Source organism: Cohnella baijiui (assembly GCF_020731285.1).
In the GTDB taxonomy this organism is placed as follows: Bacteria; Bacillota; Bacilli; order Paenibacillales; family Paenibacillaceae; genus Cohnella.
Window position 1 is genome coordinate 1 of record NZ_JAJFOW010000032.1, and the last position, 57202, is coordinate 57202.

At 56.5% G+C, this 57202-nt stretch carries 57 protein-coding genes and 1 riboswitch (1 of these 58 cut by a window edge); of the genes, 47 read left to right on the forward strand and 10 right to left on the reverse strand.

Annotation, left to right across the window (positions count from 1 at the left end; genetic code table 11):
- Positions 1 to 111: 111 nt before the first annotated feature.
- Positions 112 to 426 (reverse strand): hypothetical protein, encoded by a 315-nt coding sequence (locus LKX83_RS23200; RefSeq protein WP_227885215.1) that lies wholly within the window; start codon positions 424 to 426, stop codon positions 112 to 114.
- 879 nt (positions 427 to 1305) lie between these two features.
- Between LKX83_RS23200 and gltB the strand changes: the two genes are divergently transcribed.
- The 3 genes from gltB (at position 1306) to LKX83_RS23215 (ending at position 7204) form a co-directional block, all read left to right on the forward strand.
- Entirely contained in the window at positions 1306 to 5910 is a 4605-nt protein-coding gene (gene gltB / locus LKX83_RS23205) for a glutamate synthase large subunit (RefSeq protein ID WP_227885216.1), read from the forward strand.
- Positions 5911 to 6331: 421 nt separating this feature from the next.
- Positions 6332 to 6532 (forward strand): paeninodin family lasso peptide, encoded by a 201-nt coding sequence (locus LKX83_RS34485; protein ID WP_370639118.1) that lies wholly within the window; start codon positions 6332 to 6334, stop codon positions 6530 to 6532.
- Between the two features lie 99 nt (positions 6533 to 6631).
- Positions 6632 to 7204 (forward strand): hypothetical protein, encoded by a 573-nt coding sequence (locus tag LKX83_RS23215; protein WP_227885218.1) that lies wholly within the window; start codon positions 6632 to 6634, stop codon positions 7202 to 7204.
- Positions 7205 to 7240: 36 nt separating this feature from the next.
- Here LKX83_RS23215 and LKX83_RS23220 read toward each other — a convergent pair whose 3' ends face one another.
- On the reverse strand, positions 7241 to 7612 hold the full coding sequence (locus tag LKX83_RS23220) for a helix-turn-helix domain-containing protein (RefSeq protein ID WP_227885219.1): 372 nt from the start codon (positions 7610 to 7612) through the stop codon (positions 7241 to 7243).
- A 256-nt stretch (positions 7613 to 7868) separates the two neighbouring features.
- Here LKX83_RS23220 and LKX83_RS23225 point away from each other — a divergent pair, with 256 nt between their 5' ends.
- The 29 genes from LKX83_RS23225 to LKX83_RS23370 all read left to right on the forward strand — a co-directional run bounded on the left by LKX83_RS23225 (position 7869) and on the right by LKX83_RS23370 (position 36137).
- A complete protein-coding gene (locus LKX83_RS23225) occupies positions 7869 to 8351 on the forward strand; it encodes a PilZ domain-containing protein (protein WP_227885220.1) in 483 nt (160 codons plus the stop codon).
- Positions 8344 to 9117, forward strand: coding sequence for a tyrosine-protein phosphatase (locus LKX83_RS23230; protein ID WP_227885221.1), 774 nt, complete (start codon positions 8344 to 8346; stop codon positions 9115 to 9117). Before LKX83_RS23225 ends, LKX83_RS23230 begins: the two co-directional genes overlap by 8 nt.
- Positions 9118 to 9416: 299 nt before the next feature.
- Positions 9417 to 10166, forward strand: coding sequence for a YveK family protein (locus LKX83_RS23235; protein ID WP_227885222.1), 750 nt, complete (start codon positions 9417 to 9419; stop codon positions 10164 to 10166).
- Complete coding sequence (locus tag LKX83_RS23240) at positions 10144 to 10824, forward strand: CpsD/CapB family tyrosine-protein kinase (RefSeq protein ID WP_227885223.1); 681 nt, start codon at positions 10144 to 10146, stop codon at positions 10822 to 10824. The genes LKX83_RS23235 and LKX83_RS23240 overlap by 23 nt, the downstream gene beginning before the upstream one ends.
- Before the next feature lie 277 nt (positions 10825 to 11101).
- Entirely contained in the window at positions 11102 to 12007 is a 906-nt protein-coding gene (gene galU / locus LKX83_RS23245) for a UTP--glucose-1-phosphate uridylyltransferase GalU (RefSeq protein ID WP_227885224.1), read from the forward strand.
- Complete coding sequence (locus LKX83_RS23250) at positions 12004 to 12699, forward strand: sugar transferase (RefSeq protein WP_227885225.1); 696 nt, start codon at positions 12004 to 12006, stop codon at positions 12697 to 12699. Before galU ends, LKX83_RS23250 begins: the two co-directional genes overlap by 4 nt.
- 23 nt (positions 12700 to 12722) lie before the next feature.
- Entirely contained in the window at positions 12723 to 13670 is a 948-nt protein-coding gene (locus tag LKX83_RS23255; protein WP_227885226.1) for a GDP-L-fucose synthase family protein, read from the forward strand.
- An 18-nt stretch (positions 13671 to 13688) separates the two neighbouring features.
- A complete protein-coding gene (gmd, locus tag LKX83_RS23260; RefSeq protein ID WP_227885227.1) occupies positions 13689 to 14684 on the forward strand; it encodes a GDP-mannose 4,6-dehydratase in 996 nt (331 codons plus the stop codon).
- A 101-nt stretch (positions 14685 to 14785) separates the two neighbouring features.
- The gene (gene epsC, locus LKX83_RS34165) at positions 14786 to 15346 is read left to right on the forward strand and encodes a serine O-acetyltransferase EpsC (protein ID WP_304518346.1); all 561 of its coding nucleotides are present in this window, start codon (positions 14786 to 14788) and stop codon (positions 15344 to 15346) included.
- Positions 15343 to 16710 carry a lipopolysaccharide biosynthesis protein gene (locus LKX83_RS23275; protein WP_227885228.1) on the forward strand — a complete coding sequence of 456 codons (1368 nt, stop codon included), beginning with the start codon at positions 15343 to 15345 and terminating at the stop codon, positions 16708 to 16710. Before epsC ends, LKX83_RS23275 begins: the two co-directional genes overlap by 4 nt.
- 5 nt (positions 16711 to 16715) lie before the next feature.
- A complete protein-coding gene (locus LKX83_RS23280) occupies positions 16716 to 18032 on the forward strand; it encodes an O-antigen ligase family protein (protein ID WP_227885229.1) in 1317 nt (438 codons plus the stop codon).
- Between the two features lie 4 nt (positions 18033 to 18036).
- Positions 18037 to 19083, forward strand: coding sequence for a glycosyltransferase family 4 protein (locus LKX83_RS23285; protein ID WP_227885230.1), 1047 nt, complete (start codon positions 18037 to 18039; stop codon positions 19081 to 19083).
- A 5-nt stretch (positions 19084 to 19088) separates the two neighbouring features.
- Positions 19089 to 20039: a glycosyltransferase family 2 protein gene (locus LKX83_RS23290; RefSeq protein WP_227885231.1), complete on the forward strand. Its 951-nt coding sequence runs from the start codon at positions 19089 to 19091 to the stop codon at positions 20037 to 20039.
- A gap of 25 nt (positions 20040 to 20064) precedes the next feature.
- On the forward strand, positions 20065 to 21351 hold the full coding sequence (locus LKX83_RS23295; protein WP_227885232.1) for a glycosyltransferase family 4 protein: 1287 nt from the start codon (positions 20065 to 20067) through the stop codon (positions 21349 to 21351).
- On the forward strand, positions 21348 to 22712 hold the full coding sequence (locus LKX83_RS23300; RefSeq protein ID WP_227885233.1) for a sugar phosphate nucleotidyltransferase: 1365 nt from the start codon (positions 21348 to 21350) through the stop codon (positions 22710 to 22712). Before LKX83_RS23295 ends, LKX83_RS23300 begins: the two co-directional genes overlap by 4 nt.
- Positions 22713 to 22720: 8 nt before the next feature.
- Positions 22721 to 23812 carry a hypothetical protein gene (locus LKX83_RS23305; protein ID WP_227885234.1) on the forward strand — a complete coding sequence of 364 codons (1092 nt, stop codon included), beginning with the start codon at positions 22721 to 22723 and terminating at the stop codon, positions 23810 to 23812.
- Positions 23813 to 23819: 7 nt separating this feature from the next.
- On the forward strand, positions 23820 to 25163 hold the full coding sequence (locus LKX83_RS23310; RefSeq protein ID WP_227885235.1) for a UDP-glucose dehydrogenase family protein: 1344 nt from the start codon (positions 23820 to 23822) through the stop codon (positions 25161 to 25163).
- 13 nt (positions 25164 to 25176) lie between these two features.
- Positions 25177 to 25719, forward strand: coding sequence for a VanZ family protein (locus tag LKX83_RS23315; protein ID WP_227885236.1), 543 nt, complete (start codon positions 25177 to 25179; stop codon positions 25717 to 25719).
- A gap of 79 nt (positions 25720 to 25798) precedes the next feature.
- Positions 25799 to 27733: an asparagine synthetase B family protein gene (locus LKX83_RS23320; protein WP_227885237.1), complete on the forward strand. Its 1935-nt coding sequence runs from the start codon at positions 25799 to 25801 to the stop codon at positions 27731 to 27733.
- Between the two features lie 45 nt (positions 27734 to 27778).
- The gene (locus LKX83_RS34490; RefSeq protein WP_370639119.1) at positions 27779 to 27946 is read left to right on the forward strand and encodes a paeninodin family lasso peptide; all 168 of its coding nucleotides are present in this window, start codon (positions 27779 to 27781) and stop codon (positions 27944 to 27946) included.
- Between the two features lie 110 nt (positions 27947 to 28056).
- On the forward strand, positions 28057 to 29013 hold the full coding sequence (locus tag LKX83_RS23330; protein ID WP_227885238.1) for a phosphoenolpyruvate carboxykinase (ATP): 957 nt from the start codon (positions 28057 to 28059) through the stop codon (positions 29011 to 29013).
- The gene (locus LKX83_RS23335; RefSeq protein ID WP_227885239.1) at positions 29010 to 29309 is read left to right on the forward strand and encodes a lasso peptide biosynthesis PqqD family chaperone; all 300 of its coding nucleotides are present in this window, start codon (positions 29010 to 29012) and stop codon (positions 29307 to 29309) included. The genes LKX83_RS23330 and LKX83_RS23335 overlap by 4 nt, the downstream gene beginning before the upstream one ends.
- Before the next feature lie 17 nt (positions 29310 to 29326).
- Positions 29327 to 29809: a lasso peptide biosynthesis B2 protein gene (locus tag LKX83_RS23340; protein ID WP_227885240.1), complete on the forward strand. Its 483-nt coding sequence runs from the start codon at positions 29327 to 29329 to the stop codon at positions 29807 to 29809.
- The gene (locus tag LKX83_RS23345; protein ID WP_227885241.1) at positions 29802 to 30989 is read left to right on the forward strand and encodes a nucleotidyltransferase domain-containing protein; all 1188 of its coding nucleotides are present in this window, start codon (positions 29802 to 29804) and stop codon (positions 30987 to 30989) included. Before LKX83_RS23340 ends, LKX83_RS23345 begins: the two co-directional genes overlap by 8 nt.
- 2 nt (positions 30990 to 30991) lie before the next feature.
- A complete protein-coding gene (locus LKX83_RS23350) occupies positions 30992 to 32788 on the forward strand; it encodes an ABC transporter ATP-binding protein (protein WP_227885242.1) in 1797 nt (598 codons plus the stop codon).
- Between the two features lie 12 nt (positions 32789 to 32800).
- Positions 32801 to 33721, forward strand: a complete 921-nt coding sequence (locus tag LKX83_RS23355) for an LCP family glycopolymer transferase (RefSeq protein ID WP_227885243.1) — start codon at positions 32801 to 32803, stop codon at positions 33719 to 33721.
- Positions 33722 to 34026: 305 nt separating this feature from the next.
- Positions 34027 to 34287: a hypothetical protein gene (locus tag LKX83_RS23360; protein WP_227885244.1), complete on the forward strand. Its 261-nt coding sequence runs from the start codon at positions 34027 to 34029 to the stop codon at positions 34285 to 34287.
- A gap of 127 nt (positions 34288 to 34414) precedes the next feature.
- Positions 34415 to 35338, forward strand: a complete 924-nt coding sequence (locus tag LKX83_RS23365; RefSeq protein ID WP_227885245.1) for an ABC transporter ATP-binding protein — start codon at positions 34415 to 34417, stop codon at positions 35336 to 35338.
- Positions 35331 to 36137 carry an ABC transporter permease gene (locus LKX83_RS23370; RefSeq protein WP_227885246.1) on the forward strand — a complete coding sequence of 269 codons (807 nt, stop codon included), beginning with the start codon at positions 35331 to 35333 and terminating at the stop codon, positions 36135 to 36137. The genes LKX83_RS23365 and LKX83_RS23370 overlap by 8 nt, the downstream gene beginning before the upstream one ends.
- A gap of 986 nt (positions 36138 to 37123) precedes the next feature.
- On the opposite strand, the gene LKX83_RS23375 is transcribed toward LKX83_RS23370, so the two are convergent.
- On the reverse strand, positions 37124 to 37546 hold the full coding sequence (locus LKX83_RS23375) for a bactofilin family protein (RefSeq protein ID WP_227885247.1): 423 nt from the start codon (positions 37544 to 37546) through the stop codon (positions 37124 to 37126).
- 4 nt (positions 37547 to 37550) lie between these two features.
- Positions 37551 to 38531, reverse strand: coding sequence for a M23 family metallopeptidase (locus LKX83_RS34170; protein ID WP_304518347.1), 981 nt, complete (start codon positions 38529 to 38531; stop codon positions 37551 to 37553).
- A 218-nt stretch (positions 38532 to 38749) separates the two neighbouring features.
- Here LKX83_RS34170 and cls point away from each other — a divergent pair, with 218 nt between their 5' ends.
- Positions 38750 to 40177, forward strand: a complete 1428-nt coding sequence (gene cls / locus LKX83_RS23385) for a cardiolipin synthase (protein ID WP_227885248.1) — start codon at positions 38750 to 38752, stop codon at positions 40175 to 40177.
- Positions 40178 to 40232: 55 nt separating this feature from the next.
- Here the strand turns inward: cls and ligD are convergent, their stop codons facing one another.
- A complete protein-coding gene (gene ligD / locus LKX83_RS23390) occupies positions 40233 to 41129 on the reverse strand; it encodes a non-homologous end-joining DNA ligase (protein WP_227885249.1) in 897 nt (298 codons plus the stop codon).
- A 91-nt stretch (positions 41130 to 41220) separates the two neighbouring features.
- On the opposite strand from ligD, the gene LKX83_RS23395 reads away from it, so the two are divergent.
- Positions 41221 to 42171, forward strand: a complete 951-nt coding sequence (locus LKX83_RS23395) for an ATP-dependent DNA ligase (protein WP_227885250.1) — start codon at positions 41221 to 41223, stop codon at positions 42169 to 42171.
- A 49-nt stretch (positions 42172 to 42220) separates the two neighbouring features.
- Here the strand turns inward: LKX83_RS23395 and LKX83_RS23400 are convergent, their stop codons facing one another.
- Complete coding sequence (locus tag LKX83_RS23400) at positions 42221 to 42652, reverse strand: Lrp/AsnC family transcriptional regulator (RefSeq protein ID WP_227885251.1); 432 nt, start codon at positions 42650 to 42652, stop codon at positions 42221 to 42223.
- 159 nt (positions 42653 to 42811) lie between these two features.
- Here LKX83_RS23400 and LKX83_RS23405 point away from each other — a divergent pair, with 159 nt between their 5' ends.
- Positions 42812 to 43558 (forward strand): MBL fold metallo-hydrolase, encoded by a 747-nt coding sequence (locus LKX83_RS23405; protein ID WP_227885252.1) that lies wholly within the window; start codon positions 42812 to 42814, stop codon positions 43556 to 43558.
- A gap of 127 nt (positions 43559 to 43685) precedes the next feature.
- Positions 43686 to 43943, forward strand: coding sequence for a DUF6199 family natural product biosynthesis protein (locus LKX83_RS23410; protein WP_227885253.1), 258 nt, complete (start codon positions 43686 to 43688; stop codon positions 43941 to 43943).
- 198 nt (positions 43944 to 44141) lie between these two features.
- On the opposite strand, the gene LKX83_RS23415 is transcribed toward LKX83_RS23410, so the two are convergent.
- Together LKX83_RS23415 and ku are read right to left on the reverse strand one after the other, a co-directional pair.
- Complete coding sequence (locus tag LKX83_RS23415) at positions 44142 to 44972, reverse strand: CAP domain-containing protein (protein WP_227885254.1); 831 nt, start codon at positions 44970 to 44972, stop codon at positions 44142 to 44144.
- An 8-nt stretch (positions 44973 to 44980) separates the two neighbouring features.
- Positions 44981 to 45110: riboswitch (cyclic di-AMP (ydaO/yuaA leader) on the reverse strand.
- A gap of 289 nt (positions 45111 to 45399) precedes the next feature.
- A complete protein-coding gene (ku, locus tag LKX83_RS23420) occupies positions 45400 to 46347 on the reverse strand; it encodes a non-homologous end joining protein Ku (protein ID WP_227885255.1) in 948 nt (315 codons plus the stop codon).
- Positions 46348 to 46480: 133 nt separating this feature from the next.
- On the opposite strand from ku, the gene LKX83_RS23425 reads away from it, so the two are divergent.
- The 3 genes from LKX83_RS23425 (at position 46481) to LKX83_RS23435 (ending at position 47529) form a co-directional block, all read left to right on the forward strand.
- A complete protein-coding gene (locus tag LKX83_RS23425; RefSeq protein WP_227885256.1) occupies positions 46481 to 46648 on the forward strand; it encodes a hypothetical protein in 168 nt (55 codons plus the stop codon).
- A complete protein-coding gene (locus LKX83_RS23430) occupies positions 46645 to 46827 on the forward strand; it encodes an H-type small acid-soluble spore protein (protein WP_227885257.1) in 183 nt (60 codons plus the stop codon). Before LKX83_RS23425 ends, LKX83_RS23430 begins: the two co-directional genes overlap by 4 nt.
- A gap of 135 nt (positions 46828 to 46962) precedes the next feature.
- A complete protein-coding gene (locus tag LKX83_RS23435; protein ID WP_227885258.1) occupies positions 46963 to 47529 on the forward strand; it encodes an FAD-dependent oxidoreductase in 567 nt (188 codons plus the stop codon).
- Between the two features lie 72 nt (positions 47530 to 47601).
- On the opposite strand, the gene LKX83_RS23440 is transcribed toward LKX83_RS23435, so the two are convergent.
- A complete protein-coding gene (locus tag LKX83_RS23440) occupies positions 47602 to 48015 on the reverse strand; it encodes a DUF1259 domain-containing protein (protein ID WP_227885259.1) in 414 nt (137 codons plus the stop codon).
- Between the two features lie 159 nt (positions 48016 to 48174).
- On the opposite strand from LKX83_RS23440, the gene LKX83_RS23445 reads away from it, so the two are divergent.
- The 5 genes from LKX83_RS23445 to LKX83_RS23460 all read left to right on the forward strand — a co-directional run bounded on the left by LKX83_RS23445 (position 48175) and on the right by LKX83_RS23460 (position 50516).
- Positions 48175 to 48375: a CsbD family protein gene (locus tag LKX83_RS23445; protein WP_227885260.1), complete on the forward strand. Its 201-nt coding sequence runs from the start codon at positions 48175 to 48177 to the stop codon at positions 48373 to 48375.
- Positions 48376 to 48556: 181 nt separating this feature from the next.
- The gene (locus tag LKX83_RS34010; protein ID WP_255654819.1) at positions 48557 to 48688 is read left to right on the forward strand and encodes a hypothetical protein; all 132 of its coding nucleotides are present in this window, start codon (positions 48557 to 48559) and stop codon (positions 48686 to 48688) included.
- Entirely contained in the window at positions 48685 to 49485 is an 801-nt protein-coding gene (locus LKX83_RS23450) for an APH(3') family aminoglycoside O-phosphotransferase (protein WP_227885261.1), read from the forward strand. The genes LKX83_RS34010 and LKX83_RS23450 overlap by 4 nt, the downstream gene beginning before the upstream one ends.
- Positions 49486 to 49508: 23 nt before the next feature.
- On the forward strand, positions 49509 to 49973 hold the full coding sequence (locus LKX83_RS23455) for an NUDIX hydrolase (RefSeq protein WP_227885262.1): 465 nt from the start codon (positions 49509 to 49511) through the stop codon (positions 49971 to 49973).
- Positions 49974 to 50090: 117 nt separating this feature from the next.
- Positions 50091 to 50516, forward strand: a complete 426-nt coding sequence (locus LKX83_RS23460; RefSeq protein WP_227885263.1) for a hypothetical protein — start codon at positions 50091 to 50093, stop codon at positions 50514 to 50516.
- Between the two features lie 619 nt (positions 50517 to 51135).
- Here the strand turns inward: LKX83_RS23460 and LKX83_RS23465 are convergent.
- Positions 51136 to 53076: a glycoside hydrolase 5 family protein gene (locus tag LKX83_RS23465; RefSeq protein ID WP_227885264.1), complete on the reverse strand. Its 1941-nt coding sequence runs from the start codon at positions 53074 to 53076 to the stop codon at positions 51136 to 51138.
- A gap of 203 nt (positions 53077 to 53279) precedes the next feature.
- Between LKX83_RS23465 and LKX83_RS23470 the strand changes: the two genes are divergently transcribed.
- The 3 genes from LKX83_RS23470 to LKX83_RS23480 all read left to right on the forward strand — a co-directional run.
- Complete coding sequence (locus LKX83_RS23470; protein WP_227885265.1) at positions 53280 to 54215, forward strand: AraC family transcriptional regulator; 936 nt, start codon at positions 53280 to 53282, stop codon at positions 54213 to 54215.
- A 269-nt stretch (positions 54216 to 54484) separates the two neighbouring features.
- Positions 54485 to 56170, forward strand: coding sequence for a DUF4091 domain-containing protein (locus LKX83_RS23475; protein WP_227885266.1), 1686 nt, complete (start codon positions 54485 to 54487; stop codon positions 56168 to 56170).
- 220 nt (positions 56171 to 56390) lie between these two features.
- Positions 56391 to 57202 carry the 5' portion of a right-handed parallel beta-helix repeat-containing protein gene (locus LKX83_RS23480; RefSeq protein WP_227885267.1) on the forward strand. The gene runs 346 nt beyond the window's last position, so only the first 812 of its 1158 coding nucleotides appear in the window; the start codon lies at positions 56391 to 56393; the stop codon falls past the right edge of the window.

Sequence of the window (57202 nt, forward strand, 5' to 3'; positions counted from 1 at the left end):
CCCGCGCTCCCGGTACTCCGCTGAAATAGGGAACAAAATGTTCCTTATTCCCCCGTGCTCCCGCTATTCCGCCAAAATTGTCTATAGGTTCAAGCGCGCTTGAGGCCTTGTTTAGGCGATGCTGTGTTCTTTGTTGGCTTGATCCAGCATGTCCTGCCAATTCTCGAAGTCCGTTTCTCTCTTCACGTGGCGGTCCAGGAGCTCGCCGGCAATGTCGCGGACCTCGTCGAGCGTACGCGCCGTGAAGTTGCCCTTTGCTAGAAATGCCTGGAAGCTGTCGAAGGACGAGTGCTTGGTCAGGAAGGACGCCGGAAACAAGGCTTCCAAGGTTACTTGCTGTGGATCGTTCTCGTTAGCGCTCTTGCCTTGAAGTTCTTGCAGCAGCGCTTCGAATGAGAGGGGCTTATTTTTTTTCAGTTCGTTCACTCCTGAGTATAAAGGGATTACCTATTATGTTAGCACAAGACCTTCCGAATGCCTAATCCTAAAAGCGATCGAACCCAAAACTGGGCATGCTACGCAATAGTTGGAATCAAGGATCGCGCGTTTGCAGAATTGTGCATAATTATTCACCTTTTCGGCGAAACGGCTGCCGTTTCTCCCGCGGCCGATCCGCCTCGGGGCGGCTTGCTCCGGAAGCATCCGGCCGGCGCACAAGACGAATCGTTGCCCGCCGATCGGGTTCCGAGGCTTCGATCGAACGCGGGGGCGAGCTCGGCGGGATCGGCGTCGAAGGGGACCGAACGCTTCGATCGGAGCGAGCGGACCCGACCGCACTGGCGGGCGATAAGCCGGTTTTTCGATCTCGCTGCAGCCGTCTTCGCGGGTCTGTACTCGCGGCTTCCGGCCAAGCCGGAGCGGGACTGCGTTCCGGGGCATGCTGCGCCGAATGCAGGCTGTACTCGGCGCATGATCGAGATGCATGGGGCGCAGCGCCGCGACACGGAAAGCCGGTACGGAAGGCGTAAAGAGAACGGAAAACGTTCCTAAGCTCGTCTAACGCGTAGCCGCGCTAAAGCAAAACAATCATTATCGGCTCCATAAAAATATTAAATTGCCATAAAACGCGCGATGGTGTTAAAATGATATAATAATTTGAATGAATAATTATTAGTTTTCGACGGAATTTCCGCCGGTCTCTCGCACCATCGGTTCATTCCTCGCCGTACAGACGATGATGTCCCTTTCTTTCATTTCCCTTAGGGTACCGGATCTCGGACCCAGTCGCATCCGCCCGACGATGGCCGACCGTCGTCCCCAAGCTCATCGATAACCACATTTTTCTTATAGAAAGGTTGCGCTTCAATGAAAGAAACCTTGAACGGATTGCCCCCGAAGCAGGGTCTTTACGATCCGCAATACGAGCGGGACGCCTGCGGGATGGGATTTGTCGCCCACATCAAAGGCCGCAAGTCGCACGACATCATCGAGCAAGCCCTCAGCCTGCTCATTAACATGGAGCATCGCGGCGGGCAAGGCAGCGAGCCGAACTCCGGCGACGGCGCAGGCATCCTGCTGCAGATTCCCCACGCGTTCTTCTCGAAGGAAGCGGAGAAGCTGGGCTTCGCGCTGCCGGAAGAGGGGCAATATGCCGTCGGCATGGTGTTCCTGACCCAAGATGAGGCGAACCGCGCCAAGCACGAGGAGATCTTCTCCGGCATCGTCGCCGAGGAAGGGCTGTCCGTCATCGGTTGGCGCACGGTGCCGACCAACGACGAGAAGCTCGGCGTCTCCGCAAAGCGCGTCAAGCCTTTCGTTCGTCAGGCGTTCATCTCGCGCGCAGAGGGGCTCGCGGACGACCTCGCCTACGAGCGCAAGCTGTACGTCATTCGCAAGCGCGCGGAAAAGGCGATTCGCTACGCCGGCATCCCGGACGGCGAAATGTTCTACTTCCCAAGCCTTTCGAGCAAGAAGATCATCTACAAAGGGATGCTGACGACCGAGCAAGTCGGCAGCTTCTATACGGAACTTCACGACCCCGAGCTCGTGACGGCCATCGCGCTCGTCCACTCGCGGTTCTCCACCAACACGTTCCCGAGCTGGGAACGCGCACATCCTTTCCATTATCTCATTCACAACGGCGAGATCAATACGCTGCGCGGCAACGAGAACTGGATGCACGCCCGCCAGACGCTGTTCGAGTCCGAGCTGTTCGGCGACGACCTCGAGAAGGTCAAGCCGGTCATCAACCCCGACGGGTCCGACACAGGCAAGTTCGACAATACGTTCGAGTTCATGTACCTCGCCGGACGCCCGCTTGCGCACTGCGCGATGATGATGGTGCCGGAGCCTTGGCAGAACGACGAGCACATGGACGACGACAAGCGCGCGTTCTACGAATATCACAGCACGCTGATGGAGCCGTGGGACGGCCCGGCCGCCATGGGCTTCACCGACGGCGTGCAGATCGGCGCCGTGCTCGACCGCAACGGCCTGCGTCCGGCCCGCTACTACGTGACCAAGGACGACCTCATCATCATGGCTTCCGAGGCCGGCGTCATCGAGATTCCGCCGGAAGACATCGTGCTGAAGGACCGCCTGCGTCCGGGCCGCATGCTGATGGTCGACACCAAGGAAGGCCGCATCATCTCCGACGAGGAGCTGAAGAAGTCCATCGTCACGGAGCATCCGTACCGCGAATGGCTGGACGACCATCTCGTCGACCTGGACGATCTGCCGGAGGCGACCGAGCTGCCGGAGCCGGACCATGCGACGGTCCAAAAGCGCCAGCTCGCGTTCGGCTACTCGTTCGAGGATGTCCGCAAAATCATCGAGCCGATGGCGAGCGCAGGCGTCGAGCCGCTCGCTTCGATGGGCTACGATGCGCCGCTCGCGGTGCTGTCCGATCGACCGCAGCGCTTGTTCAACTACTTCAAGCAGCTGTTCGCGCAAGTCACGAACCCGCCGATCGACGCCATCCGCGAGGAGATCATCACCTCCACGTACACGTCCATCGGCCCGGAGCGCAACCTGCTGAATCCGGAGCCGGAGAGCTGCCGCCATATCCGTCTCGTGTCGCCGATCGTATCCAACGAGGACTTCGCGAAGCTCCGCCACGTGCACCGTCCGGGCTTCAAGTCGATCACGCTGCCGATCTTCTTCCCGTCGTCCGAGGGCGAAGAAGGCCTGCGCCAGGCGCTGCAGACGCTGTGCGAAGCCGCTGACCGCGTCATGCGGCACGGCCATAATATTCTGATCCTGTCCGACCGGGGCGTCGACGCGGACAACGCCGCGATCCCGTCGCTTCTCGCCGTCTCCGCGCTGCATCACCATCTGATCCGGCAGGGCACGCGAACGAAGGTCAGCATCCTGCTCGAGTCCGGCGAGCCGCGCGAAGTGCACCACTTCGCCCTGCTGCTCGGCTACGGCGTGAGCGCGGTGAACCCGTACCTCGCGTTCGAGACGCTCGACGACCTGATCCGCCAGGGCATGCTCCGCAACATCTCGCATGAGAAAGCGGTCAAGAACTACCTCAAAGCCGCAAACAAAGGCGTCGTCAAGGTGCTGTCCAAGATGGGCATCTCGACGATCCAATCGTACCGCGGCGCGCAAATTTTCGAAGCGATCGGCCTGCGTACCGATCTGATCGAGCAATACTTCACCTGGACCCCGTCCCGGATCGGCGGCGTTGGTCTGGACACGATCGCCGAAGAGACGCTGAAGTCGCATCACCGCGCCTTCGAAAAGCAAGAAGGAGCCGTGCGCGAGCTGGATTCCGGCGGCGACTACCAATGGCGCAAAGACGGCGAAGACCATCTGTTCAATCCGAAGACGATCCATACGCTGCAGATGGCGACCCGTTCGAACGACTACAACCTTTACAAGAAGTTCTCGACGCTTGTGCAGGGCGAATTCGAAGAGATCCGCACGCTCCGTTCGCTGTTCGACTTCAAGTTCGACCAGCCGCCGGTGCCGCTCGAGGAGGTCGAGCCGGTCGAGTCGATCTTCAAGCGGTTCAAGTCGGGCGCGATGTCGTTCGGCTCGATCAGCAAGGAAGCGCACGAATCGCTCGCCATCGCGATGAACCGGATCGGCGGCAAGTCGAACTCCGGCGAAGGCGGCGAGGATCCGGCGCGGTTCGTGCCTGACGCGAACGGCGACTCCCGCCGCAGCGCGATCAAGCAGGTCGCATCGGGCCGCTTCGGCGTCACGAGCTACTACCTGTCCAACGCCGACGAGATCCAGATCAAGATGGCGCAGGGCGCGAAGCCGGGCGAAGGCGGACAGCTGATGGGCCGCAAGGTGTACCCTTGGGTCGCCGAGGTTCGCGGCACGACGCCGGGCGTCGGACTGATCTCGCCGCCGCCGCACCATGACATCTACTCGATCGAGGACTTGGCGGAGCTGATCCACGATCTGAAGAACGCGAACCCGCGCGCGCGGATCAACGTCAAGCTCGTCTCCGAAGTCGGCGTCGGCACGATCGCGGCGGGCGTCGCCAAAGGCCGCGCGGACGTTATCCTCGTCAGCGGCTACGACGGCGGCACCGGGGCTTCCCCGATCGGCTCGATTCGCCATGCGGGCTTGCCGTGGGAGCTGGGCCTCGCGGAGACGCACCAGACGCTCATCCTGAACAACCTGCGCGACCGCGTCGTCGTGGAGACGGACGGCAAGATGATGACCGGCCGCGACATCGCGATCGCCGCCCTGCTCGGCGCCGAAGAGTACGGCTTCTCGACCGCTCCGCTCGTCGTGCTCGGCTGCATCATGATGCGCGTCTGTCAGCTGGACACGTGCCCGGTCGGCGTTGCGACGCAAAATCCGGAGCTGCGCAAGAAGTTCATGGGCGATCCGGAATACGTCGTCAACTACATGCGCTTCCTGGCGCAGGAGCTGCGCGAGATCATGGCGCACCTCGGCTTCCGCACCATCGAAGAGATGGTCGGCCGCACGGACCGCCTCGACACGAAGAAGGCGATCAGCCACTTCAAGGCGCAAGGCGTCGATCTGACGGACCTGCTGCATATGCCGGAGCTGCCGGAAGGCTCGTTCCGCTACAATACGAAAAAGCAAAACCACGGCCTCGAAGAGTCCCTCGACATGCAGCAGCTGCTGCAGGCGGCGGCGCCGGCCCTGGAAAGCAGAGAGCGCGTGCGCGGCACGTTCCCGATCAAAAACACGAACCGGGTCGTCGGCACGATCGTCGGCCACGAAGTGACGACCCGCTACGGCAAAGACGGACTGCCGGAGGACACGATCAACTTCCACTTCGTCGGTACGGCCGGCCAAAGCTTCGGCGCATTCGTGCCGAAGGGGATGACGCTCACGCTTGAGGGCGACGCCAACGACTACATCGGCAAAGGCCTCTCGGGCGGCAAGCTTGCCGTGTTCCCGTCGCCGAAGGCGACGTTCAAGGCGGAGGACAACATCATCGCCGGCAACACGGCGCTGTATGGCGCGACGAGCGGGGAAGTTTACATCCGCGGCGTCGCGGGCGAGCGGTTCGCCGTCCGCAATAGCGGCGCGAACGTCGTCGTCGAAGGCGTGGGCGACCACGGCTGCGAGTATATGACGGGCGGGCGCGTCGTCGTCCTCGGCAAGACGGGCCGCAATTTCGCAGCGGGCATGTCGGGCGGTATCGCCTACGTCGTCGACTGGAACGGAGACTTCGTGAACCGCTGCAACTTCGAAATGGTCGCCTTGGAGACGCTGGAGGACGAGAAGGAGATCGCGGAAGTTCGCGCTCTGATCGAGAATCACGTGCGCTACACCGACTCGGAGCTTGGCGAGCGCGTCCTGCGCGAGTGGGAATCGTTCCTCCCGAAATTCGTCAAGGTCATTCCGAAGGATTACAAGCGGATGATGGAGCAGATCGAGAAGGTCAAGCAGCAAGGCCTGAGCGGCGAACAAGCGCTGCTGGCCGCCTTCGAAGCCAACATGCGCGATCTGTCCCGCGTAGGCGGCAACTAACATTTTTACTAAAACCGAACATTCCATCCCGAGTAGGGGAGGGGGATGTTCGGTTTTTATATGGCTTCTGGCTATTTCGGGATAAAATGACAAAAATAATGAATAAATAGTACCGGTTCGTCCCTATGATCCGACATCCTTCTTGCTACCAATCATTTATAATTTTGGTATCTTTGAGAGAGAGGGTTGGAGTGGGAATGGTGAGGGGCAAGGGGAATGGTTCTTTTCGAGATCAATCGGTACTGGAAATCGATATCGTCAAAATTCTGGATCAGCTGGGCTTAGACAAAGAATCAGGTCTGGCAGCGCTCAAAAAGCCGGATGTACATAACGCCCCTATGAATCTCAAGCCGGATCTCCGAGACTAGAAATAAACCTTTTGACAGGGATACATGGGTATGATAACCTATGACTAGCCGATATGATACATATTGTATCATCGAGGTGGGAATATCAGTCCTGTCGACGGGTGGTGAACGTGTTGAAGAAGGAATGGGAAGCTCCGGCGTTGGAAGTGCTCGACGTGAGTATGACGATGAAGGGTCCTGGCCACAATTGGCCGCCTCATCACCCGCATCCGCACCCGACTCCTACTCCGGATCCGGGTGGTACGGATTCGTAGGACCGGTCTAAACTGGAAGCGCTTCATTCAAACGGGAAGTCCTTATCTCTCGATACAGAAGGTAAGGACTTCTTGTTTTCCAAAAGGAGCTGACGAGCCTTGTACGAGCTGGTCCGTACGCCACGCCAGCAAAAGCAATTTCGACGGACTTGGGAATACTTTTGCCAGAAAAACAATTGGTACAACGATCCCTACGCCGCCAACGGCATCCGGTATCATTTGATCCGTCCTCGCGTTTCGCTGTGGAGCCGACGAAAGGTGATCGGAACGATCGAATTCATTCCTTACGATCCGTCGAATCCGTACAGTACGGTCGAGGGACCGCACAAATGCCGATTTTCGGAGTATGAAGACGTTCGCCAGCACCAAGAGCGGACTTGGGAGATCGACAAGCTGTGCATTCATGAGGACTATCAGAGGAAAGGATATTTCGAGGCGTTCGCGGCGATATTCTTCGAGCATGCCGTGCGCTACCGGCCCAAGTATTACCTGGCGCTGATCGAGAAGAAGTTTTACCGGATGCTGCGGATTTCTTTCGGACTTCATCTGGAACAGCGCGGCAACCCGCTGCCATGCGACACGACGGAGTTGATCCCGGTCTTGTTTCATATGGAAAGCTTCGTGCCGGAGCTGGAACGGAAGTGGATTCGGCGTCAGCCGCAACAACAATAAGAGCGATTGGCCGCCTGCAGGCGCCAATCGCCCGTATCAAGTGCCCATCGCGCGGTCTGCGCGAATGAAGGCGATAAATCTCCTGGCCTCCTCCGGCGTCAGCTTGCGCCCGTCGATCGTTAGCGCAAACCGCTCCAACAGCTCCGCGTCCGACAGTTCCAGCTGTTCCACAAAATGCCGGACATCTTCATCGAGCGTGGCCGTCGGCGAGTGCGTCCTCCCTACCAGGTAATCCAACGTTACCCCGAAAATATCCGCGACCTTGGACAAGGTCTCCGTATCGGGTTCCCTTCGATTTTTTTCGTAATGGGACAAAGCCGCTCGCGAGATGCCAAGAGATGCTGACAGCTGTTCTTGCGTCCATCCGCGCTGCTCTCTTAGGAGTGCGATACGGCTGCCGATGTTCATCGTGATTTCCCCCCATTCTTTTTAGTTCAATTTTAATATGGATACGCTTTAAATGCATTGATTGCGACGAAACGTCGCATTTTAGTATGGATTTCCGATCCTCAGTATAGGCTAAAAGATACGCTTATATCCATAAAAGCTTAGATTTGCTTAGAATTGTGTCGATACAGGAAGTTTTTGTATTGACAATGATACGTAATGTATATAATCTGAAGAAGCGAAACGATACAATGAGTATCATAAGAGGGGATTCCCTATGGACAAGATGGACGACCTCCACGAAGGCTCATCACGGAAATACGTGCGCACGGAACTGCACGAGGGCGTTATCGCCGAGATGAATCTGCTGCGCGTCGACGATCGGATCGTAACCTCCAACACGTGCAAAGTTCTCGTTACTAATCTTAGTCCCGGAGGATTGCGATTTATGACACCTCTGCATCTCAAATCGGAGGTTCGCTGGCAAGTTTCGCTGAGATTCCGGCTCGAAGGTACCGATCTGGATGTCCGCGGCGAGATTCGATGGAGTCAAATGAACCAGGACCAATGGTGGAGCTACGGGGTGGAGGCTGACCCCGAAGAGTCGTACATGCGGTCGAAGATCATCCGGGCGCTGAATCGGCGGCTGCTGCGCATGTACCCGCAGACGTCCAAGTTTCACGAGATGTACGGCAGGGCTTACGACGTTCAGGCGTTCGGTACCGGCGAGTTTATGCTCAAGGTGATCCAGGATGATTGACACCCACTGCCATATTTTGCCGATGTGCGACGATGGTCCCGGCAACTGGCATCAAGCGCTGGAGCTCGCCAAGCGGGCGAGCGCCCAAGGCATTACCACTATCGTCGCCACGCCGCATCATCGCAAAGGCAATTACTATAACGGTGCCGGCCAAATCGCTTATCTCGTCCAGCGAATGAACGAACGGTTGCGTGAAGCCGGCATTCCGATCCATGTCGTTCCGGGTCAGGAATATCATCTTACTTCCGCCCTCCGGGACGATTACGCGTCGCAGGAGCTGCAGACGATCGGCCATACGCGATACCTGCTCATCGAACTGTCGTCCCGACTATCCCCCAGAAATCTGCAAGCGTCTATTCGGTTCCTCAAAGACATGAACATCCTTCCCGTGATCGTGCATCCGGAAAGGTTCGCCCCCTTTATCGAGAACCCTTCGCATATCTACAAGCTGGTCAACGAAGGCGTGTACATGCAATTGACAGCCGGATCGTTGGTCGGACAATTCGGATCCGACGTCCAGCGCACCGCCCGCTTGATCGCCGTCCGCAACTGGGCGCATTTGTTGGCTTCGGACGCCCATGACTTGAGCAAGAGAGGATTCCGTCTGCGGGAAGGCTTCCAGCTTCTGGAGGAGTGGTGCGGAACGGAGACGGCCGATCGGTTCAAGCGGAACGCGATGCTGGCCGTCAACGGAAAATCGCTCATTGCCGGCGTTCCGGCAAACCCCCATCCGAAACGCCGCTGGCTGCAGTTTTTTTCAGTGTAAGGAACGGGACGAGGCTTTTGCGAAAGCCGGTTTTGAATCACATCGGCAGCGGCCTTTGCAACGCAACGCGCGTGCAAAGGTCGTTTTCCATCGTTCCGGACAAGTCGGGAAGGTTCGCGGTATCGCTTACAAAATTAGACAGCGGTTTCATCTGCGATTCGTACATGAAATTGTGATGAAAAGTATTGACACGATACAATTCGTATCTTAAAGTGAACGATATAAGTGATACAAATTGTATCTAACGAGGCGTGTAAAGGATGCGCAGATCACTCAAGTTCGTACTGGAGGATGGAATCGTGGAGCTCAAACAATACCTGAAAATCATCCGCAAAAAGCTTTGGCTCATCGCTTTAATCGTGGTCGTCGTTTGCGTGCTGGTCGGCGTAAAGAGTTATGTCTTCACCACGCCGCTCTACCAGGCCAACGCCAAAATCATCGTCAATCAGGTGTCCAAATCCGGCGGCTCGGCGACCGTGAACTATAGCGACGTCCAGACCAATATCATGCTGATCAACTCGTACAAGGAAATTATCAGATCGGCGGCGATCTTGAATAAAGTCGTCGAAACGTATCCCGATCTGAAGGCTTCTCCCCGGGAGATGGCAAGCAATATTTCCGTCTCCTCCGCCAACAACTCCCAAGTGATGAACTTGACTTATGTGGATACCTCGTACCGGGAAGCCGCCAAAAAGGTGAACGCCATCGCGAGCGTCTTCAAAGATCAGATTCCTTCGATCATGAAAGTCGACAACATCACCATCCTCAACCAAGCCGAGGAGAACGCCTCGGGCAGCCCGATCAACACCAATCCCATCGTGACTCTCCTAATCGGATTCGTCGTCTCGATCATGCTCGCGCTCGGACTTGTCTTTCTCCTGGATTATCTGGATCAGACCTACAAGACGGAAGCGGAACTGGAGGAGGACCTGGGCTTGCCCGTTCTTGCCAGCGTAACTCGCATCAAAAAGTCGGACAGCAAACGATCGAGAACGACAAAAAACGAAAAGGTGGGCGAAGGCGCTTATGTTACGTCAGTCAACCAATAAAGGGAATGTCATTTCGCTGCTCAATCCCAGTTCCCCGATCTCCGAAGTGTATAAGACGCTGCGGACGAACGTCCAATTCTCTTCGATCGATACGCCGTTCAAGACGATCATGGCGACATCGGCCATCAAGGGCGAAGGGAAGACGACGACCGTCAGCAACCTTGCGGTGGCTTACGCCCAAGAAGGGAAAAAAGTCATCCTGATCGATTGCGATCTGCGGTCGCCCTCCATTCATCAAGTGTTCTCCCAAAGCAATCACGCCGGACTTACGAATATTCTGGCCAACCAAAACCAGTGGCAAGAGGTCGTCCGCGATACGACGATCGATACCCTCTCCCTGCTCACGAGCGGCCCGATTCCGCCCAATCCCGCGGAGCTGCTCGCATCGCGACGAATGCAGTCGCTGATTGAGGAGTTGAAGCAGCATTACGACATGATTTTCTTCGACGTTCCTCCGGTGCTCGCCGTGACGGACAGTCTGGTCGTCAGCGCGCTTAGCGACGGCGTAATCCTGGTCGTGAACGCCGGCAAGGTCGACAAGGAACTGGTCAGGAAGACGAAAGCCAGCCTGGAACACGTCAACGCGCGGCTCATCGGCGTCGTCCTCAACCGGATCAACCGAAGCGAGCGAAAGGCGGCTTTGCAGTACTACGATTAATCGATCGTTCTTGTTTTTCCCATGTATAGGTAATGTCTACTGCACCTTTATCACCGTAGGCACTCGGTCACGCTGTGGGTCGGCGACCTTAGACGTTTATCGTCAAGGGTGTGACGTGAGGTTGGGTTTAATGCCCTCCTACTGAAAAGCCGAGCTACGTTTTTTAACCTGTGCGGCTTGACATGCGGATTAAAAAACGTAGCTCGTTTTTTTAGTTCAATGAAAACGCCAGAAACGGAGTGTAGAGAAAAAAATCAGGATAGGATGTGAGGTCGACATGAAAAAGGTACGCAAAGCAATTATCCCAGCAGCGGGCTTAGGTACCCGTTTTCTGCCCGCAACCAAAGCAATGCCCAAAGAAATGCTTCCGATCGTCGACAAGCCCACCATTCAATACATCGTTGAGGAAGCGATCGAATCCGGCATCGAGGACATCATCATCGTCACGGGCAAAGGCAAACGCGCGATCGAGGACCATTTCGACATCGCCTTCGAGTTGGAGCACAATCTTCTCGAAAAGGGCAAGCACGAGATTTTGAAGGAAGTGCGCAAGTCGTCTCATGTCGACATCCATTATATCCGGCAAAAAGAAGCGAAAGGTCTCGGCCACGCCGTCTGGTGCGCGCGCAACTTCATCGGCAACGAGCCGTTCGCCGTACTGCTGGGAGACGATATCGTGCAGGCAAACGTCCCGTGCACCAGGCAGCTGATCGAGCAGTACGAAGCGGTCGGGCGCTCGGTGTTCGGCGTGCAGACCGTCCCCTACGACGAGACGAACCGCTATGGAATCGTCGATCCGCTCGATTCCTTTGGCAGACTGTGTAAGGTGCATCGTCTGGTGGAAAAGCCCCCGATCGGACAAGCGCCGTCGAATCTTGCGATTATCGGAAGATATGTCTTAACGCCGGAAATCTTCGATTATTTGGACGAACAGACGGTGGGGGCCGGCGGAGAAATTCAACTGACCGACGCGATCCAAAAGCTGAACGAGTCCATGGGCGTGTATGCCTACAGCTTTGAGGGCGCCCGCTACGACGTCGGCGAAAAGCTTGGATTCATCCTGACGACGCTGGAGTTCGGTTTGCGGAATAGGGAGCTTAGCGCGCCCCTGATGCATGCGCTGGAGGAGCTCGTGCGCAAGCACCAACGACTGCTCGTTTCGACCCGGGGTGAGACCGAATGAGCGTAGACCTCAAGCGCAGCGGCAGCCAGCTCGAGAGTACGATCGGCCATCAGCTGGAGTTCGAATCCGGAGGCATTTCCGGATTCGCGATCGCCAAACGGACGGTCGATATCGCGGGTTCCCTGGCGGGACTCCTCCTGCTGTCGCCGCTGTTTCTCTTGATCGTCATTCTGATGAAGATCCAGGAGCCCAAAGGCGCGATCCTATTCAAGCAGGATCGGATCGGCAAGCATATGAAGATGTTCAAGATTCTGAAGTTCCGCTCGATGGTCACGAATGCGGAGGAGCGGCTGCGCTCGGATCCCCAGCTCTACCGCAAGTATATCCAGAACAACTACAAGCTGGAGCCGGACGAGGATCCCCGGATTACGAAGCTCGGCCGGTTTTTGCGGAAGTCCAGCCTCGACGAGTTGCCGCAGCTGATCAATGTGTTGCGAGGCCAGATGAGCCTGGTCGGCCCGAGACCGATCGTGCGCGACGAACTGCTCGAATATGGCGACAAGATGATGGACTTCCTGTCGGTGAAGCCCGGCGTGACCGGCTACTGGCAAGTCAGCGGCCGGAGCAACGTCGGCTATCCCGAGCGGGTGGATCTGGAGCTGTACTATGCCTACAACCAATCGTTCTGGCTGGACATCAAGATCATCTTCCTGACGTTCTGGCATGTGCTGCTGAAGAAGGGCGCTTATTAAAATTCAAGAGAGGCGGAAATAACTTGGAAAAACAGGCACGGATATATGTAGCTGGACATAAGGGATTGGCTGGATCGGCGATTTTAAGAAAGCTCCGTGAAGAAGGGTACACCAATCTGGTTTTTAAGACGTCCTCGGAACTCGATTTGAGAGATTACAACGCCGTAAATACCTTTTTCCTGCAAAACCAAATCGAATATGTTTTCCTCGCCGCTGCAAAAGTGGGCGGTATTGCTGCAAACAACGAATATCCGGCCGATTTTATTCGGGATAATCTGTTAATCCAGACGAACGTGATTGATGTGGCGTATAAGACGAATGTGAAAAAGCTTTTATTTCTTGGCTCTACATGTATCTATCCAAAGTTTGCGCCGCAGCCTGTCAAAGAAGAATATTTGCTTACCGGCGAGCTTGAACCGACCAATCAACCCTATGCCATAGCAAAAATTGCAGGCATTAACATGTGCCAATCTTACAATCGTCAATATGGAACCAGATTCATCACGGCGATGCCTACCAATATGTACGGTCCTAATGACAACTACGACTCGAACAATTCGCATGTGTTGCCTGCATTGATTCGTAAATTCCATGAAGCCAAAGAGCGCGGACTTCCCTTTGTAGAGGTATGGGGGACAGGGAATCCCAAACGAGAATTTTTGCATTCGGAAGATTTGGCGGATGCCTGCGTGTTCCTTATGCGGAATTATGAGGGCAGCGACATCGTCAACGTAGGAGTCGGAAATGATATTTCGATCAAAGAGCTGGCTGAGTTCATCCGCAACACGATCGGATACACGGGTGAAATTGTTTATAACACTTCTATTCCCGATGGGCATCCGCGTAAACTCGTGGATGTCACCAAGATCAATCAGTTAGGCTGGAAGGCTAAAATTACGCTCGAAGAGGGCATTATTTCTGCCTACACTGCTTTTAAAGATGAAATTATGAGCCAAACGATTCGAGCATAATAACCGGGAGGTATGAATATGAAACGTGCACTTATTACAGGGGTAACAGGGCAGGATGGCTCCTATTTAGCGGAGTTTTTGTTGGAAAAAGGTTATGAAGTTTATGGACTTCGCAGGCGCACCAGTACGCCCAATTACGAGAACATCCAAAAAGTAAAAGACAAAATTAAATGGATTTCAGGAGATCTTACCGACTTGGCTTCCTTAATCGAAGCGGTGCGAGTCTCCAATCCCGATGAAGTCTACAATCTCGCCGCGCAATCGTTCGTTGCAGCGTCTTGGCCACAGCCGTTGGCAACGGGACAGCTTACGGCAATTTCGGTAACGAATATGCTTGAAGCGGTCAGAATTGTGAAGCCGACGGCAAAATATTACCAGGCATCGAGCAGCGAAATGTTTGGCAAGGTGGTAGAAATTCCTCAAAAAGAATCGACTCCGTTTTATCCTCGCAGTCCTTATGGAGTTGCGAAAGTATATGGGCATTGGATAACGGTCAATTATCGCGAAAGCTTCAATATGTTTGCTTGCTCCGGTATTTTGTTCAACCACGAATCGCCAAGACGGGGACTTGAGTTCGTTACGCGGAAAGTAACGGATGGCGTCGCTCGCATTAAATTGGGATTGCAGAATGAACTGCGGATGGGCAATCTCGATTCCTTGAGGGATTGGGGATTTGCAGGTGATTATGTAAAAGCAATGTGGCTGATGCTGCAACAGGACCAGCCGGATGATTTTGTCATTTCTACGGGCGAGATGCATTCCGTTCGAGAACTGCTCGAGATTGCATTCTCGTATGTTGATCTTAACTATGAAAAATATGTCGTAATCGATCCTGAGTTTGTCCGTCCGGCTGAAGTGGATCTTCTCCTGGGAGATTGCTCGAAAGCGAAAGAGAAGTTGGGCTGGAAGCTAGAGGTTGGGTTTAGGGAGCTCATCCATATGATGGTGGATGAGGATTTAAGACGAGTTAGCGCCGAAAAACAATATCATCACGCTTTTTCGTTAGTGAATTGACCTACTATATATAAAGAAAACAGTACTGGGCGGCCAGTACTGTTTTCTTTTCAAACTAAAACTTTCAACGGAGCGTTGCTGTACTGAAAGGTGGCATTCAAATGTTTCGATACCTAACAAAAGATATCGAAAGATTAATCCAAAAAAGAGTTACTTTTTTTCGAGCATTAAAGCTATTGTTATTGGATGTATCGGTCCAATGTGTTGCCTTGTTAAGGATACAAACTTTCTTCACGAGACATAATCTGTATTTTTTAGCTAAAATCACACGGAATCTCAATCAATATTTGACAGGTGCCGAATTTGGAATCGGTGTTCAAATAGGAGCTGGACTCATTATTAGACATCCCAATGGGATCGTTGTAGGCCATGGTGCAGTCATTGGAGATAATTGTACCCTTCTGCATCAAGTAACGCTGGGCGAAAAGTATGGGGATCAACAACCAAGTACAGGGAAAACAAAATATCCTATCGTTGGAAACCATGTAACCATTGGAGCTGGCGCCAAAATTCTAGGTGCCGTACATATTGGAGATTATGCAAAGATCGGGGCCAATGCGGTAGTTATTCAAGATGTAAATAGTCACTCTGTTGCCGTTGGTGTTCCTGCCAAAGTTATTCCAAATAAGAAAAAAGAATATGAACTTCAGGTGCTATCATGATCGCTAAATTAAAAAAACGACTGTCCCTCGTCAAAAAGAACAGAGATCTTAATAATGTGGGCTATAGTTTATTGTCGTATCTGATTACACCATTCGTGCTGTTTTTCTCCACACCCATACTGCTTAAACATCTTGGAGCTGAAAATTACGGATTCTGGGTGTTAATCAATTCCATCATTGTAGTGATGACTGTTTCTAATTTCGGATTAGGGAATGCAATGATCAAACTTGGAGCAGAATTTTACTCCGACACACGGGAAAGTCAAGTTGCTTTTAATCGGTTATTTAAAGTCACGCTCACCATCACCTTTTGGATTTCAATTGTTGTTTTAGGCCTTTCGGTCGGATTAGGTCCTTTATTTCTTGGATTATTTCTAGACGAGTCCAAAGAATCGCATCTTTTCAGCATGTCAATCGTAATCGGGGCGATTGTCGCTTTTCGAATTCTCAATAGTGTAATTGCCGGTTCTTATATGGCCAAACAGAGGTATGACCTGAATAGCAAAGTTAACATTATAGTAAATTTATTATCTTCCATTGTTTTCACAATTATCGCCGTAACCTTTTCCGATCTGTCTTATATGATGTATGCTTTGTTGCTGTCTTCTGTCATCTTAATGTTGATCAATGGATTGCTCGCAAAAAAAATTTCATCCTACTTAGAGTATAAAATGCTTTTTGATAAAGAGATTGTTAAAAGAGTCGTTCATTACGGAGTTTATTCAGGCTCCCAAACCATTATTAGCACTCTTTACACGCAGGCGGATAAATTCGTCGTAGGCGGATTGCTAGGCCCTTCGGTATTAGGATATTACACGATTTGCATGCAAATCGTGTCAAAGATACATGAAATACCTGCAGCTGCGGGAAGTTATTTGTTTGCTAAATTCAGCATGTTGAATGAAACGAAAAATTATACCGCCATTCGGAAAGTATATTATCGAAGCTTGCTGATTTGTTGTGCATTTATCGTAATCGCAAGTACCGTAACCATTGTGTTCGCAAAAGAGATCTTGACGCTTTGGATCAGTCCTGTCTTTGCAGCGCAGCATTATGAGTTCATGCAGTACTTGATAGTAGGAGTGTTACTGGGTGCATTCGGAGTGATTCCCTATTATTACCTAAATGGAACGGGGTTCGTGAGAGCAAACACCGTGATTAATTTCCTTATTTCTTTCTGTACATTGGGGACGATGGCAATAGCGATTCCTCTGATCGGGCTTACGGGGGTAGCAATTGGGAAAATGGCAGGTTTTCCAATGGTGCTTTTCTCTTGCTATTTTATTGAGAGGCACATGAGGTGTGAAAAAAGCTTGTTATCCAGCCAAGATTTGCATCCTCGAACATTACCTAATAGGGGTTAAGTATCATGCTGATAAGGTTGATTATTTGCTTAGTGATCATGGGGATTACCATTTGGAGGTCAGAGGCAGGCCTTGCGGCCTCCATTCAAGCATTCCTAATTAAATCCGCCTTTGAGCCGCCGGATTACTCGTATGGCCCCAAAGAAGTCGTCCAGGATAACGATTTAATTAGCGTAATCATTCCTCTCATCGTCTTTGCCATTATTTTATTCAAAAAGCTGCGAAAGAACGAAACCTATTCGTTTAAGTTTATTGATCTGGCATTCATTGCCATGGGCGGAATATTGCTAATTGGCTCACTCTACTCCCCGTTGCAAGGTAAAGCGCTGATGGTAACGGCGAAATATTATTCTCTTGGGATTAGCTTTTATTTTATTGCGCGTCTTTATTTGTCCAAACATCCCCATTATCAGATCGCTCTTCGCAATTTTTTGAATATGACTTGGCTTATAGCATTAGTGTTAGGTCTATTCGCATTTATTCAATCCTGGGGTATGGAATATGCACGGTTGAAACTCGGAGCCGCCGTTCCTATCCCATTTAGTTTATTGCTCGCAATCGGGGTACTCATCAATTTCAGCTGGTTTCTGTTCCATAAATCGTCATTTTGGCTCAGGGTGCTGCAGATTATAAGTTTTGGAACCTTGTTGTTCATCTTTATCGATACCAATACGCGGGGTACGATCATTGCCTTAGGGATCTCCATCATTTTCCTGTCTGCCATTTACATGATCAACCATAAACAATGGGGGAAGGTGATGCTCTTTATTCCTTTGCTGGTGCTTGGCGTATTGATTATCAATTATATAAATCCCGACTTAACGAAACGAGTTACTTCAAATCTTGAGTTAATAACCAGCCACGACCAGGGGGAGTCCATCAATAACCGGCAGTCAGCTTACTCGGATGCCTGGAAATTGTTTAATGATAATCCTTACCTTGGCGTTGGTACAGGGGATTTCGAAGAGCATTCCCAATTGGCCTATCCACATAACGTTTTCCTAGAAATCATGGCCGAAAACGGCATTGTAGGAATGATCTGCTTGGTTGCATTGTACATCGCCACTATAGCGTATATATTAAAAATCTGTGCATATCGTTCGCCCATCACGTACGTCATCGCCGCCGTTGTACTTCTTAATCTCATCGAGATGCAGTTTAGCTTTACGCTATGGATGCATAAGTCTTTTTATCTGTTCTGCGGCGTATTAGTTTCTTCTTATTACCAAGTGCAAAGAGTAGCAAGAAGTGAAAAAAAATCTGTGGCTCCTATGCGCTCCAGTTCAAGATTCATATCGACTTCACCTGTGAAAATGAGGTAATGGGATGAGAAAAAAGACGGTCTACTTGATGGATAGCACGCTGAAAGGGCACCATCGCGTTTATTTAGAAGCACTTAAGACCATCAGTGACGTACAGGATATTTCCAAGGAGTTTGAAGTAACCTCGAGTACAAAGCATATCGTCTCCTATATTCAAGACCGTCGAAAAATCGTAAACTACGCGTTTAAACAATCGAATCAAGACGACATCTTACACTTGCTTTATCTCGATAATTTATATATGGCAAGTCCCTTCATGTCATTTCCTAAAGGGGCTAAAGTCATCGGCACCCTTCATCATTTCCCCAATAGTAAAGCCAAGGAACGTTTGCTCAAGAGCTTCAGCAAGAAGTTGGATATGATCGTTGTCCATTCGGACTTTATTGCCAAGCAGTTACAGTCCATAGGAATTCATCATTTTATCGTCATTGATTATCCGGTGTTCCACTCTGTTCCCGAACCAAAAAGTCGGGAACAATTGCGCCGAGAGGCAGGAATTGAGGAACACAAAATCGTTATTTCGGCTTTGGGAGGGACTCGATTCGATAAAGGACTCGATATTTTGCTTGAAGCAATAACGCATTTGAGCGAATCGGAAAAGGATCAACTGCTGATAAATATTGCTGGTAAGGAAGAAACGTATAAGAAAGATTTTATATTAGGCAAGCTGCAGGCGGCTGGGATTAAAGACGCAAGAGTACAGCTGAGGCTGCTATCCGACGAAGAGTTTGAAAACCATGTGCAGCTGACCGACGCGATCGTCGTTCCCTACCGGAAAGTATTTACGGGCAATAGCGGTCCGATGACAGAGGGGATTTATCGGCAGAAAGCCATCATCGGAACCAATCATGGGAACTTGGGTTATTTAATCAAGCAGTTTAAGCTCGGCTATACCTTCGAAGCGGAGGATGCTTACTCTCTTGCGCAAGCTGTTCGACAATATTTAACGGATGGTTGGTCCAGTAACGAGATGAGCCGTATCTACCAAGAGCGTTTAAGAATCACTCATTTTGTGAATCGTCATTCGCAGTTGTATCAACAATGGAGGTGAGTACCTTGGGACAAAATCATGCCGTCATTTTTTTCATTTACAATCGACCGGATCACACGGCCAAAGTACTTGAAGGTTTAAAAAAGAATCGAATTACGAAAATGTACGTTTTCTCCGACGGACCTCGGGCGGAGAAGGATGTTCCTCTTGTTGAAGAGACAAGAAATCTGATTAGAAATATTGATTGGTGTGAAGTGGAGGCCGAGTATAGCCCGAGCAACAAGGGGTTGGCTAACTCGGTCATCTATGGGGTAACCAAAGTCTTCCAAAAAGGGTATGAGTCCGTTATTGTTTTAGAGGACGACTGCGTACCCAGCGACAATTATATTCATTTTATGAAAAGCACGCTTGATTATTATAAGAATGTCCCTCATGTGATGCACGTATCGGGATTTGGACTACCGATTAAGCGTTACACAAAAGCAGACGTTTATTTCACTCCATTCCCTTGTTCCTGGGGGTGGGGAACATGGGCAAATGATTGGTTAAGCTGCAATTTCGATGACATCGATAATTATGAACGGCTTCTCACAAAGAAGGATGAGCTTTATGACTTCAACTATTGCGGAGAAGGAATGTCCTCCATGCTGCAGATGCAGTTGGATAAAAGGGTGAATTCGTGGTTGATCAGATGGTATTACCATATCTATAACCGAAATGGCAGATGTGTTTGGAGTTACGAATCTATGATCGATAATAAAGGATTCGACGGAACGGGCGCGCATAAAATGAAATTCGATCGATTCAATCAGAGAAACAAGCAGCAAGTTACTGGTAAACAAAACTTCCAAATGGAAAACGATTTGAACTATCACCCGGCATTGATTCGGGAATTTAGAAGATACTTCATCGGAAAAAGTTTTAAGGAAAGACTGAAGACCGTCATCTATCTGACGACGGGAGTGATCCTTGAACCAAAACGGACTTATAAGTTCCAAAGCGGGTTGAAAGCCTAGTCTTTGAAGAAAGCGGGTAAGGGTGATGAAGAAGCCTCATATTGTATTCGTTCTCAATTATTTTTACCCTGATCTTGCCTCCATCGCTCAGTTGCTGACGGAGTTGGTCACGCATCTGAAGGATGATTTTAGATTAACGGTAATAACCGCTCAACCGGGCTATGCCGGCGAAGAGGTCATGGAAACGAAGCGAGTCGCTTACGATCAAATGGATCAAATCCGTATTATTCGGATTAAGCTGCCAAAAGTGAATAAACGCAATAAATTCAGTAGGTTGAAGTACATTTCAACCTACTTTTTTTATGCCAACTTTTTGTTGTTAAGGCAAAAGGACGTAGATCTCATTTATACGACTTCCCAGCCTCCCATTTTAGGGGGGCTCATCGGAACCATCGGCAAGATATTTAAACGATGCATGCATGTTTACAATATTCAGGATTTTAATCCTGAACAAGCCGAAGCCACTGGTTTTATGAAAAGTAGATTGGTCTTCCGGATTGCGAAATGGATTGACAACCTGAATTGCCGATTTGCCGACCATATCGTCACGATTGGTCAGGAAATGCAAGAAACGTTAAAGAAACGATTTTCAAATCGCACCGTTCCGGAAAGCTCCGTCATCTTTAATTGGGCCAATGAGGAAGATATCGTTCCGCTACCGAAGGAATATCCCCAAGTCGAAGCCTTCAAAAAACAATACGGGCTGCTCGATAAGTTTATAGTCATGTATTCGGGCAACATCGGTTTGTACTATGACCTGGAGAATTTAATAAAGATCGCGTACGAATTTAGAGACGTTCCGGATTTGGCTTTTGTATTTATCGGAGAGGGCGCGGTAAAACAAACATTGGTCGATTATGCGAATGAACATCACCTTCAAAACGTTTATTTTGTACCGTACCAGCTGGTTGAAAACTTAAAGTATTCTCTAAATGCAGCTGATATCCACTTGGTAGTGAATCAAAAAGGAATAAAAGGCGTTTCGGTGCCAAGCAAGATTTATGGAGTGATGGCAGCGGGCAAACCTGTTCTCGGCGTATTGGAGAAAGGTAGCGAAGCGCATCGTTTGATCCAAGAAAGCGGCTGCGGTAACGTCGTGGAACCCCAACAATACGCCGAGATTATCGCATGCATTAAGGAAATGTATGCAATGAACAGAGACGATCTCGTAACTCGAGGCCTTAAAGGCAGACAGTATTTGGATCAGCACCTTCGAAAAGATATTGCGCTCGATCAGTACTTGGCTCTGTTGAAAACATTCCGATATCGCTCTCAGTACGGCCAGGAACAACGAATGGAGGTTGCGAAGTGAAACTCGTTCTTTTGTCCGGAGGGTCAGGGAAGCGATTATGGCCCTTGTCCAACGACGCCAGATCCAAACAATTTCTTAAGGTTTTAGAAGGGAAAAATCAGCAGCTGGTCTCCATGGTACAACGCGTATGGGGGCAAATCGAGTCAAATGGACTAAGGGAATCAAGTTTTATTGCAACGAGCAAATCCCAAATTGAGATTATGCAAAGTCAACTGGGCATGAACGTCCCCTTGATCGTGGAACCTAGCCGAAGAGATACGTTTCCCGCCATCATGCTTGCGGCAAGCTATCTGTTTTCCGAAGAGAAAGCAGGATTGGATGAAGTCGTGGCCATCCTTCCCGTTGATCCTTATGTGGAAGACAGCTTTTTTGACACAGTCAAACAATTGGAGAGGGTCGTCGCAGATTCCGGTTCTGATCTCGCTTTGATCGGCGTACAGCCAACCTATCCTTCGTCCAAATATGGCTACATCGTTCCGTCCGAAGCAACAACATCTAGCACTTACCAAGTGGTGGATCGCGTTCAAGAAAAACCCTCAACCAAACAAGCAGAAGAGCTAATTGCGCGTCATGCGCTTTGGAACTGCGGCGTTTTCGCCTTTCGATTACGATTCGTGATCCAGATGCTCGAAGACAAGGGATTTCCGACAGATTACCAAAAGCTTTCCCGACAATACGAAAGCCTTCCTCAGATCAGTTTTGATTACGAGGTGGTAGAAAAGTCAGACGAAATTGTCGTTGTACCTTACAAAGGTTACTGGAAAGATTTGGGCACCTGGAACACGCTTACGGAAGAAATGAAAAATAATCAAATCGGTAGAGGCATTATCAGCAATGACAGCGAGAATTCGCATTTAATCAATGAATTGGAGTTGCCGGTATCCATATTGGGATTGTCTAATATCGTCGTTGCAGTCAGCCCGGATGGTATCTTGGTGACTGAAAAAAGCGCGAGCCCTCGAATCAAAGATCTGATTGATTTTCAACAAGGGCCGATGTACGAGGAAAAAAATTGGGGCTGGGTACGTATTTTAGATGACCAGAAATATGACGATAGTCGAACGGTGACTACCAAGCGCGTAGCGATCTACTCGGGGAAAAGCACGAGCTATTTAATGAATTCAACCCGAGAAGAAGTTTGGACGATCGTCAAAGGCGAAGGCGAGTTTATTTTGAACGGCAATTACATGCAGATCATGCCCGGTAACGTCCTTCATATTCCCGTAAAAACACTGCATAGCATTCGAGCTACGAAGGATGTAGAGGTGATTATTGTTCAGAGCGGCTCGGGTCTGGAAAACCAAGTCGTTGAACTGTACAGCACGTGGGATGAAGTGTCTCAACACTGCCTCCGTCTTTAGAATCTCCCATGACAACCATTAGTTATTATATTTCGGATAATGGATTTGGTCATGCATCGCGAAGCATCGCCATTATTCGAAAAATCTTGAGTTTGTCCCACGGGGAAATCCGGATTTTCGTATGTGGCGGAAAAGTTCTTCCGTTCTTGCGAGAATCTCTTCGAGGCTATCCCAACGTTCGGTTTCGAGAAGTGGCATCTGATTTGGGGTACAAATTACAGCATAATACAATTGAAGCTGATCTGGATTCTTTCAACAAAGCTTATCATGAGTATGTACGTTGTATTCCCGCTCAAATTGATGAAGAGCGTGTATTTCTAAAGCAGAATCAAATAGCGTTGGTTGTATCCGATATTTCTCCAATTCCCTTTGTAGCCGCTAATCAAAGTGGAATCGTTTCGGTGGGGATATCCAATTTTACTTGGTATACCGCATACAAGCAATTTATCGCGGGGAATCAATTGCAGCCTCTCTATGATGCATACAAGCATATGAGTTATTTTGTTCGTTTGCCTGGTTCCGATGAGCCCATGTGGGGCCAACAGGGACAAATACAGGCAAGCTTTTTTTGTCGTGCACCTAATCAGATAAGCGTAACGATGCTTAAAAAGTTGCACAATCCAGAGAACAAAAAAATGGTTGTCATGTTTTCGCCCGGCATGAATATTCCGCTTGACGGATTCGGCCAAGAAATGTGGAATGACGACTCTTGTTTGTTTTATGTCTCCTTTCAATCCAATGTGCGAAGGAGCAACGTGATCCGTATTCCACCGGAAGAAACGGAATCGCAAAACTATGTTGCTGCGTCGGACCTTGTAGTTACAAAGCCGGGATGGGGAACAGTGAGTGAGGCTGTAAGCTTTGGCAAACCCTTATTGTTGTTAAAAAGATCCCATTTCGAAGAAGATCGAAGCTTGATCCATGAGTTGGACCAAAGGTATCCTTTCCGGCTCATAGAATGGAAGCAAATGACTCATACCCGTCATTTGAGAGATTTTCTACCTTCGATGGAAACCGGCTTTTTTGTAAATCAAAGGGATAGTGAACGGGCCGTTCAAACCATCTGCGATTTCTTAATGCAGGTCATGGACAGGGGGTAAAGGAAAGTTGAAACTCACAGTTATCGGTACCGGATACGTCGGGCTTGTATCCGGCGTATGCTTCTCGGATCTCGGCAACGAGGTTGTCTGCGTCGACAAGATTGGTGAAAAGGTGCTTCAGCTCCAGCGCGGCGAAGTTCCAATCTACGAGCCGGGCCTCCAGGAGCTCATGCAAAGCAACAGCGAAGCCGGCAGGCTGAGCTTCACGACGGATATCGCGGCGGCTGTCAAAGAAGCAGAGATAATCATTCTCGCAGTAGGGACGCCGTCGCTGCCGAACGGGGAAGCGGATTTGTCCTACATCTTGGGCGCGGCCAAGGAGATTGCGCTCGCCATGGAAGGCGGCCCCAAGATTTTGATGACCAAAAGCACGGTGCCCGTCGGCACCAACGAAACGATCGAACGGCTCGTGCGGGAGTTAACCGATCATCCGTTCGAGATCGCCTCGGTGCCCGAGTTTTTGCGGGAAGGTTCGGCCATCCGGGATACGATGAATCCCGACCGCATCGTCATCGGCACCGATAGCGACTGGGCGAGACAACGGCTGACGGAGCTGCATCGCCCGCTCACGGATCGAATCCTGCACACGGACGTCCGGAGCGCGGAGATGATCAAATACGCCTCCAACGCGTTTCTCGCAACCAAAATATCGTTCATCAACGAGATCGCCAACATTTGCGAGAAGGTCGGGGCGGACGTTTCTCAAGTGGCGGAAGGCATGGGCTACGACAAACGGATCGGGGCATCTTTTCTCCGTGCCGGCATCGGATACGGGGGCTCCTGCTTCCCGAAGGACACGCAAGCGCTCATCCAAATCGCGGGGAACGTCGACTACAACTTCAAGCTGCTGAAAGCCGTCGTAGAAGTGAATCAAGCGCAGCGATTCAATATCATCCGCAAGCTCGAGGCGACGTTGGACGATCTGTACGGACGAACTGTGGCGATCTGGGGGCTTGCGTTCAAACCGGAAACGGACGATGTTCGGGATGCGCCGGCTTTCGAGATCATCCAGGTGCTGATCGAGCGGGGAGCGCACGTCAAGGCCTACGATCCGATCGCCACCGCCAACTTCCGGCGCAAGCTCGATCATCCGTCCATTCAATTTTGCGCCTCGGCCAGGGAAGCGGCGCTTGAAGCGGACGCGCTCTGCATCCTGACGGAATGGGAGGAGTTCCGTACAGTCTCCCCGGCCGAGATTCAATCTTGGCTGCGAGGTCCGCATCTGATCGACGGACGGAACCTCTTTCGGGAGGAAGAGGTGGCGGGAACGGATTTGTCCTATTACTCGGTAGGACGTCCCAATATGAATCGGGGCATCCGTGAGCGCGCGGACCTGCTGGGCATCCGCTAAAGGCAGGATGGATATGGCATCGACCCGTACGCCGTTCCGCTCCAAAGGCATTCTGGCCGCCTTTCTGCTGTGGCTCGGCGCCATCTTTTACTTTTCCTCCGAATCGTATCAGTCCCAGACGATCATTCCATTTCTGAGGAGGCATTGGACGCCTGGGCAACTCATCCGGATCCTGCCGGATATCGAGATCCGTTACGGGCATTATCGGTATGGCGCCCATCATGCTCCTTATCTCTTCATCGAGTTTATTTTCCGAAAGTGCGCGCACCTCTTTATGTACGCAGGGCTTGGAGGACTTGCCTTTCTGCTGTTAGGTGGGCTCGTAGAATCGTTCTGGAAGCGTCTGCCCGTATCGCTTCTGCTGGTCGCTTTGTTCGCCTCCGCCGACGAATGGAACCAATCCCGGTCGGCCGGAAGGACGCCGGCCGTACAGGACGTTCTCCTGGATGTGACGGGAGCCACGCTCGGTATCTTGATCGTCCTTCTTCTTTTGTGGATATTTCCTCCTTCGCGGAGAAATATGCCGAATACGGTACGGAAAATTACCAAAACATAGTTACGAAATGTAATTGTTGTGCTACAATGGATACAAAACGTATCATAAACTGAATGCAGATTGAAGGCGGGGGAAAGCATTGGGCGCAATCGCCGGAATCTATCTCCGAGACGAAGAGCCGGTCTCGGCCGAGGAGCGCGAAACGCTGCTTCGGGAGATGACGCGGTACGCGGCGGACGATACGGGAATCTGGCAGGAGGGCGCCCTCTTGCTGACTTGCCGGCAGCAAGGGATCACCAGGGAGTCTCGAGCGGAAAGGCTGCCTTTTCGGGATACGGTCGCTGACCTAGCCATCGTCGCGGATGCGATCCTCGACAACCGGGAAGAGCTGTCCGATCGACTGTCGATTCCCCGGGAGCACCGGGAGAAGATGACCGATAGCGAGCTCGTTCTCGCCGCCTACGGGCGCTGGGAGAGAGAGGCACCGCTGCATCTGGTCGGGGATTACGCCTTCGTCATCTGGGACGGCCGGCGCAGACAGCTTTTCGGCGCCCGGGATCCGCTCGGTACGCGGACGTTGTACATAACCGCCGATCCACGCAGGTTTGCGTTTTGCTCCGCCATGGCTCCCTTGCTGGGACTGCCGGGCGTCGTACGGGGAATCGACGAAGCCTGGCTGTCCGAGTTCCTGGCCATTTCGGATATGCGCGACGCCGCGGATCCCTTCTCGACCGTCCATGCCTCCATTCGGCAGCTGCCCCCCGGGCACCGGTTTCTCGTCGCGGAAGGATTCGCCGTCACGTACGAGCGGTTCGGATCGCTCGTGCCGACGAGCAAGCTCCAACTGCGTTCGGACGCCGAATACGTCGAGGCGTTTCGGGAGGTGTTCGGCGCCGCCGTCCGGTCGAAGATTCGCACCGATCGCGAGGTAGGCGCCTCGCTCAGCGGGGGGCTCGATTCCGGCGCCGTCGTCGGGTACGCCGCGGAAGCGCTGCGGCAAGAGGGCAAAGTGCTGCACACTTACAGCTGCGTGCCGCCGGCGGACTTCGTCGATTGGACGGGAGGCGGCTACGTCGCGAACGAGCGGCCGTTCATCGCCGAGACGATCCGCCATGTCGGACATCTCGACGAGCACTACCTTGATCTGGAGGGGCGCGATCCGTACTCGGACCTCGACGAGCTGTTGGATATTCGCGAGATGCCGTTCAAGACGTTCGAGAACAGCTACTGGGTGAACGCGATGTACGCGCGAGCCCGACAGCAGGGAGCCGGCGTGCTGCTCACCGGGGCGCAGGGCAATCACACCATCTCCTGGGGACCCGCCATCGACTACTATGCCCGGCTGTTGAAACGGTTCCGGTGGCTGACGCTGCATCGAGAGCTGCGGCTGTACGGGAAGCGGGTGCGGGTGCGCCGCTCGCGCTTGCTGCCCATCGTAGGCAAGGAGGCGATCGCATCGCTCCTGCCTCGTTCCTTTCAAGCCGCCGAGCCGTTTCCGGCCATGATCCACCCCGACTTCGCGGCCAAGACGCGCGTGCAAGAACGCCTCAAGCAGGCGGGCATCGGCCAGGACGAGGACCTCGTCGAACCGTGGGAGGAGCGGGAGCGGCACTTCGGCAGCGCGGTCATCCACAATCTCATCGGGACGAGCGGCGCGAAGTTTTCGTTGCGCTACGGCCTGTGGGAGCGCGACCCGACCGCCGACGCGCGCGTGATCCGATTCTGCCTGTCGCTGCCGATCGAGCAGTTCGTGCAGCGGGGCATGGACCGGGCGCTCGTTCGGCGGGCGACGGAGCGGGAGCTGCCGGATGCCGTACGGCTCAATCAACGATATCGGGGCGTGCAGGGAGCGGATTGGGTGCACCGAATGCGAGCCGTCTGGCCGGTCTACCTAGGTGAGCTGCAGGAGATGTGCCGGGACTCGCTGACGGCGGGCATCCTGAACATTCCGCTGGTGACGGGCGCATTGGCCCGTATCGGACGAACGCCTCGGCCGGAATTGGCGCTCGAAGACGACACTCGGCTCCTCATGCGCTGTCTGATCGTCTACCGCTTCTTGAAGCGGGCGGGCTAAATGCGGCGGGCAATGAAGGCAAGCATTTGAAAGGAGGTGATTTCGATGAAAAAGTCCTGGCAAGCACCCGCACTGGAAACGCTGGACGTCGGCATGACGATGGCCGGCACGGGCACGCGTAATGTGGACTGGGTATTCGTAGGCGGGAAGCCGCAGCTCAACCTGACCGACGATCCTAAGTGGAACGGCTACCCTGCGCCTCCGCTCTCCTAACGTACATCACGTTGAAGGCATCGTTCGGCTGAAGGGCCTCTTGTCCGCCATCAAGGGCGGGCAAGAGGACTTTTAAGCGCCAGATTCTTGATAAAGGCAAAGGTGACGCGATGATCACGGCGATCCAACAGTTTCACTACCAGGCGTTCGGCCTGACGATCGGGAGCGAAATTCCGCTGCCGGAGCTGATGCCGGCGACTACCCGGGATTCCCGGCCGGACGTAGAGATCAAGTTCGCCGATCTTTCGGAAGCCTGGAACGAAGGGGTATCCGCGAAGACCTATTTTACGGTGGATGGCGACGACATTCGATTTGCAGTACCGGGTACCGTTCTGTACCGCATCCGAGGGGGCGGGGAAATTGCCATCCATCCGCTGGAAGGCGCAGACGAGCGTGTCGTTCGGCTGTATCTGCTAGGCTCTTGCATGGGGGCACTGTTGCTGCAGCGCGGCATTCTGCCGCTTCACGGCAGCGCGGTCGTCATCGACGGAGCGGCTTACGCGTTCGTCGGGGAGTCCGGAGCGGGCAAGTCGACCTTGGCGGCGGCATTCGCCAAAAGAGGATATCCGCTGCTCAGCGACGACGTCATCGCACTGACGCTCGGTTCGCCGGACGACGGCATGGATTTGCCGCAACCTGTCGTTATGCCTGCCTATCCGCAGCAGAAGCTCTGGCAGGAAAGCCTCGAGCAGCTCGGGATGGCGCGGGATCGGTATTCGCCGCTGTATCGCGAGGTCGCCAAATTCGCCGTTCCCGTGTCGGCTTCTTATTGCGGGGAGCAAGCTCCGCTCAAGGGTATTTTCGAGCTGTTGCCTTCCGCGTCATCGACGGGGGTGGAGATCGCTCCGATCGGCAAGTTGGAGCGGCTGCCGCTCATCGGGACGCATACGTATCGCAATTTCCTGATTCCTCAGCTAGGCTTGGCTGCTTGGCACTTCGCCCGGTCGGCGCGTCTCGCGACCCAGACGGACGTTTACAGAGTAAGCAGACCTCTCCATCCGTTTTCGGCACCGGAGATGGTCGATCGGATTTTACAGACGGTATGTGAAGGAGTGGAAGCAAGATGAACCCGAACTTGACCGCCCGGGCCGCCACGTTCGTTCAAAACGGCGACAGCCTCGTCAGCGACATGAACGGCGAGAAAGTCATGATGAGCATTCAGAACGGCAAGTACTACAATCTTGGCGCCATCGGCGGCCGCATTTGGGAGTTGGTCGCAGTTCCGCAGACGATCGAGCAGCTCGCGACGGCATTGATGGAGGAATACGAGGTCGACAGGGATACTTGCGAAGCGCAGGTCCGGCAGTTCCTCGATCATTTGCTGCAAGAGAAGCTGATCAAGACGGAAATAGCGCCGGCCTAAAAAGGAGGAGAGCGGCGATGATCGTTCGCAGGCTCCGTGCCTTCCTGAAGAAGCCGCTCGGCACGAAGCTGCTTTTGCTGGAAGCCTTTCTTTTTCTCGGATGGGCGCGATTTCTCAAGCTGCTGCCTTTCTCGCGGGTGAGCCCTTCGCTTGGCACACTGCAGACGGAAACTTCGTGGTCGTGCTTCACGGAAGACGAAGTGACGCTTCGTCGCGTTTCGCGGGCTGTTCGGACGATGAGCCGCTATACCTGGTGGGAGAGCAAGTGCCTCGTCATGGCGATCGCCGCCATGAAAATGCTGCAGCGCCGCGGCATCGACAGCACGCTTTACTTAGGGACGGCCAAGGACGAAGAGGGGCGCATGATCGCTCATGCCTGGCTCCGCAGCGGGCCTTATTATTTGACGGGAGCGGAAGAAATGGCGGCTTTTACGGTGGTCAGCCGGTTCGGACGCTTCACGAACGGACGGCACAGCCAAAGGAGACCTCAAAATGGGTGAAGCGCCGCAACTCCCCGTACATACGCTCCCGCAGGAGCTGCAAGCCCTGTTGTTCTATCTGCACCCTCGAGAGCAAGGTCATCGATGGCAAGAAGCGCAATCCGACCTCGAATGGGACCGGCTGATGGAGCTGGCCATTCACCATCGCGTTTATCCGCTCCTCCAACACCGCTTCCGCCAACAACGCCCCGCTTCCTTCCCGCCGGCACTCGAACAGGCACTCGGCAGACTCTGCAGCGAGAATACGTTTCGCATGATGCATCTGACCGCCGAAATGCTCGAAGTGGCTTCGCTCTTCGAACGGTCCGGGATCCGAACGCTCATGCTGAAAGGTCCGGTCCTGGCGCAGGCGCTTTATGGCGAGCTTTCCCTGCGTACCTCCAAAGACCTCGATCTGCTCGTGCCGCCGGATCAGGTCGAAGCGGCCGAAGCGCTTCTGCGCAGCCGAGGATACCGGCTGGACGACGACGCGCCCCGCATCATCAACGACCTGAAGTGGAAGACGCATCATGTCTCTTACACGCACATCCATACAGGCGTTCAAATCGAGCTGCACTGGAATCTGAACCCGGATACCCGCGGAGAACCGGAATTCGACGAGCTGTGGAACCGCCGCAGCGAAGCCGCGTTCTCCGGTCGAACGGTCTATTACCCGGGCCGTGAAGATTTGTTCATCTACCTCGTCGCGCACGGCGCCCGGCATGGCTGGTTCCGCCTGCGGTGGCTCATGGATTTCGACAGAATGCTTCAGCTTCCGCTGCAATGGGATTTGCTGTATCGCCTGCTGGAGCGCAACGAATGCCGGCGTCTGGCCGGCCAAGCCGCGATTCTATGCGAGAAGCTGCTCCATACGCCAATACCGGCGCCGCTGCGGCCGTTTATGCTGCAAAGATCGTCCGGTCGTCTGGCGCGCCAAGCATTCGAGATCATCCGCGATCTCGTCCGTCTGGCTCCGAAACCTTCCAGCCATGATGTGAACAAGCATTACCGGGGGTACGTCCTCGGGACGATGTCCCTTCGGCAAAAAGCCATTTTCGCGCTCGGGAAGCTTTACCCCAGCTCCTGGGATGCGCAGCTGCTGCCCTTGCCGCGCAAGCTGCATTTCATGTACTTCCTCTTGCGTCCCTTTCTGTGGTATTGGAGGCGGCGCAGGACCGGGCGTCCGAACATGGAGGGCTGACGATGAAGGAACTCATCTTTTATTTCAAGAAGCTGCACGCCTCGGCCGGCATCTGGCTGTACATCAACCTGATCGGCATGATTCTGATCAGCTCGCTCGAAGGGATCGGGATTTATTTGCTCGTCCCGATGCTCAGCATTATGGGGTCGTTTAACGTCGACCTCGGCAGCATTCCCTACGTGGACCGGGTGATGTCTGCCCTTCACCGGATCGACCCCGGCGTCCAGCTGCCCCTTCTGCTCGGCATCTACGCCGTCATCATCATCGGCCAGGCGCTTCTGCAGCGCCTGCAGCAAATGCAGAGCAGCCGAATCAACCAGACGTTCATTCGGCTATTGAGATTGGACATCTATCAGCAACTGCTTGCCTCCTCGTGGCATTTTTTCGTGAGAAAGCGGAAGTCTGATTTCTATCATATTTTGACAAACGAACTGGCGCGGGTTGCGGTAGGCACGGTTCAGGCCATGACCTTCCTCACCTCGATCGTGTTCACCGTCATTCAAATCGGCCTCGCGCTGGTCCTCTCCGCCAAGCTCACCCTGCTCGTCCTCGCTTGCGGCATCGGCTTCGTGCTGTTTTCCCGCCGCTTCGTGCGGAGCGCCAAGCGGCTCGGCGCCCGAATGACCGACCTGTCGCAGGGGTATTTCGCCGCGGTGAACGACAGCTTCAACGGCATCAAGGACATCAAGAGCAATCGGATGGAAGCGACGCAGCTGCAGTGGTTTCGCCGGCTGAACCGGCAGATGGAGGACAACGCGAACCAGTTTGTCCGCAACCAGTCGATGAGCCAGTTTTTCTACAAAGTCGCCTCGGCGCTGTTGATCGTACTGTTCGTGTTTGTCTCGTTCGAGGTGATGCACGTGAAGACGGAGCAGCTCGTGATGATCGTCCTCATCTTCACCCGCCTGTGGCCGCGCTTCACCTCCCTGCAGAACAGCATCGAGCAGATGGTGGCGGCGATCCCCGCCTTCCGCAGCCTGAACGATCTCCATCGGGAATGCGAAGCGGTCAAGGAGATGGATATCGAAGCGCAGGCGAGTCAAACGGAGCGCTTCGAGATTCGCCATTCGCTCGTCTGCCAGAACGTCTCGTTCCGTTTCGACCGGCAGTCGCCGGTCTATGCGCTGCAGGATATTGAGCTGACCATCCCGGCCAACCGCACGACCGCGATCGTCGGCAAATCCGGCGCGGGCAAGAGCACGCTAATCGACGTGTTGATCGGGCTGTTCGAGCCGGAGCGCGGCGCCGTTCTGATCGACGGGGTGCCGCTGTCGCGCGACAAGCTGACGTCCTTCCGCAACTCGATCAGCTACGTTTCGCAGGACCCGTTCCTGTTCAACGCGAGCATCCGCGACAATCTGACGATGGTCGCGCCGAACGCCGGCGAGTCCGAGCTCTGGCAGGCGCTGACGTTTGCGGCGGCCCGGGATTTCGTGGAGAAGCTGCCGCAAGGTCTCGATACGGTGCTCGGCGACCGGGGCATCCGGCTTTCCGGCGGGGAGCGCCAGCGAATCGTGCTCGCCCGCGCCATGCTGCGCAAGCCGTCGATCCTCGTGCTGGACGAGGCGACGAGCGCCCTGGATAACGAGAACGAGGCGATCATCCAGAAGGCGCTGGACCGATTGAAAGGAAGCCTGACGATCGTCGTGATCGCCCACCGGCTGTCGACGATCCGAAATGCGGATCAAGTCGTCGTCGTGGAGCAGGGCCAGATCATTCAACAAGGGGAGTACGTCCAGCTCTCCAAAGAGTCCAAGGGCATGTTCAGCCGGTTGTTGGCCTATCAAGCGGAAGCGTAGGTGAAGGAGTCCATGAAAAAATGGATATGGATCGGCGTCTCCATCACCGGTTTTTTGGTCCTGGTGGCGGGCGGGCTGCTGATCTACGCGTATTACTCGCTGCAGCACACGGCCAAGCAGGTCTATGAGCCGCTCGATCGCCCGCACTACGTGAGCCGGGATACCGAGATCAAGACGGAGAAAATCTCGACGAGCGCCATGTCCTCCTTTACGGTCATGATGCTGGGCGTCGACGAGCGGGAGAACGACCGGGGACGTTCGGACACGATCATCTTGCTGACCGTCAATCCGAGCACCGAAAAAGTGCTCATGTTCAATATCCCGCGGGATACGCGCACGGAGATCGTCGGTCGCGACACCGAAGACAAGATTAATCACGCGTACGCATTCGACGGTCTGGCGGGATCGATCCGTACGGTCGAGCACTTCCTCGATATGCCGATCGACTATTATGTCGAGGTGAATATGGAGGGTTTCGAGACCGTGGTGGATACGCTAAACGGCGTCGACGTGAACAATCCGTTCGCGTTCGATTATTCGGGCACGTCTTTTCCGAAGGGGCCGCTGCATTTGAACGGAGCGGACGCGCTGAAATTTTCCCGCATGCGCTACGACGATCCGCGAGGCGACTTCGGGCGCAACGAGCGGCAGCGCCAGATCGTGAAGGACGTCATCCGCAGGGCCGCGCAATGGAACAATGCGTTCGATCTCCCTCAGCTCTTGAAGGACGTCGGCAAAACTGTGAAGACGAACCTCACGTTCGACGAGATGCAGGATCTAATTCTCAAGTACCGCAAGCATATCAAGACGGTCGACACGACCGAAATCCGCGGCCAAGGCAAAATGATCGGCGGCATTTACTACTATCTCGTGGACCAGCAGGAGCGGGACCGGATCCACGCAGCCATGAAGCAAACGCTGCAAGGGTCTTGACGGCAGCTTCGTGATCCGTGCCGGTCTTAGGCTTCCGTTTAAAGTCCGTGCCCAGCTCCCGGGAGCTGGGCACGGTTTTTTGTCGTTTCGGGACACGTGGTCTCCGGCAAGCGTTTCCGAAGATACATGACCGACGAACGACTCCCCCGTCGCAAGATGTAACGATCGTCATCCCTGTTTGGGTCTTTCAGGCCCCTTTTTTTACGATATGTCTTGCCAAAAATGATACAATTCGTTACAATTTCATTGTATTCGATACGTATCGACACAATACGGAGATAATCGTGAAATAAGGGGCGGAAATGATGAAGGAAGACACCAGTTTTTACTGCATCGAGTGCGGACGGCTGCGCTCTTACGAACTGGCGAGCATCGTGTTTCAGACCGGATATTTCAAAGTCGTCTATCCGCTCGGCTCCTGCACCGAGTGCGTGGATCTGCGAAGAGAGATGGGCGAGGCCGACCGGTTCGCCGCCATCGTCTCCTTCGATCGGGGAAAGCCGTCCTCCAGAGTGCGGACGGGGGACCGGGCCAGCTGGATGAGGGAAGCGGTGTGTTACTCCTAGCCTCAGGTCCAGTCTAAAGATCGGCTAAAAACTAGCCCTCAGCTTGGGTACATATAGAGTAATGCTGGTATACTAAATACTGGTTACCAGCTAGCGTACCCTATTTTTCGTATTCGGAGGGGAGTTCATGTCTCAAGCACCTGTCGTAAGGCTGCAAGACGTATCCAAACGGATCGGCAGCCGTACGATTATCGACCGTCTCACCCTGGAGGTCAATCCGGGCGAGGTGTTCGGGTTCCTTGGGCCGAACGGCTCGGGCAAGACGACGACCATCCGCATGATGGTCGGACTGATCACGATGTCCGGCGGAGACATTTCGATTGCGGGACACAGCGTGAAGTCCGCGTTTCCCCAGGCCATCTCGCGCGTCGGCGCAATCGTCGAAAACCCGGAGATGTACAAATTTTTGACCGGCTATCAAAATCTGGTTCACTTTGCGCGGATGAACCGGAACATCACGAAGCAGCGCATCGACGAAGTCATCGAGCTTGTCGGCCTCCAAGGGCGCATTCACGACAAGGTCAAAAAATATTCCCTCGGCATGCGCCAGCGGCTTGGCGTCGCCCAAGCGATCCTGCACCGGCCGTCGTTGCTCATCCTCGACGAGCCGACGAACGGTCTCGATCCCGCGGGGATTCGCGAGCTGCGCGACTACTTGCGGCGTCTCTCGCGCGAAGAGGGCACGGCGGTCTTCGTATCGAGCCACCTGCTTTCCGAGATGGAGCTCATGTGCGACCGCGTCGCGATCATCCAGAAGGGTCAGCTGATCGACATCCGCTCGCTGCGCGGCGAACAGACCGAAGCTTCCCAGACGATGGAAGAGGTGCTGTTCGAGGTCGACCATCCGGACACCGCGATCGGCGTACTGGAAGGACGAGGGGCGCCGAACGTCACCGAAGGCGGCTTTACGATCACGGCGGACCGCGAGACGATCGCGGATCTGAACCGCCGCCTCGTCCTCGCCGGCGTGCGCGTCTACGCGATTCGCGCGAAGATCAAATCGCTCGAAGATCAATTCCTCGAAGTGACCGGAGGGGAAACCGTTGGCTAACTTTTGGAATCTCGTCCGGAACGAGAACATGAAGATCTACCGCCGCATCGCCACCTGGATCATGATGGGCTTCATCGTCCTCGTACCGATCCTCCTGACCGTTCTGTTCGCGATCTTCTCCGAAGGCAAGCAGCCGAACAACTGGGAAATGATGACGCTCGAGACGCAAATCCTGTTCCAGCTCATCACCATCTTCACCGTCGTCAAGGCGGCCGAGTCGGTCGCCGGCGAGTTCACGATGGGCACGATCAAGCTGCTGCTCATTCGGCCGTGGAGCCGGTCTTCGATCCTGCTGTCGAAGTTCATCTCGGTCGTGTTGTTCGCGCTGTTTTTCTCGCTCGTCAGCTTCGCCGTGACCTGGCTCATCAACGTCATCGTGTTCGGTTACTCCGCGCATCCGGCAGGGCTCATCCCGCCGAACTCGCCGCTTTCCGACGCGTCGCCTTGGGCGTACGTCCTGATGGCCTATCTCGACCAGTTCATCGCGCTTGTCGTGATCGTCACCTTCGGCTTTATGCTTTCTTCGGCCTTCCGGAGCAGCGGGCTCGCGATCGGCTTGTCGATCTTCCTGCTGCTGTCGGGCAACCTGGTTTCGGGTCTGCTGGCGATGGCCGACAAGCCTTGGGTCAAGTTCGTCCTGTTCCCGCATCTAGGCTTGACCTCCTATCTGGACGGAGGCTCGCCGGTGCCGAACTACCCGACAACCTACGGCTTTTCGCTCGCCGTGCTCGCCGTCTACTTCCTCATCTTCAACCTCGTCTCGTGGACCGTGTTCACCAAACGCGACGTCGCGGGATAAACGAACCTTATCGGAAACGGCGCCCTTCGGGGCGCCGTTTTTGCAGTGCTCGCATGAATTTACTCCGCTCGAGGCTGCCTTTGTTTAATCGGGAAGCGATGATTTATTTGCTCCATATTCGTATACACTTGTCCCAACATCGTCTAAAAAATCAATGACGAAATTATAATCCGAGATCAACTTATTTTTGATTATATGAGCATTGCTTTTCGGGAAATCATAAATGAAGGATTCAAGACGCGAAGCAGAGAACGCCGGAATCCGCTTTTCGTGTTGCCTACCCCGCATTCAACGATTTAGATGCAAATGTACATCTAATTTTGCTATATTCCTTCTTAACTACCATATAGTTGCAATCGTACAACTAAATGATTCGTTTTCTGCGTACAGGACGGATTTCCGCTAAATTAGATGTACTTTTACAAGTAAATCGCTCTACCCTCCCGAAATGGCCCTAATTAGATGTACGAATGCAACTCATTTACTGAGCGACCCGAACCGAGCGCAAACAAGGCCCATTGGCATAAGCCAGTTGCGAACCATCGGCCGGAATCCGGCGAATATGCACCAAGACCCAACTGATTCATTCGAAACCAGCCTCCCGGTTCGCCATGAGTCCGAGGCAGCCGTCATGGAGTGGAATGGTCGTCAATTGATATGTCAATGAAGCCCCATTTAAAACCGCGCTGCTGACTCTCGGATCCCATTATAACCTTATGAGACAGCCTCATCAAATTACCAGTAAAATACGAAATCTAGAAGACTCGGCCAACTCGCGTTTCGCATCTATATTCAAACGCCAAATAGGCAGCCCGAGGCTGCCTATTTGGCGTTGGGCGGCGCCGTACGAAGGTGCAACCCAAAAATCGGCTTACTGTTCGCGGAGGGCGCCGTGGGCACCGTGCGATCCGAAAAGGTCGGATTACAACCCGCCCACGGCGCCATGGACTTACGGTACGAGCGGCCCCGAAGGGCACGCTCGACGCTCACCCCGCCTGCCGAGCCTTCTTCTCCGCCTTGTCCCGCTCGGGGGCGGCGGTGTCGACGGGGGCGGCAGCCTTCGCTTCGCCCATGTGGCTGACGCCGTTCAGTTGACCGCCTTCCTGGACGACGAGCACGCCTGCCGACAAATTCCCGTGGAGCTGCCCGCCAGGGAGGATCGTCAGCCGCCCCTTGGTCACGACGTCTCCGTATACTTTGCCGGCGATCGTCATGTCCCTCGCGACGACGTTCGAACGGGCGACGCCGCTCGCGCCGACCACGACGTCTCCCCGCGTCTCGATCTCGCCTTTGAACACGCCTTCGATGCGGATGCCTGCTTGGGACTTCAGCGCGCCTTCCATCTCCGTTCCTGCGCCTACCAAGGTGTCGGTCGTGCTGGACGCGAGCTTTTTCTTGTTCTTGAACATGGATTTAGTCCTCCTTTACGAGTCGCAGATAGGGGAGCGGACTGACCGGCTCGCCCTGGACGACGACTTGAAAGTGGAGATGCGGTCCCGTGCTCCGTCCCGTATTGCCCAGCTGTCCGATGACATCCCCGCGTTCGACCATGTCGCCTTCCTTGACTTCCATTTTCCGCAAGTGCATGTACCAGGATTCGACGCCGCTCCGGTGGGTAAGGATAATGTAGTTTCCCCGTTCCGACTGGAATCCGGTCTCCTTCACCGTGCCTTCGCCCGCCGCGTAGACCGGGTCTCCCGCGTCGCCGGCGATGTCGATGCCGGCATGGTAGGTCGACCGGCCCGTGAACGGGTCCGTTCGGTAGCCGAAGCCGGATGTCAGCCGCCGGGAAACGGTCGGCCAGCCGGTAGGTGCCGAGGCGGCGTCAAGCCGTTTCTCCTCCGCCCGCTGCATCGACGCTTCCATCGTGAGCGTCATCGTGTCGATCAAGGCGTTCAGCTCCTCGAACTCGGCGGGCACCTGGGCCGCCAGCACCGACAAGCCGTCCATCGCGGCGCCATCCCCCTCTGCCGTCAGCCGGAGGCCGTCCGTATCCGGGCCGGCGTCCATGGGCAGTTGAGCGGAGCTGCCGTACTTGTCGATGAACGTCTTCAGCTTGCTTTCCAGCGCGTGCAGCTGGACGATGCGCGCCTCGGTGCGGGCCGCCTCCTCCGTCAGCCGCTTCAACTCCTCGCGCAGCCCGCCGATCTCTTCGTCCTTCGCCTCCTCCGTCCGCTCCATCGCCTGGGACTCGCTCGCCAGGCGGGCTTCCAGCTCGTGGATGCGCTGCAGCGACTTCATTTCGGACCAGACGAAGCAACCGGCAACCGTGAGCACGGCTGCGGCGGGCAGGGCGATGACCGTTTTGCGCGACACCTGGAATCGGCTCACCGGCCGATCGGCTCCGCGGATCAGCAGGAGCGACCATCTCGGTCTTCTCTTCAGCTTTGCCATCGTCTCTCCTTTCGGCCGGGGTCTCTATGCGTTGGCGATGGGAACGTCCTATTTGCTATTTATTCTTGAAAAGGTATGATCATACCTAGGGATTTGTCGCGCGGATCCGGCGAGCGCCGGGGTATGCGCGGCGCGTTCGGCGACCAAGCTAGAAGACGGGGGAAGAGACAGAACCCGCAACAGAACCGGCAAGGTCGTTACATAAAGGGGGATACCAGGTGTCGTGGCTGCTGCTGGCGCTCATCGTTTTCGTCTTCCAGGCGGGCACCATACTGGTGCTGGAATACCGCCGTCCGGCGAACGCGATGGCGTGGCTGTTCATTCTGTTTTTGTTTCCGATCGTAGGTTTCATCCTCTATTACTTCCTCGCGCACGAGTACCGGAGGCGCCAGAAGGTCAGGCGCCGCGGCGGGTGGGACGAGCAGCGCCGGGCGGAAATTCTGGAGAAGAGCCATATCGTCAACCAGGCGGACGAGCTCCCGAGCGAGGACTTCGTCCATCAGCAGCGGCTGTTTCGGACGCTTCGCAAATCGGGCGCCGCGCCGATCACCGGCTGCAACAAATCGCGCGTGCTGACCAACGCCAAGACGGCGTACGAGGCCATGATGGAGGCCATTCGGGGGGCGCAGCACCACATCCATTTCGCTTCATATATCATTCGGGACGACGACACCGGGCGGATGTTCCGTCAGGCGCTCATCGAGAAGGCGAAAGCGGGCGTGCAGGTCCGCCTCCTGTATGACGGCATCGGCAGCTACAAGCTGAAGCCGGCTTTCTTCATGCCGCTGACCGAAGCGGGCGCGGCGTTCGCCTGCTTTTTCCCGCTGCGGCCCTCCTTCATGAAAAAACGGATGAACTACCGCAATCACCGCAAAATATTGGTGGTCGACGGGACCAAGGGGTTCGTCGGCGGAATCAACGTCGGAGACGAATATTTGGGGAAGCATCCGCGCCTCGGCTTTTGGCGGGATACGCATTTGGAGCTGGAGGGGGATTCGGTATACGGTTTGCAGGAAGTGTTCCTGAAAGACTGGGAGCTCGCGAGCAACGAACGCCCGAGCGATCCGCTCTTCCTGCCGATGCACAGCTGTACGGGGGACGAGCCCGTGCAGATCGTCGCCGGCGGACCGAACCGGCGGGCCGACGCGATCCACGAGACGCTGTTCGCGTCCTTGACCGCGGCGAATCACCGCATCTGGATCACCACCCCGTACTTCATCCCGAGCGCCGGCCTCGCGATGGCGCTGAAGACGGCCGCGCTCAGTGGAGTCGACGTGCGCCTGATCGTGCCGCTCATCCCGGATACCCATTTCGTGCACGCGGCGACGATGTCCTATGTGGACGAGATGATGAGCAGCGGCATTCGGGTCTGGCAGTACGAGCGCGGCTTCATCCACGCCAAGGTCGTCATCGTGGATCACCTGCTGGCATCGGTGGGCACGGCCAACATGGATTTGCGAAGCTTTTTCAGCAACTTCGAGACCAACGCCATTCTGTACCATCCGGACGCCATCGCCACGCTGGAGGAGGACTTCCTTCAGGACTTGAAGGACAGCCGGGAGCTGGAGCTCTCCACCTTCCGCAAGCGCCCGAACATGCGCAAAGTCGCGGAGGCGCTATGTCGCATGCTCTCGCCGCTGCTCTAAGCAGCCGTTCCGTTGGGCGTTGGAATCCGCGAATGACGGCGGCACACGTCCCGTCTTAGAGCGTCTTGATCTGGCGCAGGACCGCAGCCAGATTTTGCGGCTGCAGCTGGGCAATCAGGTCGCCCCGCTCCAGCACGCGCGGCACGACGTTGCGCAGATGGAAGTCGATCGGTTTCGGATCGCGGGCGACCTCCGCCCAGGTGAGAGGGGTCGACACCGGCGCGCCCGGTCTGGCCCGGGGCGTATAGGGCGCCGCGAGCGTCCGTCCCGGATGGTGCTGCAAGTAGTCGAGGTAGATCAGCGTGCCGCGCTCCTTTTTCAGACGGGCGACCGTGAACAGGTCCGGCTGCTTGGCGGCCAGATACTCGGAGACGAACTTGCCGAACGCGCGCAACTCGTCGTAGGTCGGGCCCCGCACGATGGGCATGACGACTTGAATGCCGGTCGCGCCGGACGTTTTAGGCACCGCCTCCAGCCCGAGCGAATGCAGAAGATCGCCGACGGCGGCGGCCGCCTCCATGATGCGCGGCTCCTCCTCCAGCGTCGGATCGATGTCGAGAATCCACCGGTCCGGCAAGGGCTCCCCGATCCGTTCGCAAGAGACGTGGAATTCGAGCGCATACAGACTGCCCATCCAGAGCAACGTAGGCAAGGAGTCGAGCACGACATACCGGATGCTTCCCTCCATCGCGGTCCGCACGTAGGACGGCGTCGGCTGGGGGGCGTTTTTTTGATAAAAGGAAGTGCCGCCAACCCCTTCGGGATGCCGGATCGTCGTCAAGTAGCGATTTTCGCAATGGGGCAGCATAAAGGGAGCCAGTTGCGCCAAAGTTTGAACGTACTCCAGCTTGGTGATGCCCGCGTCCGGCCACAGCTGCTTGTCGGGGTGGGAGACGGAGAGCTCCCGATCCCCGATTCGCAAGATCACGGGAGTTTGCGCGGCGGGTGTCATTCTCGATCCCTCCTGAAAACGGCGATGGCGCCTCGATCGGTATAGGTTGCCACCCGCGCGTTTTCCCATTCGTCCGAGAGGAGAAGCTTCCATGCACCTGAAGCCCGTGCCGCCGTTCGAGCCCGTTCAGACCGATCGTTTGCCCGCCGGCGGATCGTGGATCGCCCAGATCAAGTGGGACGGCGTCCGCATGCTGACCTATTACGACGGCGGAGCGACCCGGCTCGTCAACCGCCGCCTGAACGACCGTACCGCCCAATACCCCGAATTCACGCACGCCCCCGACATCGTCTCGGCCGGTTCCGTCATCCTGGACGGCGAATTCATCGCCTTTAACCATGCGCGTCCGTCGTTTCACGAGATCATGCGGAGGGACAGTCTCCGCAAGGCGGACGGCATCCGGCGAGCCATCGATGCGGTACCGGTCACCTACATGGTATTCGACGTACTGTTCGCCAACGGACGCTGGACGACGGAGCTCCCGCTGCGGGAACGTCAAACCCTGCTGAGCGAGCTGCTTCGTCCGCACCCCCAAGTACAAGCGGTGACCAATATGAGCGAGCCCGATGCGCTATTCGATGTCATGCGCACGCACGGGATGGAGGGGGTCGTCGCCAAAGACCTCGACAGCGTCTACGCGATCGGAGGTAAGGACAAGCGGTGGCAGAAGAAAAAGGTGATCCGCGATTTGACCGCGACGGTCGGCGGCGTCACGATCCGCGACGGGACGGTGAACGCGCTCTTGCTGGGGCTGTACGATGAAACGGGGGATCTGCATTATATCGGCCATGCGGGAGCGGGCAAGCTGACCTACGCCGACTACCGCGCCTTGACCGAGGAGCTGCCGGCGCTAGGCGCGCCAAAAAGCCCTTTTCGAAACCGCGCGGAACGGGAAAGGGAGGCCGTATGGATTCGGCCCGGGGAGCGGGCGGTGAAGGTCCATTATCTCGAATGGACCGATGGCGGGACGCTGCGCCAGCCGGTGCTGCAGGCGTTCATCGACGCCGCTTCCGCCGACTGCACCTTTGGACAGCTGAAGTAACGGAGAGAAGGCGGTTTGGCGCCGAACGAGGAATCGGGCGGGCGCGGCGTTATTTGATCCGGGCGGTCGACAGGCTCGTGCGGTAATTGCCGAAGCGAAGCAGGTCGTCCAGGAATCCGTTCAGCTCCTCGTGGTCCCGCGTCTGAACCCGCAGCCAGTAGCAGCCTTCCCCGCTGACGCGCTGCGCTTCCCGGACGCAAGCCTGCTCCCGGACGAAGCGCTGGAACGCTTCGTGAGACGAAGCGGGATGCATGAATACCGTGACGAGCGCGAGCTGAACGGGGAAGCCCATCCGGTCCTCCCGGATCCGCGCGGCATAGCCTTCGATAATGCCGGCGTCCTCCAGCCGGCGCACGCGCGCGCCGACGGCCTGCCCGGTCAGGTGAACGAGTTGGCCGATTTCTTTGTGGGATCGGGTGGCATCCTCCCGAAGGCTGGTCAGAATGCGGATATCCGTTTCGTCGGGCGTATAATCGATCATATGCGTTCCTCTTTCTGGTGCCGCCGTCTTTTTTCACGATGAAAGCGGGGCCGGGCATTTCTTTTCATCGGACGGTTCAACGAGGGACTGCCGATCATGTAACATTGTATCAAAAGAGGTGCCGGCCGAGAAACACAGGCGGCGAAGGAGAGATGACGGATGAGAATACGACTGATTCGCAACGCAACGCTATGGGTGGAATACGGAACTCATCGCATCGTGATCGATCCGATGCTGTCGGATGCGGGCGTGAATCCGCCCATTATGAACAGTCCGAATCCGCGGAACAATCCGCTCGTCCCGCTGCCGATGCCGAATGATGAGCTGGCGGGCGCCGATCTGCTGTTGGTGACGCATCTGCATCCGGATCACTGGGATGCGGCGGCGGCCGCCTTTTTCTCCAAGGAGCTGCGCGTGCTCTGCCAGCCGGAAGACGAGGCGGCGCTGCAGGATCAGGGCTTCGCGAAGGCGACGGCGGTTCGGGATACGCTGACGGTGGATGGCCTCACGATTTCCCGTACCGGCGGACAACATGGCACGGGAGAGATCGGCGAGCGGATGGGACCGGTATCGGGTTTCGTGCTGCGCGCGCCGGGCGAGCCGACGCTGTATATCGCCGGAGATACGATCTGGTGCCCCGAGGTCGAGGCGGCGATCGCCGATTTTCGTCCCGATTGGATCGTCGTCAATGCGGGCGGCGCCCGGTTCCTCGCCGGCGACCCGATTACGATGACGCCCGAAGACATCGTCTCCGTGTGCCGGAGCGATGCCGATATGCAGGTCGTCGCGGTCCATATGGACGCGATTAACCATTGTCTCGTCACCCGCGAGGACCTCCGCGACGCCCTGGCCACCGCCGGATTGGCGGATCGGGTCCGTCTGCCGGGGGACGGAGAATGGCTATAAACGCTTTTAGGCGTCCCCGATGATTCGGACATGCTGCTTTTCCCCAAATGACGGCACTTTCCCGACGGCGGCGACATAGATAAAATAGAGAGAGAAACTTCGCCATCATCTAACGGGAGGGTGCGCCATGGCAACGCCGGAATCGATGCATTCCGCCGCCTTGATGCTGTCGCTGCTGCTCGTGTTTTGGACCGGCTCGGCTTTTTTCGTCATTCTATATCCGCGAGCCATCTGGCGGTTCGTCCAGGGCTGGCGTTGGGGGACGAGCGGGGAGCCGGCCGACGACCATTTGCGGATCATCCGCGTGCAGGGCATTTTGATGGGAGCGGCGGGCGCGCTGCTGCTTGTCGTGCCGAAGCTTCACGAATGGCTGCCGTTTCCTTGAGGCAGGGGCTAGTGATAGACAGCCGCATCCGGGCGTGGTATGTTTAAGGCAGTTCGTAACGAAACGCGTGAAGCATACGCCGCTTGTCTCCCTTACGGGAGGCGGGCGGCGTTTTTGCTTTCCCCTCGCTCCCGCACCTTTCCACAGCAAAAAACCGAGCAGCAAATGCTGCCCGGTTTTCAAGATCAATATTCCAACTCAGCCCGTGAACTCTTGCACCCATACGCCGTTGTAGTATGCGACGCCGATCGACTTGTAGCTGCCGTTCAGGATGTTCGCTTTGTGGCCCGGGCTATTCATCCAAGCGTTCATGACTTCAGCCGGCGTGCGTTGGCCTTTGGCAATGTTTTCGCCAGCCGCGTTATAGGAAACGCCGAACTTCTTCATCATATCGAAAGGAGAGCCGTACGTCGGCGAGTTGTGGTCGAAGTAGTTGTTGTTGTACATGTCCTTGGCTTTCGCCACTGCGACTTGCGTCAGCTTGCTGTCGCTCTTCAGCGCGCCGAGACCCGCTTTGGCGCGTTCTTGGTTCACCAGGTTCACGACTTGCGCAGCATAATCGGAAACTTGGGTGTTGGAGCCCGAGCCGCTGTTGCCGGCCGAGGAGCCCGTACCCGCGTTCGCGGAGCCATTATTGCCCGTAGCGGGCTTGGAAGGCGTCGTCGGCTTGGACGGTGTCGTCGGCTTAGACGGCGTCGGCGTCGGAGCAGGCGTCGTCGGTTTGGAAGGCGCCGGAGCAGGCGTCGGTGCCGGCGTGACCGGCTTCGTCGTCACATTGCCGTTGCCGTTAGGCAGCTGGGACAGCAGCGATTGCCAGTCGATACCGTATTGACCGGCAATCTTGGACAGCTGGTCGGAATTGCCGAGAATCTGGGACAGTTGATCGGCATTAATTGTATAGGCAGCGGCATAGGTCTTCGTCGTGGTCGTCGGCGTGGCGCTCGCGGCAGATGCAGCTGCACCTACGGGGACGGACAACGCCAGAACAAGTGCACTCGACAAAGCCAATTTACCGAAGTTCTTTTTCATAATGCGAATTCCTCCCTTTGTTCAGCCTGCGAGGTTAGCTGCCGGGTTGGGATCAAAGAGCGCCCCCGCCGCTGTGCGCGGCTTCACCCCACGAACTTGGTTCCCCCGTGCCCGTTTGGGCTTCGGCTCGATGTCTCTCATTCTAGCAGGGAGGATGGTGCGAATCATGGGATAAAAATTGGTAGAATCCAGAGACTGGAAGAGGATGAGAAAGCGGCAAAACAGGGCGTTTGGCGCCAAACCCCCGCGATCATCGCTTTTTTTCAACCCGCGCACGAGCGGCGGAATTTTGATAGATGAGGTTTATTAAGCTTTTCTCAGCAAACGGAGACACGACAAAAAGGAGCTCCGAAGAGCTCCTGGCGCGATCTTATCCTATTCGATTGTCAGGGTCGCAACCGATCTCCCTGCATGCGGAGCCCGCGGCCTATGGCGTTTCCTTCGGCTTGCGGGCCCGCGATCCGCCTGCTTTCGGCGCCGCCGGGGCACCGGTCTCACCGCCGGCGGCCGCGGCAGGGGCCGCCTTCTTGGAACGGGCGCCTTTCTTGGCGGCGCCTCCGCCGGCGGCGGTTCCCGGGTCGGTCGCGATCGCGCCGGCCGGCGCCTTGACGGCTTCGAGGCTGGCTTGGAGGGCGGCCATGAGGTCGATGACGTTGGTCCGCTCCGCGGCAGGTGCGGTAACGACATCCACACCCTGGCCGGCAACTTTGCGTTCGATGGCTTGGAGCAAGGCGGCGCGATAGTCGTCGGTGTACTTTTCGGGTTCGAACGGCGTGGACAGCTGATCGATGAGCAGCTTAGCCATGTTCAGCTCCCGATCGTTCACCTGCAGATTTTGCGGGAGATTCGGCACGGCCGAGATCGCACGGATCTCATCCGGGTAGAACATCGTCTCCATACAAATGCAGTTATCTACGCAGCGGATCGCGGCTAGACTACTCTTGCTGCGGATGGCGACCTTGGCGATGCCGATTCGTCCGGATTGGCGCATCGCTTCTAGCAGCAGGCCGTAGGCGCCGGCGCCCGCCTGGTCAGGCGACAGATAGTACGTCTTCTGATAGAACATCGGGTCGATCTCCTCGAGCGCGACGAAGTCGAGGATCTGGATCGTACGCGTATTCTCGGGCTTGACCGCCTCGAGCTCCTCGTTCTCGAACAGCACGAAGCGTCCCTTTTCGTACTCGTATCCCCGGGAGATTTCCTCCCACTCGACGGCTTTCTCGCAATGCGGGCAGCTTCGCGTGTAGGCGATGGGCGTTCCGCAGGGCTTGTGAATGTAGCGGAGATGCACGTCTTTGTCCTCGGTCGCGGTAAACATTTTGACGGGCACGTGGACAAGGCCGAAGCTGATGGCGCCTTTCCAAACGGTATGCATGGCGGAGTTCCGCTCCTTTGCAGGCAGGGTATTACTGACAGGTTGCCCCGCGCGCATGCAAAAAACCCGCCTCGGGCATATTAAAATCGTACGGAATCCGACCTTCACAATCCCATGGACGGAGGCTGAACCGATGAGCGAGCTCGACAACAGCGACGCGCGCTACGAAGGGCGCGAGGACTACGATATGGATATCGACCGCATGATCAACGAAGGGCTGGGCGGCGGCCAGGTCACCAAGCACAACGGTCTAATCGAAGAAACGACGACGCATACGATGAAGGAGGAAGGCAGCCTGTGAACGCAAAGCGAGCGCAGCAGATCTATGAGTCGGCGGAAACGGTCTCCGTCGAGCTGGAGGGGCAGGCGGTCTGGATCGAGAACGTGGACGAAGCAAACGGCATGGCGACCGTTCAAGTCAAGAGCCGGCCGACGAACGTCATGACGGTTGCGGTAGATAGGCTGAACGAAGTCCGCTGACCTTCGGCGAACGACAACGCGCGAGAGCGGGCGGCCATAGCGCCCGACTCCCGCTTTCTTTTGGAAAGTGCTCCCTCGTAATGGTATAATAAGGTCGGAATCAGACCTGTCCATTGCTGAAGGGAGAGAAGAAGCATGTATGAGGTAGCCATTATCGGTGCGGGACCAGCCGGTGCGAGCGCGGCGATCTTTACGGCCAAAGCCGGGAAAAAGACGCTTGTCATCGACAGCGACCAGAGCATCACCAAACGGGCGTGGGTGGAGAACCACTACGGCGTCGAAGGGATCGCCGGTCCGGATCTCGTCGAGGTCGGCAAGCGCCAAGCCGTCAAGTTCGGCGCGGAATTCGTCCAGGCCAAAGCGACCCGTCTGACGGCCGGAGACGGCTTTATCACGATCGAGACGGACCAAGGCACTCACGAAGCGCAGCATGTCATTCTCGCGACGGGCTTGTTTGCGGATTTGGCGGAAGCCAGCGGCGTCCGGACGAAGCCAGGCACCGAGCCGCGGATCAAGACCGTGATCGACGCCACTCCCGAAGGCAAGACGAGCATCGACAACGTTTGGGCGGCAGGTACGGCGGCAGGCGTCAGCGTCCATACGATCATCACCGCGGGCGACGGCGCCAAAGTCGCGATCAACATCATCAGTGAACTGAAAGGCGAGCGCTACGTCGACCACGACGTGCTGAAAACCTCCTAAAAGAGGCGACCCGGGCCGTTCGGCTCCGAAGACCATCCTTTCCGGGATGGTCTTTTTTCTTTAAATAAGAGGTTACTCGTTCGCGGGTACGGGATAGCTGCGCAGCACCGTGAAAGCGGCGGCGAGCTTCCGGGCGAAGTCCAGCGGCGGCTCCACGGATTGCAGGTGAATATAGAGCAGGGACGGCTCGGTGTAGAGCCAATGGTTGTGGAGAGCTGCTACGATAATCCCTTGCCGGACGACCGCTTGCATAAAGGCGGGTACTTCCTCCGGCAGCAAGGTGATCTCGGACAGGTTGAGCGCCCGTCCGTCCGGTCCGAACGATTCGAATTGCGCCTCGGCGGGCGTGACCGAGACGCTCAACCGACCTTGCACGAGCACCGGGAAGTTCCGATTCAGCGATACTTTGCAAACGCCGTTTTGCAAGCGGCTTTTGCCGCGCAGAAGCTCGCCGAATTGTCGGCAGAGCCCTTCGACTTTTTCCATGTCGGGTTCGCTCTCCTTTTTGCCCGGATGGTACAGCATATTCGCCCATCCCGGATTGGTGTGGCGGCCGGTCCGGCAGTTTCGGATGATTGTCCCGCGGCGGTCGAGGGTAAATAAAGAGAGCGAGTATTATCCCCATTCCGAAAGGAGAGATGTGGTATGAACCGCGAACATGAAGGCATGAGCGATAAAATCAAAGGCGCCGTGAACAAGGTCAAAGGCGAGGCCAAGGATCAGTGGGGCAACGCCACCGACAATCGGAAGCTGCAGGCCGAAGGCAAATGGGACAAGGCCAAAGGCGAGATTCAGCACCGGATCGGCGAGTGGAAAGACGGACGCGATGAGCGCTCCGGTCGATAAAGCGGAGGGAGGGCCCGGGAGGCTCTCCCTTTTTTCATGGATACCATGGTGATGCGGTGTTTGCCTAGGGAGTCCTCCCCCTCCAACCCCCGAACCCGCCGCAGCAGGCCGTTCCATTCCCAACCGGCACGATCTGGGCTATGATGGCAAAAGACCAAAAGAACACGGGGGAAATCAAGCGATGCGCAACGTCGATTATGGCGATTCCTTCATCAGCGAGAATCCCGGGCTGCTGGTCGAGAAGGAGATCCTCTCCTTTCTCGCACGGAGCTATTGGGCGGACAAGCGGTATATGAGGAGGCTGACACAATGACTGCAGCAAGTGATCTGCGACTGCCCGCTCCGCTGGCGGAGAGACTGGCGGGCAGCCGTTTGACCGCCAATCGCGTGGGCCACTCGGGCGCTTCCGTCTATCGGGTGGACCGCGACGGCGAGACCGGCGCTTCCGCCTATTTAAAGATCGCGCCGGCATCGCCGCAGGACGAAGGGCTCGAAGCCGAGGCGCGGGCGCTCGATTGGCTGCAGGGACGGTTTCCCGCGCCGCGGCGTTTGTTCTTCGAGACCTTCGAAGGCCGCGACCATCTCCTGATGACCGAGATCGCCGGCCGGGACGGCTCGGACGAGGAGCTGCTGGCGCGGCCCGAAACGCTCGTCCGCCTGTATGCGGAGAGCCTCAAGGCGCTGCATGCCCTCGACATCCGGGACTGTCCCTTGGACCAGCGGCTGGAGATCAAGCTGCAGGCTGCCGGTCGACGGGTACGGGGTGGTTTGGCGGACGAAGCGCTGCAGGCAGAGGGCGCCGAGCGGACCGCCGAGGACATTTATGCGCAGCTGCTCCGGGAACAGCCGGCGGGAGAGGACTTGGTGTTCGCGCACGGCGATTATTGTCTGCCCAACATCGTCCTTGCGGACGGCCGCTTGTCGGGCATGATCGATCTCGGCCGGGCGGGCGTCGCCGACCGGTACCAGGACATCGCGCTGGCGATCCGCAGCCTGCGGTATAACTTCGGGACGGACGTCTATAGGGAACTTTTCGCCGCGGCATACGGATTGCCGGAGCTGGACCCCGAGAAAGTCGACTATTACATCTTGCTGGACGAGTTGTTCTGAACAAGAGACAGAAGGAGAAAAGCATGCGCCAACCGATATTTTACGGCTCGGTCCACCTGTTGTTCTTCCGGGACGGGGGGCGCGAGACGCTGCTGCTGAAGCGGCAAAATACCGGCTTCGCGGACGGAAAGTGGAGCGTCGTGGCCGGGCGGATCGACGGCGGGGAGGAAGTGGTCGCGGCAGCCATCCGCGAAGCCCGGGAGGAAGCGGGCGTCGCCATCGCGCCGCAGGACCTGGAAGTCGTCGGCGTCATGCATCGCCGCAACGTGTCGTCCGAATGGATCGACTTTTATTTGCGGGTGCGGAGTTGGGCCGGAGAAATCACGAACATGGAGCCGCACAAATGCGAGGAGCTGCGCTGGTATCCCATCGACGCGCTGCCGGAGGAGATGGTACCGTACGTGAAGGCGGCCCTCCTCCGGGACGAGCCCGCGCTTTGGTTCGACAGCTACGGCTGGCAGCCGGCCGCGTCCGTCGCCGACGCATAAGCAATGCTTGTCCCGAATAAGATGGACCATGGACAAACGGATGACGAACTTGGACAAGCGGATCTAGCGGACCTGGAAAGGGTGATCGGGATGTCGGCGCTGGAGAGGACGGAAAGGATGCTGGACGTGCAGTATCCGATGGACATTCGGAAACTGTCGGGCTTCGCTTTTTTGACGCTGTACGCCGTTTACGGGCTGCTGCGCGAAATGGAGCGGGGAGGAAGCTGGGGCTACTACGCGGGCGCCGCGCTTCTCTTCGGCGGCGCGCTGGCGGCGTTGTCGATCCGAAGGTGGCGCGGCCGTCCCCGGCTGCAGCTGGGAGCCGAAACGATGACCGTGCACGGGATCGAGCTTCACCCCGGCCGCATCGAGGTCATCCGCATGGAACGCGACCGGATCGGCATCGTGCCTTACGGCCGCAAGATCCCTCCGCTGAAGTACTGCCTGCAAGTCCCGGAACGGGAGGACCGCCTTGCGCTGATCCGATGGGCAACGGGCCGCTGTATCGAGGTCCGGGAAGGCAAGTTCATGAGCTGGGTCTAGCAGGGCTGCGCCGAGACAGGAATCACTACCCGGCGAACAAGACCTCCATCCCCTTCTGCGGGATGGAGGTCTTTTGGCATGACTAGTAGATTGACCCAAAAGTAATGTAACTATATTCCGGTTGTTGCTTTTCCGTTAGGTTACAAAAGGGATACCAAAGTCATCATAAAAAACCGCCTAACAGCGCGGTCGTGGAGTCATCTCGTCCGTTCAAGCTGGCGGATTTCCGGCTCAACCTGAATTCGGTGCTTGATCAGCGGGTTAGCTTCGAACGAGTGATCGGTTTGGAACATGGCTACGCTAACGGTTGTGATAGCGCCTAATCGGTCTAAAAAACGGAGGTTTCTTTTCTAACGGTTGCATGCGCGCTTATTTGGACGAAACAGCCCTTCTGTCTACGAAAAAACGGGAAATAGGCTCGCTCGCAACCGTTACATTTTGCAAACCCCATTTATGCCTAAATAGCGTCGCTCACAACCGTTAGAATTTTCGCCCGCTTTTACGCACTCCCATCTACTCCTCTGGTCAAGCATCGATATCGGTTTTGAGCTGGATTTCCGGTTAATCCCCGGGTTGGGGCTTAAGTACGTTATTTCAGGATCTTCCTACCAGTGCCGGGCTAACGACGCCGCAGGCGTATGACCGCGCCGTCGTTCGCGCCGAGCGAGCAGACCGGCGGCGCGGCTGCCCGCCGCACTTCGCCGTACAGGCATTCCTCGAACGTCCAACCCTCGGACAGATCGAGGTCAAACGTCGCCGGACGGTCCGCGTAATGGACGAGGACGGCGATCCGCCCGCCGTCTTCGGCGTCGTGCTCCGTCACGCCGACGAGCGGAGGCGTTCCGCGGATCGCGCGGTCCGAACGTGCGCGGCCGGAGATCGTTCGGTACATCCGCCAGTAGGGAAACGTCTCCGGGTCGCCGCAAACGCCCGGACGGCGGACGAGATCCAGCTCCAACGGCAGCGAGAGGAAATAGATGCGGCCCTGGCCGTAGTTTGACACGGTGAACACCGGGTTACCGTCCTCCTCGGCGGCGAGCACTTCCGCACTCGTCGTGCGAACCGTCCACTTGAACGGGCTCGCCAACCGGAGGACCGTGCCGTGCACATCTTCATCCGTCGGCGGCAGCGTCACGACGGCCTCTCCCACGCGGCGGCCGCGGGCGCTTACTTGCAGGCCCGTCGTCTCTTCGAACGAGAGGAAGTACCCGTCATCCATGGACAGGTAAAGATCGGCTCCCGCCCGAACGCGCTCCAGGAGCTCCTGCCAGCGCTGCTTCGGGATGCCTTTCGTTCCGCTTAGGCAGGGGAGCAGATACAGCTTCGCCTCCGGGAGCGGCTGGTCTTCGAAGCGATAAACGAGATCGAAGCCGGCTTGCTTGGCGAGGATGAAGGCCCCGAATGCGACCGGCCAGTGTTCCTGCGACGTGTTCAGGATGCAAACGGCCTCCGTCCGCCTGGGCGGCAGATCCGGCAGGGCGCCGATTTGGCGGCGGAGACGGCCCATCTCCCGAAGCGCCGGCTTGACTCGGCCCTGCTCGGTGACGAGGCCAAGCTCGCCCTCGCATGCGTTCGAATCGTATGGCGCGTGAGCCAGCAGCGTCTGGTCGAAAGAGCACCACCAGAGCAGTCCGTGACAGCCGTGCGCCCAGAGGCTCAGCATGCTGCCTCTCAGGAACGCCGCGGCTTCGGCCTCGCCGGACACCATCGGCCCCATCGTGCCGATCTCTTCGGCGAAGCACGGTTTGCCCCCGAGCTGAGCGTAGTACAGGGTTTCCGACGTCGCATGAAGCTGCGGCCGGATCGTCGTGATCGGGTCGTAATCGACATAGGGCGTCCAATAGGGGTACGGATGCGTCGTGAGAATATCCGTCAGCTCGCCTTGGTCCTGCATCCGCCAGTTTCCGGCGGGCGACAAGCCGTGCATGCCGGAAACGAGCGGCCGGCCGGGGTCTGCCGACTTCACCGCGCCGGACAACGCCGCCGTCCAGACGTACGCTTCCTTGGCGGTCGAGACCGGAGCCATCGCGTTGCATTCGTTGCCGAGGTCCCAGGCGACGATCGCCGGGTGATCGGCCATCGCCCGCACGAAGCCGCGAACGAACCGAACCTGCCATTGGATCGCGAGCGGGTCCGTCAGCACGTTGCGGCCTTCCAGCGCCGGCGGGACGAACAGCCTGCCGCTCATCCAGCCGGTGACGAGGCCGACGATCAGCTTCAGGCCGCGTTGTCCGGCGAGGTCCGCGAATTGCCGGAACTTGTCCATCGCCTCTCGCGACACTCCCGCGCGGCCCAGCTCGTCGTCCGGGAGCCGCCGCTCGCCGAAGCGCACGCCGGCGGCATGGCCGTGACCCTCGTATACGGTCGAGATCGGCTGGAAGTCGGGCCACAGCGGAAATACCCGCAGCACCTCGAGTCCCTCGTCCGCCAGCAGCTTCAAATCCCGTTCGACGACGTCCGGCCGCCAGTCCGACCACATGGCCGTGCCGGCATGCGACGCCCAATAGTTGCATCCGATGAAAAAGCGGTCCTGTCCCGCCCACAGCGGATTCGCTTGCATCCTTTTTCCTCCTCTCGGCGGACCGAACGCGAGCGGCAGCTTGAAGGTCCCGCCGCTTCCGATCCCCTCGGCGGCTTCGCGTCCATTCCTTCGGACCGTTTCCGCGCTCTGCCTATCACCCTACTCGAATCCGCGCGGCGGAGCTATAATAGGGATGCGAAAAAATAAAACGATTCTATGATGCCCGCCGGGAGACGACAGCCATGACCGCAGCCAACTTGCCCGATATCGGAACTCGGCCCGCCTTCGAGGCGCCGCCTTACTTCGAAGCCCACAAAAACCGGGAGGGCGGATTCGAGTTTCCCTTCTACGCCGCAGCGGTCGACGCCGGTACGGAAGGCTACGCGGTCCCTCCGCATTGGCACTACCATATGGAGCTGCTGATCTTCGATGCGGGAGAGGCGGACGTGCTGCTCGGCAGCCGAACGATCCGAGCGTCGGCGGGCGACCTGCTCCTGATCCCGCCGTGCAGCGTCCACGCGGTGACCGCCGATCCGGGCACGGCCTCCAAGCACTACGTCGTCGGCTTCGATCCGGAGCTGCTCGCCCCGATGCCCGCTTTGCTGCTGCAGGTGAAATACATGCTCCCGAATCGGCCGGACGCGCATCTCCATCTTCGCGCGGGGACGCTGGCGGAGAGGGGAGCGGCCGGCATCGGAGCGGAGGCCGAGGCGCTGCTAAGGGAGTATTCGCGGCGCGACCCGGCGTTCGAGCTGGCCGTCACCTCGGGCATTTTCCGGCTGATGGGCGGTCTGATCCGCGCGCTTCCCGAGCTTGGACTGGACGGCCGCGCCTCGGGGACGGAGCGGGACCGCTACCGCCTCCGGGATACGCTCGCCTATATCGACGCGCACAGCCACGAGCCGTTGACGGCTTCCGACATGGCGCGGATCAGCATGATGAGCTACAGCCATTTCGCGGCCTGCTTCAAGCGGACGATGCGCACGCCGTTTTCCGCCTATCTCCATTTCGTCCGCGTGCGCAAAGCCGAGCGTCTTCTTCTCGATCCTTCGCGCAGCATCACCCAGATCGCGCTGGAGACGGGATTCAACGACACCAGCTACTTCATCAAGCACTTTCGGCGCCTGCGGGGACTCACGCCGCTTCAATACCGCAAGGCGGTCCTCCACTCCGAGTGATCGCGCCGTTCGCCGCCGCCCCGCGAGCTTTTGAAACAAAGTCCCTTGATTCAAGGGGCTTTTTCGTTGTTTTCGTCTCTTGTTCGGCGAAGGCGAAGGGCCTAATGTGGGAAGATGGAGCGCGGTATTCCCGCCCTTCCGCCTGCATTCGCGCAGGTGGATTCCTATAGACCGGCGGGTTTTCCCCGTGTCCGCCTGCCGCCATAATGGGACGCGTAAGCGCCGGTCCGCCGGCCGAACCCCCGAAAGAAAGGACGAGTGAAGGTGCGATGACATCCATACCGTTTGAAACCCGCTGCGTAAACTCTCTCCGAAAAGTATTTGCCGACGAAGAATGGACGGCGCCGGCGTACGAGAGAGGAACGGCGCTGCGAAACGAGGCGTTCGCGTTCCAGGTCGCCTACCGCGCGCCATGGCTGCACAGAGGCATTCGCGTCGAGACGGACTCGCTGCTGAAAGAGCAAATCGAGGTCCGCGCCGTCGGACTCGCCCCCTCCGATTTCCCGGCTCGGGACAATCATGACGGCGATATTCTGCGCACGGCGCCGGGGCTGTACCCGGATCCTCTGCTGCCGATCGATCCGCGGGAAGGCATCCATGCGCCGCCGAACCAATGGCGGGCGGTGTGGGTGACGATCGATCCGGGCGACGGGCTGCTGCCGGCGGGCGTGCATCCGATCCGCCTCCGTTTCGTCTCCGAAGAGGAGGAGCTGCTTGGCGAGGCCGAGTTTACGCTGGACGTCGTCCCCGCCCTCTTGCCGAAGCAGCGGCTGCTGCACTACGAGTGGCTGCACTTCGACTGCCTGGCCACCTACTACGGGGTCCCGATCTTCGGCGAGCGGCACTGGGAGCTGTTGGAGAACTACGTTCGCGCGGCCGTCCGGTACGGGATCAACACGTTCCTGACGCCGATCGTCACGCCGCCGCTGGATACGAAGGTCGGCGGGGAGCGGCCGACGGTGCAGTTGGTCGACATTGCGCTGCGAGGGGACCAGTATGCGTTCGGTTTCGACAAGCTGAAGCGGTGGGTCGATCTGTGCAACCGGTGCGGCGTAAGCCATTTCGAATTTTCCCATCTGTTCACCCAATGGGGAGCGAAACACGCGCCGAAGATCGTCGCAACCGTCGACGGCGAGGAACGGCGCATCTTTGGCTGGGAGACGGACGCGACGGGGCCGGCGTATCGCGCTTTCCTGGACCAGTTCCTGCCCGCGTTGGACGGGTTCGTCCGGACGCACGGACTGGAGCGCCGCGCGATCTTCCACGTCTCCGACGAGCCGGAGCCGCAAGACTTCGAGGCTTACCGCCAGGCGAAGGAGATCATCGCGAAGCATCTGAAGGGATACCCGATCATGGACGCGCTCTCGGATTACCGTTTTTACGAGAGCGGGCTGGTCGAGCGCCCGATTCCCGCGAGCGACCACATCGGCCCGTTCCTGGCGAACGGCGTGCCCGGGCTGTGGACGTACTATTGCAACGCCCAGCAGGACAAAGTGGCGAACCGCATGTTCAGCATGCCGTCGAGCCGCGGGCGGGTGATCGGTTTGCAGCTGTACAAGTTCGGCATGGAGGGCTTCGCGCATTGGGGCTACAATTTCTGGTACACCCGCTACGCGACGAAGGCGATCGATCCTTATCGCGTGACGGACGCCGGCATGGGCTTTCCTTCGGGAGACTCCCATCTGGTTTATCCGGGAGACGACGGGCACCCCGTCGGCTCGATCCGGCTCGAGGTGCTGCGGGAAGCGCTGCAGGATTTGCGGGCTTTGGAGCTGTTCGAGATGTATGCGGGCAAGGAGGCGGCGATCGCGCTGCTCGAAGAGGGATTGACGGAGCCGATTACGTTCGCGGATTATCCGCGGGGAGACGCTTGGCTGCTCGCCTTTCGAGCGCGGTTGAACGAGGCGATTCGTCAGCATGCGACGGCAAGCGAGGTTGTCGATAACGGTCGATAGACTCCATTGATTACGGGTAGCTTTCGTTGGTTTCGGGACTTATGCCGGCTTCGGGAGGGCTTTTATAATGAGGGTGTCGGTCCGATGCCGGCTTCCCTCCTCGAAAGCCGGCGTTCCGATTCGCGGGCGGCGTCGGGGACCGCCAGAGTCGCCGGAAAGGGAAACAAGCGCTACAGATCAAAGCAAGCAGCAAGGCCCATTCTCGAAAGGAGTGTTGATGATGAACCCGACATGGAACATGAACCGCTTCTCTCTGAAAAACCGCCTGCTCACGCTAACGCTTGCCGTCTCGCTGATCGCTTCTTTCGCGACATTCGGTCCGACGCGGGCGCACGCGAACCAAGTGCCCGTAGGCTGCACCAACTCGACAACGGACGCCGCCACCATCAACTCGGCCATCTCGGGCAGCAACGTAGGCGACGAGATCGTCTTCAAAGGCACCTGCCTGATCAATGCGCCGATCAAGCTGAAGCCCCAGCGCTCGTACCGCGGCGAGAGCCGGACCGGCACCGTGCTGAAACAAGCCAGCGGGTCGACGCCGGTCGGCATCCTCGTCTCCGAAGGCTTCCTGACGGCCGGCACTACCCAGACCGACGAGCCGGTGTCGATCTCCTCCCTTACGATCCAGGGACTCGCTTCGGGCTCGACGTCCGGCATCATCTTGCGATCATGGGAGAGCACGGTGAAGGACGTCCATATCTCGAAAATGGGCGGCAGCGGCATTCGGGTCACCAACGTCAACAAAGACGGCGTGGCGATCACGAACACCCAAGTCAACGGTCAAATCATCGGCAACATGATCGAAGATTCCGGCCAGTACGGCGTCTACGTCGAGGATACCGGCAACTCCGTCACCGATTGGCAGGTCACCGACAACTGGATCGCCGATTCGGGCGTCGACGGTATCCATATGGAGAACGCGGCCGGCTGGTACGTCGAACGGAATCATATTTACGGCGTCCCGAAAAACGCCATCTACGCCGAACGCCTTTACGGCACGTCCATTTCCGATAACTATATCGAAGGCTTCGG

Excerpts from the sequence above, each read along its gene's own strand:
- gltB (WP_227885216.1), top strand. The coding sequence starts at position 1,306 with ATGAAAGAAACCTTGAACGGATTGCCCCCGAAGCAGGGTCTTTACGAT.
- LKX83_RS34485 (WP_370639118.1), top strand. The coding sequence starts at position 6,332 with ATGATACATATTGTATCATCGAGGTGGGAATATCAGTCCTGTCGACGG.
- LKX83_RS23220 (WP_227885219.1), bottom strand. The coding sequence starts at position 7,612 with ATGAACATCGGCAGCCGTATCGCACTCCTAAGAGAGCAGCGCGGATGG.
- LKX83_RS23225 (WP_227885220.1), top strand. The coding sequence starts at position 7,869 with ATGGACAAGATGGACGACCTCCACGAAGGCTCATCACGGAAATACGTG.
- LKX83_RS23230 (WP_227885221.1), top strand. The coding sequence starts at position 8,344 with ATGATTGACACCCACTGCCATATTTTGCCGATGTGCGACGATGGTCCC.
- LKX83_RS23240 (WP_227885223.1), top strand. The coding sequence starts at position 10,144 with ATGTTACGTCAGTCAACCAATAAAGGGAATGTCATTTCGCTGCTCAAT.
- galU (WP_227885224.1), top strand. The coding sequence starts at position 11,102 with ATGAAAAAGGTACGCAAAGCAATTATCCCAGCAGCGGGCTTAGGTACC.
- LKX83_RS23250 (WP_227885225.1), top strand. The coding sequence starts at position 12,004 with ATGAGCGTAGACCTCAAGCGCAGCGGCAGCCAGCTCGAGAGTACGATC.
- gmd (WP_227885227.1), top strand. The coding sequence starts at position 13,689 with ATGAAACGTGCACTTATTACAGGGGTAACAGGGCAGGATGGCTCCTAT.
- epsC (WP_304518346.1), top strand. The coding sequence starts at position 14,786 with ATGTTTCGATACCTAACAAAAGATATCGAAAGATTAATCCAAAAAAGA.
- LKX83_RS23275 (WP_227885228.1), top strand. The coding sequence starts at position 15,343 with ATGATCGCTAAATTAAAAAAACGACTGTCCCTCGTCAAAAAGAACAGA.
- LKX83_RS23280 (WP_227885229.1), top strand. The coding sequence starts at position 16,716 with ATGCTGATAAGGTTGATTATTTGCTTAGTGATCATGGGGATTACCATT.
- LKX83_RS23285 (WP_227885230.1), top strand. The coding sequence starts at position 18,037 with ATGAGAAAAAAGACGGTCTACTTGATGGATAGCACGCTGAAAGGGCAC.
- LKX83_RS23295 (WP_227885232.1), top strand. The coding sequence starts at position 20,065 with ATGAAGAAGCCTCATATTGTATTCGTTCTCAATTATTTTTACCCTGAT.
- LKX83_RS23305 (WP_227885234.1), top strand. The coding sequence starts at position 22,721 with ATGACAACCATTAGTTATTATATTTCGGATAATGGATTTGGTCATGCA.
- LKX83_RS23315 (WP_227885236.1), top strand. The coding sequence starts at position 25,177 with ATGGCATCGACCCGTACGCCGTTCCGCTCCAAAGGCATTCTGGCCGCC.
- LKX83_RS34490 (WP_370639119.1), top strand. The coding sequence starts at position 27,779 with ATGAAAAAGTCCTGGCAAGCACCCGCACTGGAAACGCTGGACGTCGGC.
- LKX83_RS23330 (WP_227885238.1), top strand. The coding sequence starts at position 28,057 with ATGATCACGGCGATCCAACAGTTTCACTACCAGGCGTTCGGCCTGACG.
- LKX83_RS23335 (WP_227885239.1), top strand. The coding sequence starts at position 29,010 with ATGAACCCGAACTTGACCGCCCGGGCCGCCACGTTCGTTCAAAACGGC.
- LKX83_RS23340 (WP_227885240.1), top strand. The coding sequence starts at position 29,327 with ATGATCGTTCGCAGGCTCCGTGCCTTCCTGAAGAAGCCGCTCGGCACG.
- LKX83_RS23345 (WP_227885241.1), top strand. The coding sequence starts at position 29,802 with ATGGGTGAAGCGCCGCAACTCCCCGTACATACGCTCCCGCAGGAGCTG.
- LKX83_RS23350 (WP_227885242.1), top strand. The coding sequence starts at position 30,992 with ATGAAGGAACTCATCTTTTATTTCAAGAAGCTGCACGCCTCGGCCGGC.
- LKX83_RS23355 (WP_227885243.1), top strand. The coding sequence starts at position 32,801 with ATGAAAAAATGGATATGGATCGGCGTCTCCATCACCGGTTTTTTGGTC.
- LKX83_RS23360 (WP_227885244.1), top strand. The coding sequence starts at position 34,027 with ATGAAGGAAGACACCAGTTTTTACTGCATCGAGTGCGGACGGCTGCGC.
- LKX83_RS23365 (WP_227885245.1), top strand. The coding sequence starts at position 34,415 with ATGTCTCAAGCACCTGTCGTAAGGCTGCAAGACGTATCCAAACGGATC.
- LKX83_RS23375 (WP_227885247.1), bottom strand. The coding sequence starts at position 37,546 with ATGTTCAAGAACAAGAAAAAGCTCGCGTCCAGCACGACCGACACCTTG.
- LKX83_RS34170 (WP_304518347.1), bottom strand. The coding sequence starts at position 38,531 with ATGGCAAAGCTGAAGAGAAGACCGAGATGGTCGCTCCTGCTGATCCGC.
- ligD (WP_227885249.1), bottom strand. The coding sequence starts at position 41,129 with ATGACACCCGCCGCGCAAACTCCCGTGATCTTGCGAATCGGGGATCGG.
- LKX83_RS23395 (WP_227885250.1), top strand. The coding sequence starts at position 41,221 with ATGCACCTGAAGCCCGTGCCGCCGTTCGAGCCCGTTCAGACCGATCGT.
- LKX83_RS23400 (WP_227885251.1), bottom strand. The coding sequence starts at position 42,652 with ATGATCGATTATACGCCCGACGAAACGGATATCCGCATTCTGACCAGC.
- LKX83_RS23405 (WP_227885252.1), top strand. The coding sequence starts at position 42,812 with ATGAGAATACGACTGATTCGCAACGCAACGCTATGGGTGGAATACGGA.
- LKX83_RS23410 (WP_227885253.1), top strand. The coding sequence starts at position 43,686 with ATGGCAACGCCGGAATCGATGCATTCCGCCGCCTTGATGCTGTCGCTG.
- LKX83_RS23415 (WP_227885254.1), bottom strand. The coding sequence starts at position 44,972 with ATGAAAAAGAACTTCGGTAAATTGGCTTTGTCGAGTGCACTTGTTCTG.
- ku (WP_227885255.1), bottom strand. The coding sequence starts at position 46,347 with ATGCATACCGTTTGGAAAGGCGCCATCAGCTTCGGCCTTGTCCACGTG.
- LKX83_RS23425 (WP_227885256.1), top strand. The coding sequence starts at position 46,481 with ATGAGCGAGCTCGACAACAGCGACGCGCGCTACGAAGGGCGCGAGGAC.
- LKX83_RS23435 (WP_227885258.1), top strand. The coding sequence starts at position 46,963 with ATGTATGAGGTAGCCATTATCGGTGCGGGACCAGCCGGTGCGAGCGCG.
- LKX83_RS23440 (WP_227885259.1), bottom strand. The coding sequence starts at position 48,015 with ATGGAAAAAGTCGAAGGGCTCTGCCGACAATTCGGCGAGCTTCTGCGC.
- LKX83_RS23445 (WP_227885260.1), top strand. The coding sequence starts at position 48,175 with ATGAACCGCGAACATGAAGGCATGAGCGATAAAATCAAAGGCGCCGTG.
- LKX83_RS34010 (WP_255654819.1), top strand. The coding sequence starts at position 48,557 with ATGCGCAACGTCGATTATGGCGATTCCTTCATCAGCGAGAATCCCGGG.
- LKX83_RS23450 (WP_227885261.1), top strand. The coding sequence starts at position 48,685 with ATGACTGCAGCAAGTGATCTGCGACTGCCCGCTCCGCTGGCGGAGAGA.
- LKX83_RS23455 (WP_227885262.1), top strand. The coding sequence starts at position 49,509 with ATGCGCCAACCGATATTTTACGGCTCGGTCCACCTGTTGTTCTTCCGG.
- LKX83_RS23460 (WP_227885263.1), top strand. The coding sequence starts at position 50,091 with ATGCTGGACGTGCAGTATCCGATGGACATTCGGAAACTGTCGGGCTTC.
- LKX83_RS23465 (WP_227885264.1), bottom strand. The coding sequence starts at position 53,076 with ATGCAAGCGAATCCGCTGTGGGCGGGACAGGACCGCTTTTTCATCGGA.
- LKX83_RS23470 (WP_227885265.1), top strand. The coding sequence starts at position 53,280 with ATGACCGCAGCCAACTTGCCCGATATCGGAACTCGGCCCGCCTTCGAG.
- LKX83_RS23475 (WP_227885266.1), top strand. The coding sequence starts at position 54,485 with ATGACATCCATACCGTTTGAAACCCGCTGCGTAAACTCTCTCCGAAAA.